Annotated in this window: 63 protein-coding genes and 10 tRNA genes (2 of these 73 cut by a window edge); 66 read left to right on the plus strand and 7 right to left on the minus strand. The window is 34.4% G+C overall.

The window, feature by feature from the left end; translation table 11 throughout:
- Positions 1–630, minus strand: partial view of a porphobilinogen synthase gene (gene hemB, locus LS73_RS01470; RefSeq protein ID WP_034557134.1) — the 5' portion only. Its footprint begins 351 nt before the window's first position; only the first 630 of its 981 coding nucleotides appear in the window; the start codon lies at positions 628–630; its stop codon lies off the left edge, out of view.
- A gap of 196 nt (positions 631–826) precedes the next feature.
- Positions 827–1,618: a tetratricopeptide repeat protein gene (locus LS73_RS10105; RefSeq protein WP_052089501.1), complete on the minus strand. Its 792-nt coding sequence runs from the start codon at positions 1,616–1,618 to the stop codon at positions 827–829.
- A gap of 123 nt (positions 1,619–1,741) precedes the next feature.
- Here LS73_RS10105 and LS73_RS01480 point away from each other — a divergent pair, with 123 nt between their 5' ends.
- From LS73_RS01480 to LS73_RS01495, 4 genes are read left to right on the plus strand one after another with little or no spacing between them, the layout of a single operon-like run.
- Positions 1,742–3,067: a Mur ligase family protein gene (locus LS73_RS01480; RefSeq protein ID WP_233708854.1), complete on the plus strand. Its 1,326-nt coding sequence runs from the start codon at positions 1,742–1,744 to the stop codon at positions 3,065–3,067.
- The gene (locus LS73_RS01485; RefSeq protein WP_081955500.1) at positions 3,051–4,718 is read left to right on the plus strand and encodes a M23 family metallopeptidase; all 1,668 of its coding nucleotides are present in this window, start codon (positions 3,051–3,053) and stop codon (positions 4,716–4,718) included. Before LS73_RS01480 ends, LS73_RS01485 begins: the two co-directional genes overlap by 17 nt.
- A complete protein-coding gene (locus tag LS73_RS01490; protein WP_034557135.1) occupies positions 4,622–5,050 on the plus strand; it encodes a bactofilin family protein in 429 nt (142 codons plus the stop codon). Before LS73_RS01485 ends, LS73_RS01490 begins: the two co-directional genes overlap by 97 nt.
- A 50-nt stretch (positions 5,051–5,100) precedes the next feature.
- The gene (locus tag LS73_RS01495) at positions 5,101–6,240 is read left to right on the plus strand and encodes an efflux RND transporter periplasmic adaptor subunit (RefSeq protein ID WP_052089502.1); all 1,140 of its coding nucleotides are present in this window, start codon (positions 5,101–5,103) and stop codon (positions 6,238–6,240) included.
- 49 nt (positions 6,241–6,289) lie between these two features.
- Here the strand turns inward: LS73_RS01495 and LS73_RS01500 are convergent, their stop codons facing one another.
- Positions 6,290–7,288, minus strand: coding sequence for a methionine ABC transporter ATP-binding protein (locus LS73_RS01500; protein WP_034557136.1), 999 nt, complete (start codon positions 7,286–7,288; stop codon positions 6,290–6,292).
- Between the two features lie 64 nt (positions 7,289–7,352).
- A complete protein-coding gene (locus tag LS73_RS01505; RefSeq protein ID WP_081955524.1) occupies positions 7,353–8,279 on the minus strand; it encodes a phospholipase A in 927 nt (308 codons plus the stop codon).
- A 305-nt stretch (positions 8,280–8,584) separates the two neighbouring features.
- On the opposite strand from LS73_RS01505, the gene ccoN reads away from it, so the two are divergent.
- The 7 genes from ccoN to LS73_RS01540 all read left to right on the plus strand — a co-directional run bounded on the left by ccoN (position 8,585) and on the right by LS73_RS01540 (position 13,599).
- Complete coding sequence (ccoN, locus tag LS73_RS01510) at positions 8,585–10,048, plus strand: cytochrome-c oxidase, cbb3-type subunit I (protein ID WP_034557138.1); 1,464 nt, start codon at positions 8,585–8,587, stop codon at positions 10,046–10,048.
- A gap of 9 nt (positions 10,049–10,057) precedes the next feature.
- Entirely contained in the window at positions 10,058–10,756 is a 699-nt protein-coding gene (ccoO, locus tag LS73_RS01515; RefSeq protein WP_034557140.1) for a cytochrome-c oxidase, cbb3-type subunit II, read from the plus strand.
- A 35-nt stretch (positions 10,757–10,791) separates the two neighbouring features.
- A complete protein-coding gene (locus LS73_RS01520) occupies positions 10,792–11,013 on the plus strand; it encodes a cytochrome c oxidase, cbb3-type, CcoQ subunit (RefSeq protein ID WP_052089504.1) in 222 nt (73 codons plus the stop codon).
- A gap of 2 nt (positions 11,014–11,015) precedes the next feature.
- A complete protein-coding gene (locus tag LS73_RS01525; protein WP_034557142.1) occupies positions 11,016–11,897 on the plus strand; it encodes a c-type cytochrome in 882 nt (293 codons plus the stop codon).
- 11 nt (positions 11,898–11,908) lie between these two features.
- Positions 11,909–12,112 carry a DUF4006 family protein gene (locus LS73_RS01530; protein ID WP_034557143.1) on the plus strand — a complete coding sequence of 68 codons (204 nt, stop codon included), beginning with the start codon at positions 11,909–11,911 and terminating at the stop codon, positions 12,110–12,112.
- A 169-nt stretch (positions 12,113–12,281) separates the two neighbouring features.
- Positions 12,282–12,977: a hypothetical protein gene (locus tag LS73_RS01535; protein ID WP_052089505.1), complete on the plus strand. Its 696-nt coding sequence runs from the start codon at positions 12,282–12,284 to the stop codon at positions 12,975–12,977.
- Entirely contained in the window at positions 12,967–13,599 is a 633-nt protein-coding gene (locus LS73_RS01540; protein WP_034557145.1) for a hypothetical protein, read from the plus strand. The genes LS73_RS01535 and LS73_RS01540 overlap by 11 nt, the downstream gene beginning before the upstream one ends.
- 190 nt (positions 13,600–13,789) lie before the next feature.
- Here LS73_RS01540 and ung read toward each other — a convergent pair whose 3' ends face one another.
- Both ung and gatB read right to left on the minus strand, forming a co-directional pair.
- Complete coding sequence (gene ung, locus LS73_RS01545; protein WP_034557146.1) at positions 13,790–14,488, minus strand: uracil-DNA glycosylase; 699 nt, start codon at positions 14,486–14,488, stop codon at positions 13,790–13,792.
- 123 nt (positions 14,489–14,611) lie between these two features.
- Positions 14,612–16,039, minus strand: a complete 1,428-nt coding sequence (gene gatB, locus LS73_RS01550; protein WP_034559022.1) for an Asp-tRNA(Asn)/Glu-tRNA(Gln) amidotransferase subunit GatB — start codon at positions 16,037–16,039, stop codon at positions 14,612–14,614.
- A gap of 221 nt (positions 16,040–16,260) precedes the next feature.
- Between gatB and LS73_RS01555 the strand changes: the two genes are divergently transcribed.
- From LS73_RS01555 to cmoB, 8 genes are all read left to right on the plus strand, one after another.
- Positions 16,261–16,336, plus strand: a tRNA-Ala gene (locus LS73_RS01555).
- 162 nt (positions 16,337–16,498) lie between these two features.
- Positions 16,499–16,574 (plus strand) — tRNA-Lys (locus LS73_RS01560).
- 29 nt (positions 16,575–16,603) lie between these two features.
- Positions 16,604–16,678: transfer RNA gene (locus LS73_RS01565), tRNA-Glu, on the plus strand.
- A gap of 54 nt (positions 16,679–16,732) precedes the next feature.
- A tRNA-Val gene (locus LS73_RS01570) sits at positions 16,733–16,808 on the plus strand.
- Positions 16,809–16,848: 40 nt separating this feature from the next.
- A tRNA-Asp gene (locus tag LS73_RS01575) sits at positions 16,849–16,925 on the plus strand.
- A 127-nt stretch (positions 16,926–17,052) separates the two neighbouring features.
- The gene (locus tag LS73_RS01580) at positions 17,053–18,222 is read left to right on the plus strand and encodes a DHH family phosphoesterase (protein WP_034557148.1); all 1,170 of its coding nucleotides are present in this window, start codon (positions 17,053–17,055) and stop codon (positions 18,220–18,222) included.
- 83 nt (positions 18,223–18,305) lie between these two features.
- Complete coding sequence (locus LS73_RS01585) at positions 18,306–19,616, plus strand: hypothetical protein (protein ID WP_034557150.1); 1,311 nt, start codon at positions 18,306–18,308, stop codon at positions 19,614–19,616.
- Positions 19,617–19,618: 2 nt separating this feature from the next.
- Positions 19,619–20,707, plus strand: coding sequence for a tRNA 5-methoxyuridine(34)/uridine 5-oxyacetic acid(34) synthase CmoB (gene cmoB / locus LS73_RS01590; protein ID WP_052089506.1), 1,089 nt, complete (start codon positions 19,619–19,621; stop codon positions 20,705–20,707).
- 387 nt (positions 20,708–21,094) lie between these two features.
- Here the strand turns inward: cmoB and htpG are convergent, their stop codons facing one another.
- Positions 21,095–22,936 (minus strand): molecular chaperone HtpG, encoded by a 1,842-nt coding sequence (gene htpG, locus LS73_RS01595; protein ID WP_034557152.1) that lies wholly within the window; start codon positions 22,934–22,936, stop codon positions 21,095–21,097.
- Positions 22,937–23,173: 237 nt separating this feature from the next.
- On the opposite strand from htpG, the gene LS73_RS01600 reads away from it, so the two are divergent.
- The 47 genes from LS73_RS01600 to LS73_RS01825 form a co-directional block, all read left to right on the plus strand.
- The gene (locus LS73_RS01600) at positions 23,174–24,175 is read left to right on the plus strand and encodes an ACP S-malonyltransferase (RefSeq protein WP_034557154.1); all 1,002 of its coding nucleotides are present in this window, start codon (positions 23,174–23,176) and stop codon (positions 24,173–24,175) included.
- Between the two features lie 13 nt (positions 24,176–24,188).
- On the plus strand, positions 24,189–24,986 hold the full coding sequence (locus tag LS73_RS01605; RefSeq protein ID WP_138069970.1) for a hypothetical protein: 798 nt from the start codon (positions 24,189–24,191) through the stop codon (positions 24,984–24,986).
- A 19-nt stretch (positions 24,987–25,005) separates the two neighbouring features.
- The gene (gene lpxC / locus LS73_RS01610) at positions 25,006–25,896 is read left to right on the plus strand and encodes a UDP-3-O-acyl-N-acetylglucosamine deacetylase (protein WP_034557155.1); all 891 of its coding nucleotides are present in this window, start codon (positions 25,006–25,008) and stop codon (positions 25,894–25,896) included.
- Between the two features lie 258 nt (positions 25,897–26,154).
- Positions 26,155–26,230 (plus strand) — tRNA-Thr (locus LS73_RS01615).
- An 86-nt stretch (positions 26,231–26,316) separates the two neighbouring features.
- A tRNA-Tyr gene (locus LS73_RS01620) sits at positions 26,317–26,401 on the plus strand.
- 23 nt (positions 26,402–26,424) lie between these two features.
- A tRNA-Gly gene (locus LS73_RS01625) sits at positions 26,425–26,501 on the plus strand.
- Between the two features lie 93 nt (positions 26,502–26,594).
- Positions 26,595–26,669, plus strand: a tRNA-Thr gene (locus LS73_RS01630).
- Between the two features lie 68 nt (positions 26,670–26,737).
- Positions 26,738–27,937, plus strand: a complete 1,200-nt coding sequence (tuf, locus tag LS73_RS01635; protein ID WP_034557157.1) for an elongation factor Tu — start codon at positions 26,738–26,740, stop codon at positions 27,935–27,937.
- An 18-nt stretch (positions 27,938–27,955) separates the two neighbouring features.
- Positions 27,956–28,129, plus strand: coding sequence for a 50S ribosomal protein L33 (gene rpmG, locus LS73_RS01640; RefSeq protein ID WP_034557158.1), 174 nt, complete (start codon positions 27,956–27,958; stop codon positions 28,127–28,129).
- Positions 28,130–28,204: 75 nt separating this feature from the next.
- Positions 28,205–28,281, plus strand: a tRNA-Trp gene (locus LS73_RS01645).
- A gap of 89 nt (positions 28,282–28,370) precedes the next feature.
- Complete coding sequence (gene secE / locus LS73_RS01650) at positions 28,371–28,550, plus strand: preprotein translocase subunit SecE (protein ID WP_034557159.1); 180 nt, start codon at positions 28,371–28,373, stop codon at positions 28,548–28,550.
- Positions 28,551–28,565: 15 nt separating this feature from the next.
- Positions 28,566–29,099: a transcription termination/antitermination protein NusG gene (gene nusG, locus LS73_RS01655; protein ID WP_034557160.1), complete on the plus strand. Its 534-nt coding sequence runs from the start codon at positions 28,566–28,568 to the stop codon at positions 29,097–29,099.
- 100 nt (positions 29,100–29,199) lie between these two features.
- On the plus strand, positions 29,200–29,625 hold the full coding sequence (rplK, locus tag LS73_RS01660; protein WP_034557162.1) for a 50S ribosomal protein L11: 426 nt from the start codon (positions 29,200–29,202) through the stop codon (positions 29,623–29,625).
- Between the two features lie 16 nt (positions 29,626–29,641).
- Positions 29,642–30,349: a 50S ribosomal protein L1 gene (gene rplA / locus LS73_RS01665; RefSeq protein ID WP_034557165.1), complete on the plus strand. Its 708-nt coding sequence runs from the start codon at positions 29,642–29,644 to the stop codon at positions 30,347–30,349.
- A gap of 172 nt (positions 30,350–30,521) precedes the next feature.
- Complete coding sequence (gene rplJ, locus LS73_RS01670; protein ID WP_034557167.1) at positions 30,522–31,010, plus strand: 50S ribosomal protein L10; 489 nt, start codon at positions 30,522–30,524, stop codon at positions 31,008–31,010.
- A gap of 1 nt (position 31,011) precedes the next feature.
- Positions 31,012–31,386, plus strand: coding sequence for a 50S ribosomal protein L7/L12 (rplL, locus tag LS73_RS01675; RefSeq protein ID WP_034557168.1), 375 nt, complete (start codon positions 31,012–31,014; stop codon positions 31,384–31,386).
- A 167-nt stretch (positions 31,387–31,553) separates the two neighbouring features.
- Positions 31,554–40,217: a DNA-directed RNA polymerase subunit beta/beta' gene (locus tag LS73_RS01680; RefSeq protein WP_034557169.1), complete on the plus strand. Its 8,664-nt coding sequence runs from the start codon at positions 31,554–31,556 to the stop codon at positions 40,215–40,217.
- Between the two features lie 65 nt (positions 40,218–40,282).
- Positions 40,283–40,666, plus strand: a complete 384-nt coding sequence (rpsL, locus tag LS73_RS01685; protein WP_034557170.1) for a 30S ribosomal protein S12 — start codon at positions 40,283–40,285, stop codon at positions 40,664–40,666.
- A gap of 31 nt (positions 40,667–40,697) precedes the next feature.
- Entirely contained in the window at positions 40,698–41,165 is a 468-nt protein-coding gene (rpsG, locus tag LS73_RS01690) for a 30S ribosomal protein S7 (RefSeq protein ID WP_034557171.1), read from the plus strand.
- A 13-nt stretch (positions 41,166–41,178) separates the two neighbouring features.
- On the plus strand, positions 41,179–43,257 hold the full coding sequence (fusA, locus tag LS73_RS01695; RefSeq protein ID WP_034557172.1) for an elongation factor G: 2,079 nt from the start codon (positions 41,179–41,181) through the stop codon (positions 43,255–43,257).
- Positions 43,258–43,421: 164 nt separating this feature from the next.
- Positions 43,422–43,976, plus strand: a complete 555-nt coding sequence (locus LS73_RS01700; protein WP_034557173.1) for an HAD-IIIA family hydrolase — start codon at positions 43,422–43,424, stop codon at positions 43,974–43,976.
- 191 nt (positions 43,977–44,167) lie between these two features.
- On the plus strand, positions 44,168–44,479 hold the full coding sequence (gene rpsJ, locus LS73_RS01705; RefSeq protein WP_034557175.1) for a 30S ribosomal protein S10: 312 nt from the start codon (positions 44,168–44,170) through the stop codon (positions 44,477–44,479).
- An 82-nt stretch (positions 44,480–44,561) separates the two neighbouring features.
- Positions 44,562–45,152, plus strand: coding sequence for a 50S ribosomal protein L3 (gene rplC, locus LS73_RS01710; RefSeq protein WP_034557176.1), 591 nt, complete (start codon positions 44,562–44,564; stop codon positions 45,150–45,152).
- A complete protein-coding gene (gene rplD / locus LS73_RS01715; protein ID WP_034557178.1) occupies positions 45,149–45,763 on the plus strand; it encodes a 50S ribosomal protein L4 in 615 nt (204 codons plus the stop codon). The genes rplC and rplD overlap by 4 nt, the downstream gene beginning before the upstream one ends.
- A gap of 1 nt (position 45,764) precedes the next feature.
- The gene (locus tag LS73_RS01720; protein WP_034557180.1) at positions 45,765–46,046 is read left to right on the plus strand and encodes a 50S ribosomal protein L23; all 282 of its coding nucleotides are present in this window, start codon (positions 45,765–45,767) and stop codon (positions 46,044–46,046) included.
- Between the two features lie 16 nt (positions 46,047–46,062).
- Positions 46,063–46,890, plus strand: coding sequence for a 50S ribosomal protein L2 (gene rplB, locus LS73_RS01725; RefSeq protein WP_034557182.1), 828 nt, complete (start codon positions 46,063–46,065; stop codon positions 46,888–46,890).
- 10 nt (positions 46,891–46,900) lie between these two features.
- A complete protein-coding gene (gene rpsS / locus LS73_RS01730) occupies positions 46,901–47,182 on the plus strand; it encodes a 30S ribosomal protein S19 (protein WP_034557184.1) in 282 nt (93 codons plus the stop codon).
- Positions 47,183–47,206: 24 nt separating this feature from the next.
- Positions 47,207–47,563, plus strand: coding sequence for a 50S ribosomal protein L22 (gene rplV / locus LS73_RS01735; protein WP_034557185.1), 357 nt, complete (start codon positions 47,207–47,209; stop codon positions 47,561–47,563).
- A 35-nt stretch (positions 47,564–47,598) separates the two neighbouring features.
- Positions 47,599–48,279 carry a 30S ribosomal protein S3 gene (gene rpsC / locus LS73_RS01740; RefSeq protein WP_034557186.1) on the plus strand — a complete coding sequence of 227 codons (681 nt, stop codon included), beginning with the start codon at positions 47,599–47,601 and terminating at the stop codon, positions 48,277–48,279.
- A 2-nt stretch (positions 48,280–48,281) separates the two neighbouring features.
- Positions 48,282–48,707: a 50S ribosomal protein L16 gene (gene rplP, locus LS73_RS01745; protein ID WP_034557187.1), complete on the plus strand. Its 426-nt coding sequence runs from the start codon at positions 48,282–48,284 to the stop codon at positions 48,705–48,707.
- Positions 48,694–48,891 carry a 50S ribosomal protein L29 gene (gene rpmC, locus LS73_RS01750; protein ID WP_034559020.1) on the plus strand — a complete coding sequence of 66 codons (198 nt, stop codon included), beginning with the start codon at positions 48,694–48,696 and terminating at the stop codon, positions 48,889–48,891. Before rplP ends, rpmC begins: the two co-directional genes overlap by 14 nt.
- A 47-nt stretch (positions 48,892–48,938) precedes the next feature.
- Positions 48,939–49,205 (plus strand): 30S ribosomal protein S17, encoded by a 267-nt coding sequence (rpsQ, locus tag LS73_RS01755; protein ID WP_034557188.1) that lies wholly within the window; start codon positions 48,939–48,941, stop codon positions 49,203–49,205.
- On the plus strand, positions 49,202–49,570 hold the full coding sequence (gene rplN / locus LS73_RS01760; RefSeq protein WP_034557189.1) for a 50S ribosomal protein L14: 369 nt from the start codon (positions 49,202–49,204) through the stop codon (positions 49,568–49,570). The genes rpsQ and rplN overlap by 4 nt, the downstream gene beginning before the upstream one ends.
- Positions 49,567–49,794, plus strand: coding sequence for a 50S ribosomal protein L24 (rplX, locus tag LS73_RS01765; protein WP_172458468.1), 228 nt, complete (start codon positions 49,567–49,569; stop codon positions 49,792–49,794). The genes rplN and rplX overlap by 4 nt, the downstream gene beginning before the upstream one ends.
- Positions 49,795–49,807: 13 nt before the next feature.
- Positions 49,808–50,353 carry a 50S ribosomal protein L5 gene (rplE, locus tag LS73_RS01770; protein WP_034557192.1) on the plus strand — a complete coding sequence of 182 codons (546 nt, stop codon included), beginning with the start codon at positions 49,808–49,810 and terminating at the stop codon, positions 50,351–50,353.
- Between the two features lies 1 nt (position 50,354).
- A complete protein-coding gene (locus LS73_RS01775; protein WP_034557194.1) occupies positions 50,355–50,540 on the plus strand; it encodes a type Z 30S ribosomal protein S14 in 186 nt (61 codons plus the stop codon).
- A gap of 32 nt (positions 50,541–50,572) precedes the next feature.
- Positions 50,573–50,968, plus strand: a complete 396-nt coding sequence (gene rpsH / locus LS73_RS01780) for a 30S ribosomal protein S8 (protein ID WP_034557195.1) — start codon at positions 50,573–50,575, stop codon at positions 50,966–50,968.
- Between the two features lie 23 nt (positions 50,969–50,991).
- Entirely contained in the window at positions 50,992–51,528 is a 537-nt protein-coding gene (gene rplF, locus LS73_RS01785) for a 50S ribosomal protein L6 (RefSeq protein ID WP_034557197.1), read from the plus strand.
- A gap of 17 nt (positions 51,529–51,545) precedes the next feature.
- Complete coding sequence (gene rplR / locus LS73_RS01790; protein WP_034557199.1) at positions 51,546–51,902, plus strand: 50S ribosomal protein L18; 357 nt, start codon at positions 51,546–51,548, stop codon at positions 51,900–51,902.
- Between the two features lie 9 nt (positions 51,903–51,911).
- The gene (rpsE, locus tag LS73_RS01795) at positions 51,912–52,352 is read left to right on the plus strand and encodes a 30S ribosomal protein S5 (protein WP_034557200.1); all 441 of its coding nucleotides are present in this window, start codon (positions 51,912–51,914) and stop codon (positions 52,350–52,352) included.
- Between the two features lie 36 nt (positions 52,353–52,388).
- On the plus strand, positions 52,389–52,802 hold the full coding sequence (gene rplO / locus LS73_RS01800) for a 50S ribosomal protein L15 (RefSeq protein WP_034557202.1): 414 nt from the start codon (positions 52,389–52,391) through the stop codon (positions 52,800–52,802).
- A 69-nt stretch (positions 52,803–52,871) separates the two neighbouring features.
- Complete coding sequence (secY, locus tag LS73_RS01805) at positions 52,872–54,131, plus strand: preprotein translocase subunit SecY (RefSeq protein ID WP_034557204.1); 1,260 nt, start codon at positions 52,872–52,874, stop codon at positions 54,129–54,131.
- A gap of 3 nt (positions 54,132–54,134) precedes the next feature.
- On the plus strand, positions 54,135–54,893 hold the full coding sequence (gene map / locus LS73_RS01810; RefSeq protein ID WP_034557205.1) for a type I methionyl aminopeptidase: 759 nt from the start codon (positions 54,135–54,137) through the stop codon (positions 54,891–54,893).
- Position 54,894: 1 nt separating this feature from the next.
- Positions 54,895–55,119, plus strand: a complete 225-nt coding sequence (gene infA / locus LS73_RS01815) for a translation initiation factor IF-1 (RefSeq protein WP_034557206.1) — start codon at positions 54,895–54,897, stop codon at positions 55,117–55,119.
- A gap of 100 nt (positions 55,120–55,219) precedes the next feature.
- Positions 55,220–55,495, plus strand: coding sequence for an EscU/YscU/HrcU family type III secretion system export apparatus switch protein (locus LS73_RS01820; RefSeq protein WP_034557207.1), 276 nt, complete (start codon positions 55,220–55,222; stop codon positions 55,493–55,495).
- A gap of 617 nt (positions 55,496–56,112) precedes the next feature.
- Positions 56,113–56,250 (plus strand): hypothetical protein, encoded by a 138-nt coding sequence (locus tag LS73_RS09805; protein WP_158654958.1) that lies wholly within the window; start codon positions 56,113–56,115, stop codon positions 56,248–56,250.
- Positions 56,251–56,394: 144 nt separating this feature from the next.
- Positions 56,395–56,491, plus strand: partial view of a sulfatase-like hydrolase/transferase gene (locus LS73_RS01825; RefSeq protein WP_052089508.1) — the start only. The gene runs 296 nt beyond the window's last position; only the first 97 of its 393 coding nucleotides appear in the window; it begins with the start codon at positions 56,395–56,397; its stop codon lies beyond the right edge, outside the window.

Below are 56,491 nucleotides of genomic sequence, written 5' to 3' on the forward strand. Positions count from 1 at the left end.
AGCTACTTCGCGAAATGGACCATAATATGCACTAGCAAATTTAGTGGAATAACTCATTATAGGGATATGGGCAAATCCATTAGAATCTAAGGTTTTTCGCATTGTAAATACTTGTCCGTCCATCATGGCACTTGGTGCTAGCATATCTGCTCCACTTTGTGCTAATACTAGACTTTGTTTGGAAAGTATTTGTAATGTATAATCATTGTGAACAGTATTTAGATTTGTATCTATAATTCCACAATGCCCATGATCCGTATATTCACAAAAACACACATCGGCACTAATAAACATTTTTGGAAATTCACCTTTAATCTTTCTAATGCTTCTTGGGATAATACTGTCTTCATTATATGACTCGCTCCCTTTTGAATCTTTCTTATTATTATTTGGAATTCCAAACAATAAAACATGAAAGATACCAAGTTTTTGTAGTTCCTCGCATTCTCTTAAGATATTATCTAGCCCCATTTGAAATACACCGGGCATAGATTTCATTTCATTTTTAGCTTCTCTTTCTTCTACTATGAAAAGCGGGTATATGAAGTCTTGTATGTTTAAGTGATTTTCCCTCAACATATCTCTGGTTACTTTGTTCATACGAGTGCGTCTTTTGCGTTTAAATAACATAGAATCCTCCCTTTTATTTGTATTGACTTAATAAACCTTGCGACATAGCAATATTGTCACTGTCTTGTTTGCAATTTAGTAGTTTATATCTTATTTGGTTTGTAAATTTAGACTAAAGCAAAGTTTAAGCATGTCTATACCACTTGATTATTATTAGTATTTCATATTGAGTTTAGATATTTTTAAGTTTCTATTTCTATAAAAACTCGTTATACGCATCGCAAGCATCAGAATTTCCTAAGTCGCATGATTTGCTATATAACTCCTTTGCTTTTCTTAGATTTAGTTCCACTCCTATTCCTGTGCGATATGTTTCAGCTAGCTCATAACAAGCATCAGCATTTTTAAAATCACATGATCGCTTAAGTAATGCAAAGCCTTGCTTTGAATCCTTTTTTATTCCTTTGCCCGTTTTGTGTAGCTGCCAAGCTTCAATGCATGCTGTTGCATTATCTCCATTGCAAGCTATTTGTCTTGCATTAAGTGCTTTTTGACGTTGGTTATGTATGAGAAATATACTTGCATATGTGCGACATACTTCTGTGCTATTTAGATTGCATTGGGTTGAATGTTTATCAGCAAAAGCTAGTGCTTGCTGACAGGCTATTTTGTCATTATTAGTGCATCTTGTTATCATATGTTTAAGCTCATCACTAACAGTATATGAGGGTTGATTTGCTTTGGATTGTTTTATTGTTGGGTTCTGCATTGTTTTAGAATCTTGAACTCCACGAATCTCATATACATTTAATACATCAAGATTTTCCCAGCTTTTTGGTTTTTTTGGCTGTGTGGTGGTTGAGGAAACAGTAGAATCTGGACCAATGCGAATAACCTCCACAGAATCTTGGACTGAATTTTGTTCAGCATGAGATATAGATATAAATAATATGGTAACAACCTTAAGCCATATTTTAAGGTTGTGGAATTTGATATATTGTAGGAAGCATATTATTTGTATAATAAATCTGTGGTAAATATTATGCAAGCTAGCCCCCTTTTGTGGCTTGATGAAAATTACATAAAGGTCTTTATTCTAGCATAAAAAGCTTAGTAATTTTTGTTAATCTTGTAGACTTAAATATTGATAGTTTAATTGCAAGGAAGCGTTATGTTGAATGATTTCGCAAGTATTAGCCATTGTGGGAAAAATAGTTTAGATGAGATTCCAAATATCTATGATTATATGGTTTTAAAAGAGCAAGAATATACTTACTTTGAGCCAGAAAGAGCTAGAGAAATTTTCTTTTTGCTAAAACCACATTTACACTTGAAATCATTTAATATTCACATTATAGGCACAAATGGCAAAGGCAGCACAGGTAGGTTTTTGGCACAAAGTTTATTTGAATCGGGCTACAAAATATTACATTTTACTTCCCCCCACTTATTGGACTTTTCAGAGAGATTCTATATTGACGATCATGTTGTAGACTGCGATAAATTGCAAAAGGCACATTTATTTTTACAGCAATTTGATTTTATTAACAGGGCTAGTTATTTTGAATATGCAACATTCCTAGCTTTTGTGTTGGGAGAGGATAGCGATTTTCTCATTATGGAAGCTGGAGTTGGCGGAGAGCACGATAGCACTTCTGTGCTAGATTATGACGTTACAATTTTTACGCGCATAGGAATTGATCATAAAGATCTATTGGGAAATGATTTACAAAGCATTGCAATAACTAAGCTTCGCGCAGCGCAAGGCAGAATTTTTGTGCATTTTCAAGATAACGATGTGCTTAATATATTTTCCAATCTTGGATCAGTTGTTGCTAGTGGATATTATGCTAATAATAAGCTTGGCGATATTTCTTATCTAAGACCTAGCGATATGCAACATGAATTAGTGCGATTATCTAGCAATAAGAATGATTTGCCTATGTTTTTGCAGGAAAATTTAGCTTTAGTAAGTCTTGTGGTTGAATATATTAATATAAATGTCAAGAAAGTAAATCTTACCAATTCGCCCCTTAAATTACGGGCTAGGTGTGAGATATTTAACCCACAAATAATGTTAGATGTAGGACATAATGAGATGGCTGCACAAGCTGCACTAAATGAAATGTTAAGGTTTAGTAATGGAGAAAAATTTATCTTAATCTATAACAGTTACAAGGGTAAAGAAGTTTCAAAAATTTTAGAAATATTTCAACATTACGTGGAGAAGATTGTGATTTTTGCAGTGGAACATCAAAGAATTTTACCTCAAGAGTCAATTATAAAAGATATTGATAGACTGGGGATTGGCTATGAGGTTTTTAGCATTTATGAACAAAATTTATTACATTTTAGCAAATGTCTGGTAGAATCAATGACTAGTTTTTTTAATTCAGATAAAAAATATCTGGTCTTTGGAAGTTTTTCATTGGTTGAGAGTTTTTTACTTTGGTATCAAAACCGTGAGGGGTATAAGGTAAATGGCTCAAAAAAATAGATTTTTGATGTTTATTCTCAATAAAACTATTTTGAAGCCATTTATTGTTACAAAGATTGTAAAAAAAGTAGTTGTGTATGGTATTTCAGGATTGTTTTGTGTTGTAATTGGAGGATACTTTGTTATGGCAATGATTGTAAAGAAAGATACTTCCAATAATACCAAATATATAGCCAATATAAAAAACGAATCCCAATACTTCCCTATATCAAGAATCAATGATGGAGACTTGTATAATTGGTGTATCAAAGACGATAATGATAAGATAAGTTATGATGATTTTTATTTAGACAGGCTAACCAATGTTCAAAGGTCCATGATATTTCAATTTATTCCAAATGGCAATCCACTAGATTTATTTGAGATGAAGCAAAGAGCCAAGCGCAGATTATATGATTCAAATCCTGTAAAGGATATATTAAATTCTGGATATGATTACTATACGCCTAAGAGTGAACCTGTTTTGGCTACTGCTGCTGGTGTTGTAGAGTTTATTCATGACGGTAATCAAAAATATGGCTATAAGAATCTTGTGCGAATTGCACATGCACATGGATTTAGCACTATATATATGAATCTAGATAAAGTGAAAGTAAGAAAAGGAGATTTTGTTAGCAAGGGGGATGTATTAGGGCTTAGTGTAGCTAGTCCGGGTAAGAATCATATAAGCCTATATTATGAGGTAAGGTTTTTAAATGATGATATAGATACCTCTTTGTTTGTTAATTGGGATAAACAGAGCTTTTCATCTATATTTGAACTGAATCAAAGTTCTGATATAGATATAAAGAGTTTGATTTGGGCGTTGAATGATATTATAGTGTTAAATGAAGAATATATGGATGTGCGCAAATATAACGAATGGCTTAAAATGGCAGTGCAAGCCAAAAACGAAGAATTTGCTTTGGTGGGTGCTAGATTTAATAATATTAATAATGGCTTTATTAGAGATGGTGAATACAATATGACTATAATACCACAAAATGTTTTTAATGATTCCTGTAGACTTATGTATGATGATAGACTAGTAAATAATGTAGATTATTTTATAATAAATAAGTTTTATGCTACTTCTATGGCTACTGCGCAAAAGCATTTTATAATGAATTTTATACCTAATGGACGTCCATTGCAAATACCTCTTCGTTTATCTGCTCCATATGGCAAGAGGCATCATCCTATATTGCATATTTACCGTATGCACGCTGGAGTAGATATAATAGCACCTATGAATACTCCAGTATATGCCACTGCGGATGGAATAGTAGATTTAGCTAAAAGTGTTGATAATGGTGGATATGGTAAGCTTGTGAAAATATCCCACTCGTTTGGCTTTCATACCCGTTATGCGCATCTAAATGATGTAAAAGTTAAAAGAGGGGAGTTTGTCAAAAAAGGTCAGCTTATCGCTCTTACTGGATCTACTGGAACCAGCACGGGACCGCATTTACATTATGAAGTTAGATTCTTAGGGCAACCAATTGATCCTATGAATTTCGTTTCTTGGGATATGCAAAATTTTAATCTAATTTTTGATAAAGAAAGGAGAGTACCATGGCATTCTTTGCTGGAGTTAATAAACAGTCTAATGGGGATGAGGCAGATGTCGCAACAGTTATCGCATCCAACACTAAGTTTAAGGGTGAAATAAATACTGATTATCATCTAACAATAGATGGTGAATTTGAAGGGACTATACGTTCTAAAAATACAGTTATGATTGGGAAAACTGGTGTAATAATAGGTGATATTTTTGCTCAAAAAGTCATTGTAAGCGGAAAGGTAGTTAGCAATGTTGAAGCAGAGATTGTGGAAATTATGCCCGGTGGCAGATTAGAAGGAATGATTACTGTTGACGAGCTTGTTGTTGAGAGAAAGGGTATATTTTTAGGTCAATCAAGAAATGCCCAAAAAGACGATATTAAGCTCCTAAGTGGTGCAGCCAAGATAGAACCAACGAAATTGAAAACTAAGGATCTATAGAAAATACCTAATGCATTGTTTTTATAATTCACTGAATCTAGGGGAAATAGATGTTGTCTTTATTAAATCAAAGCATAGTCCTACGTTATTTTGGATACTTGCTTGCTTTTTTTTGTGTTATCTTATCTGCATGTTCCAAAGAAGAAAATCAGCAAAGTAAGCCCACAGCAGTACCTGTTAATACCTATGTAATTCATTCAGGCGATATTATGTTGGACTTTGAGTATCCAGCCAAACTAAAAAGCCTTCAAAGTGCAGATATTTATGCTAGAGTAGAAGGAATTTTGTTAGAGCAAAATTTCAAAGAGGGAGATATAGTCGAGAAGGGGACTAGGCTTTTTAAGATAGATTCTACACGGTATTCTGCAAAAGTAAATATGGCTAAAGCCCAGTATGAATCAGCTGTTGCAAATCTTAATAAGGCCACTAAAGATTGGACTAGAATAGACAAGCTCTACAAGCAGGGAGTAGTAACTGTTGATCAACATGACGACAGCCTATATAATTATCAGGCTGCTCAAGCTAGCGTTGCCAATGCAAAATCTTCCTTAGATGATGCATTGATTGATCTGGGGTATACGGATGTGGTAGCAAGTATTAGCGGTAGGATTGGAATGAGGGGTTACGATATAGGCAACCTTGTAGGTAGGAGCGGTAGTAACAATGTTCTTGCAACTATTACTCAACTAAATCCTATTTATATTGAATTCTCTATTCCTAGTAATGATTTTTATTATATGCGTGGGTTACAAAAAGAAAATATTTTGGCGGATTTGATTTGGGGCAATGGTGTTGTGTATGATAAAAAGGGCAGGGTGGATTTTATAGATAGTGTTCTTGATTCTCAAACTTCTTCGATCAAGGCTAGGGCTATTATTGATAATGATGAATACAATCTCTTACCAAATCAATTCGTGAGAGTTAGGCTAGAGGGGTTTGAGACAAAAGATTCCATAGCTATTCCTCAAAATACTATTATGCAGGATAAAGATGGTAGCTATGTATATCTCTTAAAAGATGGCAAAGCTAGCATGGCTAGAATTACGCTTGGAAAAACACTAAAGAACAATGAGATTCTAATTACAGATGGGTTAAAAGAAGGCGATGTGCTTATTACTACTAATTTAAAGAAAATACAAGTTGGAGGCGAAGTGTCAATAAGCTCTTCTAATGCCAATGATAAATCATAATAGTAGCAACGGGTATTATTATGTATATCTTCTATATATTGATTGCTTTTTAAACTATCTCAACAATTAATTGTTTTTGCATGAGATACTTTATTGCTTCTTCTTTGTTTGCTTCATGCTTGTTTAGGGCGATAAACAAATGTCCTACCTCAGTGTCTGGCAGTGTGCTTATATTTCCAGCCAATATATTCATTTTTATTTTAAATTTACTTATTACTTCTGATATTAGAGGCTCGTGAATATGTTTGCCTACAAAAGAAATTTTGTAAATTTCTTCATCATTATTCCTATTTTGAGTAAGCGTTTCTTCTAGCGGCACTACTGGCAAGAATGATAATAGCTCTCTTGTTACTACATGTTTTGGAGAGGCAAATATATTCACTACATCACCTTCCTCAACAATCTCTCCATTGCTCATTACATACATCTTGTTGCATATTTGACGCACAACTTCAATTTGATGTGTAATAAATACAATTGTTAGTCCAAGTTTTTGGTGAATGTTTGCTAGCAATTCTAGTATTGATCTTGTTGTTTTTGTATCTAGAGCACTTGTTGCTTCATCGCATAAAAGGATTTTAGGATAATTTGCCAATGCCCTAGCTATTGCTACTCTTTGCTTTTGCCCCCCACTTAACTGCTCAGGATAGAATTTAGCCTTATCGCCTAATCCTACTAGCTCTAATAATTCTTCTACTCTTGTTGCAATATTTTGTTTCTTCCATCCTGCTATTTCTAACGCAAAAGATATATTGCCAAATACATTACGAGATGATAGTAGATTAAAATTTTGAAATATCATGCCAATATTTTGTCTAGTTTTTTGTAATTCATATTCTCCAAGTGTTGTAATGTCTATATTATCTACATATATGTTGCCTCTGCTAGGTGATTCTAAACTATTTATAAGTCGGATTAGAGTTGATTTGCCTGCTCCTGAGTATCCTATTATTCCAGCAATATCTCCTTTAGACACAGATAAGTTAAGGGATTTAATTGCAGAAAATCCGTTAGGATAAATTTTTACAACATCTTTAAATCGTATCATCTAATTTCTTTCATAAATACTTATTGCTATTATTCTTGTGATATTGCATTGGATTGCTGTAACCTCAGTATATTGAGCTTCGTAACCCTATACCAAGCCTATGAGATATTATATTGTATTCAAAAAGGTTATCTCCATATCCATAGAAATATTGTCCATATATGGATATAAATTTATTTAATCTAAATGCATACCCTAAGCGAATTGATCCATGATATTTAGCGTAATTTGAGAATATAGGGTTTATATGTATTTCAGCAAAGTGTCTGTCATATTTGTAGTAAATCCTTAGGTTTCCATATCCCATGAATTTTGCCAAATCAGGATTATCTCTCCTATAACTTATGTATGGCCAAAGACTAATTTGAGCACCAAAGACGTGGGATTTCCATGGATATTCTAATATTGTTTCAAATATAATTCTATTTCCAGCACTCCTAGAGCGACAATCTCTAGGAGTTGGATCATCTAAATCGTTTCTTATGCACTCTTCTCCGCCAATACCATTGCTATAATGTGTTAAGCCAAGCCTTAACTCCTTTAATGTTATTCCTAGAAAATTCCAATTTCCCGGGTAAGAATAAAATATACTTGGTTTATAGTCTGTATCTCTAACAGGGTTTGAAAGGCGACGATTAAATTGTTGGAAAAACATAGTTTGAGTATGAGCGAAAAATAATGTTCCTTTAGTCCAAAATGCTCCTCTCCAAATTGGCAGTTTTATACTTAATTGAAATTTAAGTTCACCAGGTATATTACCTCCATATATTCCATGTGGTTGGAAACTGTAATAATATATCATATATGTGCCCTCATGTTCCAAGAGCTTCAAATAGTTTTCATATGATTTTTCTGCCTCTGCTACGCGTTTGGAAGCTTCGATTTTATCGAATAGAGAACTTGCATATATAACTCCAACTTGCAAATTAAATGTTAAAAATATGAGTATAGCTGCTCTTAGCGGTTTGTAATACAAATATTTGTTTAGCATTATCAAAATTAGCCCTAAGTTTTAGATTTATTTAATGAATGTAGATTTTACTAAAATTTATTTTACATAATTTAAAAATATTATTTAGTGTCATATTTTATTAATTTATGATTAACTTAAAGTTTTGGTCTTTTTTGCATATTATAGTACTTAATTAAAAAGCTGTTAGTTTGTATATTTTGCGGATACTTTCTTTATGATATTTGATATTGATTTGGTAATTTTGCTGTTTTTAAGTTATAACTAATAAATCAAATACTACAATTTAATACTGTTTAGATTATGTTTTACATAAAGGGGGGAGTATGCAAGATGGCATTAAGCAATATGACTATTTGCTTGCAAAACTATTTTTATTTGTGTGTATAGCCACAGGTTTTGTAGGTATGATGATAGGCGTTGTATTGGCGTTTCAATTGGCGGACCCAGATTTGAATTACATTGCTGGAGAGTATTCTATATTTGGTAGACTACGTCCTTTGCATACTAATGTAATTATTTATGGTTTTACTCTTAGCGGCATATGGGCTGGTTGGTATTATTTTGGGCAGAGAGTGCTTAAGATTACTTATCATGAGCATCCATTTTTAAGATTAGTAGGTTTATTGCACTTTCTGGTATATTTGATAGTTTTGGTTTTGGCTTTATATACTCTTTTTAATGGAATTACTCGTTCTAAGGAATATGCGGAGTTGCCTTGGATAGTGAATCTACTTGTAGTTCTTACTTGGGTGTTGTGGGGAACAAGCTTATTTGGTTCAATGGCTGTGCGCAAAGAAAAAGTCATATATATTTCTCTGTGGTATTTTATTGCTACATTTACTGCTATTTCCGTATTGTATATATTTAATCATTTGTCAGTTCCTACAAAATTAGTTACAGGTTTTGGTAGCATTTGGTATAGTATATCTATGTATGCTGGAACTAATGATGCTTTGATACAATGGTGGTGGGGGCATAATGCTGTTGCTTTTGTTTTTACATCAGGTATTATTGGGTTGATATATTATTTTCTTCCTAAAGAGTCAGGACAACCTGTATTTTCTTATAAGCTCACCCTATTTTCTTTTTGGAGTCTTATGTTTGTTTATATTTGGGCTGGTGGACATCACTTAATATATTCTACAGTTCCTGATTGGGTTCAAAGCCTAGGCTCTGTATTCTCTGTTGTTCTTATTTTGCCTTCATGGGGTACAGCTATAAATATGTTATTAACCATGAGAGGACAATGGCATCTTTTAAAAGAATCTCCACTAATTAAGTTTTTAGTACTTGCTTCTACTTGGTATATGCTGGCTACTTTAGAGGGGCCAATACAGTCTATTAAATCTGTAAATGCTTTAGCGCATTTTACAGATTGGATAATTGGACATGTGCATGATGCGGCACTAGGTTGGGTTGCTTTTACCATTATTGCTGGTGTATATCACATGACGCCTAGGTTATTTGGCAGGGAGATATATTCCAAGAAATTGATTGAAGTTCAATTCTGGATTATGACAATAGGGATTGTCTTCTATTTCTCTAGCATGTGGACAGCAGGTATAGTCCAAGGAATGATGTGGAGAGATATTACAGAGCTTGGGCAATTAAAGTATTCCTTTGTTGATACTGTTATAAGATTAAAGCCATTCTTTATATTGAGGGGAATAGGCGGGCTGTTGTACCTAGTTGGTTTTGCTATGTTTATTTATAATATAATCATGTCTATTGTTGCGGCTAAGGAGATTCAGCGAGAACCACAATATGCTACTCCTATGGCATCTTAAGGAGGTCGAATGTTTGCTTGGTTAGAAAAGAACCCTTTTTTCTTTACGATTGCTTTTGTGGTTGTTTTTTCTATTGCTGGTTTGATTCAAATTATCCCAGACTTTAGAAAGTCTTCGCAGCCATTGGAGGGCTTACGTCCTCTTACAGTCCTTGAGACTGCAGGCAGACAAGTTTATATGAAAGAAGGTTGTTATAATTGTCATTCTCAGCTTATTCGTGATTTTAAAAGCGAGGTTATGAGATATGGAATGTATAGTTTAAGTGGCGAGTATGCTTATGATAGACCATTTCTTTGGGGTTCTAAAAGAACTGGACCAGATCTTCATAGGGTAGGGGATAGTAGAAGTAGTGACTGGCATGCTAATCATATGTATGATCCCACATCTGTTGTTCAGGGCTCTATAATGCCTAAATATGCTCATTTATATACTAAAGAAATAGACTTTGAGACTGCTTATGCCGAAGCTCTAACCCAAAAGAAAGTTTTTAATGTTCCCTATGATGTGGAGGGTTTAAAAACTAGTGTTAAGTTGGGTAGCATAACCGAAGCTTGGGAGCAATTCGTTAAGGAAGCAGGTAATGTTGTAGAGGATATGAAGAATGAACCCACTGCTAGAATATTTAATAGTGGAAATGGAAAAATAACTGAAATAGTTGCTTTGATTGCATATATGAATAGTTTAGGTTCAAGTCGTATAGTTAAGTAGTCTTTATAGGGTTTAATACTTAAGAAGGGCATGTTATGAGTCTTGAAATTTATGGATTCGATCTTATAAGCTTTAATGCGGCTTATCTGTTTTCTATCATTTTTCTTAGTATTTTGTTGTATTCTTATATTATTTACCTCTATAGAGCCCAAGCTACTGGTAAAATAGATTATGAGAAATATGGAAAATTGGCGATTAATGACTCTTTAGATGATGAGCCTATTGAAGTAAAAGACAATAATAGTAAAAGGAGATGATGATGAGTTGGTTAAGTGACCATATTAATTTAATAGGCTTGATTGGTGCAGCAATTATTTTATTTTTGACTATTGCTGTGGGTTGGTTTTATATCAACAAGATGAGAACAGAAACTAATACTGGTGAGCTAACTAGTCATAGTTGGGACGGCATTAGAGAGTTTAGCAATGATGTTCCAATTGGCTACTTGCTTGCCTTATTTGGGGTTACTCTTTGGTCGATATGGTATATTTTGCTTGGTTACCCTCTTAATTCTTATTCTCAAATTGGTGAATATAATGAGGAGTCTCAAGAGTATAGCAGAAAATTTGATTCTATATATGCTAATTTGGATTCAGAAAAACTTAAGTTAATGGGAGAACAGATATTCCTTGTTCAATGTGCTCAATGCCACGGAATTACAGCAGAGGGCATTGATGGGAAAGCGCAAAATCTTACTCATTGGGGTAAGCTTGATGGCATTATGGACACTATTAGATATGGTAGTTCAGGACTGAAAAATAATGAAGGAGAAGAATATGGTGGAATGCCAGAGGGTCTTCTTAGCGAGGAAAAGGATATACAAGCCTTAGCTCATTATGTTATGAAAGAAATCGTTGGCGATACTAAGGTTTCATATGATGATGAATTGGTTAAATATGGCAACGAGCTTTACCATGGCGATGGAACATGTTTTAGCTGTCATGGCGATAATGGCGAAGGAATAGAAGGGGTAGGACCTTCTTTGCAAGATTATGGAAAAACGGATTTCTTAGCAAATGTACTTAAATATGGTAAAAAGGGAAGTATAGGATTTATGCCTTCCTTTGAATATTTGGGTTTTAGTAATAAAGAAATAGAAGCACTGCAGTCTTTCATAGCTTCTAGACATAAAATTCAGTAAAGGAAGTAGAAATGCAAGCAATTATTAATATTTTAAATAGTTTAGTCGGTTTTATTTTGGCAGTTTTGCTTGTTGTGGGTGCAGCTATCATAGTTGGTTACAATGCTATACGAGTGCAACAATCTACTTCAACTACCTTTTATACTATTGATACTCAAAGCTTGAAGAAAAAAGATGCTGCAAATAGCAAAGCATTTAAGGTTATTGAAAAATAAGGAGATTGTTATGAAATTTACAGGATTTGAGAAGTTAGTAGCTTGGACTATTGTTGGTGCTGCCGTATTGACTATTGTGTTAACATTGTCGCCTTATGAATATCTTCATGCTGTATAAACCATTGTATATGTATGATAAATGCGTTATCCAATTTAACGATATGATATTATGACTAATTTTTTAAAGTTACGTAGTTGTTTTATTTTTTTTGCTTTATTCTCAGGTTTACTTTTATCTAATGTGTTTCCTAAGCAAAAAGATGATGTCATATATGTTTTGGATGATGAAAACCTACTTTTCGATTTTTTGAAAAGATCAATTGAAAATGTTTCTAGTGATATTTATGAAAAAACAGGATTTAAATTCCTGGTTAGTGTTTCTAGAATAACTTCTTCAGGTGTATATGCTAATGTAGATGATACGGTTCCTAATGAATTAGGTTATGGGGATAAGTTTAGGTTAAGACGTGAATATGAGAATAATTTTTTGTCAAAAATTCAAGATAACTATGCTGTTTTATTCATTTTTTATAATGATCATCATATTACTTTAAAGAGTAATGTGAGCTTTTTAGATACAGACTTTTTGCTTGATGAATATGCCTATCCGTATCTTCCTGCTACAAATGTATATTCCTATGAATATCAAGAGGGAGTTAATACAGGTGTTTCTAATGTATATTTAGCTACTGCTCACGCTATATCTTCACACTATAATATAAATCTGGATATACCTAAGCCAATGCAAAGACCAGGCGATGGTGTTCGATCTGTGATTTATATTATGTTGTTTTCTCTTGTTGGCTTATTTTTGTTTGTATATTTTGGACTTTTTAACAAAATAAAGGATAAATTTGCAAAATAAACGTACACTTTGGCCACTAGGTATATTGTTAATTATTTTTTTAGGAATTATTTTAATTACTGCGTCTGTTAGGATTTCTTCTATTCAGAGTATAGCTCCAGATTCTGCCTTTGGTTACAAGAAGTTATTTGTTGATGAAAATATTAATGAGCTTATGAATATTCAGAATCGGTTCGAGGGGGTTTATACCTCATACCTTGGGATTAATAATCTTCCCATAATAGATTCTTTGTATAAAATTAATAATCCGTATTATGTGAAGCCTCCCGCTCCCAAAACTACCCCACAAGACAATATTAGGCTTACTGAAAAAGAGAATGTTTTATTCTTACTTTTTGTTAAAGATATTAAACACTCTTTACAGGCTTATCCGTTAATAGAATCAATTAAACTTGATTTTGTGAGACTAGACAATCATAGCAAGGATGTAAAATCTATAGCAGTATCTTTGCATCCTTACGAAGATGAGAATCTTGGGGATTTAGATATAATTTTTAAGTCAGATTCCTTTTCCTTGCCATTGAAAGGCTTTTATCAGGCAAGATTTGAGGTTGATGTTAAGTTTTTTGGAGATAATGAAACAAAAAAGGTTTTTTTCTATCATTGGCTTTTTAATAATTGATGATTCTATAGACCAAGTTTTAGTGCTAAATTTTATATTGCTTGTTAATTTAATAAGATCATTTTAGGGTTCGTTCTCAACTTTTATTGACTACTTTTTATCAACTCCTATTTAACTTATTGTAATAGATTTTTATATTACATGACTTTTTGATAATTCCCAAGCAATAATTGAATTAATTTGTTGTAAATCATAATGACCAATCAATAGGCTCTCTTCCTCTTTTTATAAGTTCTTCATTGGCGCGTTTAAATATATTGCTACCTATAAAGCCTTGAGCTAATGGGCTTGGATGTGGGGCAGTAAGTAAAATATGTTTATAAGGATCAATTAGGTTTGCTTTCTTTTTGGCAAAATTTCCCCAAAGCATAAAGACTACGCATTCGTGATACTTAGAAATCTTAGCAATAGCAGAATCGCTAAATTGTTGCCAGCCGAAGTCTTTATGAGAGCCAGCTTTTCCTTGTTCTACTGTAAATATTGCATTTAGAAGCAATACTCCTCGCTTTGCCCAGCCGGTTAGATCTCCGTGATTTGGCATGATGATACCCAAACTTCGTGATATTTCTTTATAAATGTTTTTTAGACTTGGTGGTATTGGAACTTGTTTTGGCACACTAAAACTTAATCCCATTGCCTGTGGAATATTGGATCCATTTATCATAAATACTCCGTGATATGGATCCTGCCCTAATATAACTACTTTAACCGTGTCAACAGGAGTAAGATTAAAGGCATTAAAAATAAGTTCTCTTGGAGGAAGAATAATTTGATTCTTACTTTGTGCATGTTTATAACATTGAATAATATTTGTGAAATACGGTTTAGAGAATTCTTCATCTAAAAATTCACACCAATCTTCATTGAGTGTCTTGGGATACAAGTTTATCCTTTAACTCTTGATTTATAGCAAGAATATTGCTGTTATTTATAGTTAATTTGATTCCAAAGATATAGAATCATTTATTAACATCTATACAATAATAATATTAATATTATTAAGAAAATGGGACTAACTTAGTTTTTTTGTAATTAATTCGTTTACCTTTGCAGGATTTACTCCTTTACTTCGTTTTATGACTTGCCCAACAAAGAAGCCTAGCATCTTTTCTTTTCCAGCTTTATATTCTAAAACCTTATCTTGATGATCATTAAGGACTTCGTCAATTACTTTATGTATAGCATTATCGTCGTTAATTTGTTGTAACCCTAGCTTATCAATAAGAACATCTACATTGCCGCCTTTGTTTTGTATTAGATTATCAAGTAGAGTTTTTGCTCCTGTGCCACTTATTTTTTGTTCTTGCAATCTCAATAATAATGTGCAAAATATTTCCTTTGTAATTCCGCAACTAGAAATGGTATTTCCATTTTTTAGTCTTCCTTGCAGCTCAACTGTTAACCAAAAGCACGCTATTTTTGGCTGAATAGATGAGCTAACAAGAAATTCAAAATATTTTACAAAATCAATATCTTGTGTAATAATTTTAGCATCACTTTCTTTTATGCCTAGCGTTTTAGCATATCTTTGTATCTTGCTATCAGGTAATTCTGGTATATTTTTTCCCTCTCTAAGCAAATCGGGATCTAAGAATACAGGTAATAAATCTGGATCATTGAAGTATCTATAATCAGCACTTTCTTCTTTGTTTCGCATAGATTTTGTTATATTCTTTTGGGTATCAAAAAGTCTTGTTTCTTGCACTATTTCTTTTTCGTATGTGTTGGATTCAAAGGCGTTGCATTGCCTTTGCACTTCATATTCTATTGCCTTTTGGATAAATTTAAAGCTATTTAGATTTTTAATCTCTACGCGAGTATAGAGCTTTTTATCTCCCTTAGGTCGAATAGAGATATTGGCATCACATCGAAAGCTTCCTTCTTGCATGTTTGCATCGCTAATTTCTAAGAATCTCACTATAGAGTGAAGTTTTTTAAGATATGCAATTGCTTCATGGCTACTTCTCATGTCTGGTTCGCTTACTATCTCTAAGAGCGGTATACAAGCACGATTTAAATCCACCTTAGATATGTTGCCATCATGTATATTCTTGCCTGCATCTTCTTCTAAGTGAGCACGTGTTATGCCAATTACCTTTGAATTACCATCAATTTCTATATCAATGCTCCCTTTACCTACAATTGGGATTTCAAATTGACTTATTTGATATGCTTTTGGTAAATCTGGATAAAAATAGTTTTTTCGCGCAAATATTGAGTTTTGATTAATATTAGCATTAATTGCTGCTCCAAAGGCGATAGCTTTTTTTACGGCTTCTCTATTTAACACGGGCAGTGCTCCTGGTAGTCCTAGACATACAGGACATACATTTGTGTTTTGTTTGTTTCCAAAACTGGTTGCACAAGAGCAAAAGATTTTTGTTTTTGTGTTTAGTTGCACATGGACTTCTAGTCCTATTATTGTCTCAAAGTTGCTCATAATAACTATCTCCTGTCATCCTTCTTTGTACCTCATAATTTTAATGCTATGAAGTAAATAAACCCAATTGACCAAAATTTAGGATAGAATCCTTAAAATATAATTTTTGTTTTGAGACATTTTGTAGTATATTTGCTGAGTATTTAAACTTAATATTAAGTAACGTGTTGCTATAATCCTTAATATAGTTTATTTTTAGTGAATGTAAAAAAAGGGGGAGGGGGGTGTTAGCTCAGCTGGGAGAGCACAACGCTGGCAGCGTTGAGGTCAGGGGTTCGATCCCCCTACACTCCACCATTTTTATATCTTAAGCATTTTGACAAACAAATGAATGGAATTTTGGTTACCATGCAAATGGGACGTTCTAAACATAGTATTTGCAAGTTTAAAAATATTTGAGAATAGAATCTTGACTTTTAAATGAAATGCATGTATAATTTTAGTCTTTTTTTGCAGGGCGACCCGTTAGCTCAGTCGGTAGAGCAACTCCCTTTTAAGGAGTGGGCCGTTGGTTCGAATCCAACACGGGTCACCATTTTGTAGCCATTATTTTTTTGTGTTTGTGGCCCCTTCATCTAACGGTTAGGATACCACCCTTTCACGGTGGCTACAGGGGTTCGAATCCCCTAGGGGTCACCACTTGAATTTTGGCGTTCAAGTATTGTTATGTTTTAGCCAATTTTTTGGTATGATGGTCGCTTAGCTCAGTTGGTAGAGTGCCACCCTTACAAGGTGGATGTCACAAGTTCGAGTCTTGTAGCGACCACCATTATATATAAAGTATTTATAGCTTATTATTTAATAAATATGGAGCAGTAGTTCAGTTGGTTAGAATACCTGCCTGTCACGCAGGGGGTCGCGGGTTCAAGTCCCGTCTGTTCCGCCACTATCTTTATTGTCAATCATCTGGCAAGACTTTCTTAAAGACCGCTTGGGATATTCCATAATTTTAGTTTTATAAAAAAATCTTAGTTATAATATTATTCATTAATTTTTGTGTTAAAGAAGTGCTTATGAAGGTTTTTCATCTCTCGCATATTGATTTAGACGGTTATGGTTGCCAACTTGTTTCAAGGGAGTTTTTTAAAGATATTACGTTTTATAATGCGAATTATGGCAGGGAAGTTGGTTCTCGCTTGAATGCAATACTAGATTCTATTTCTAGTTACAAGAGGAATTCTAATCCTACTACTATGTTGTTTGGTAAACCAGTACAAGTGTCGGTTGATACAAATGAAAATCCAGATTCCAAACAAAAATTTATTATTCTTATTACTGATTTGAATCTAACAACAAGCGAGTCAAAATTTCTCAATGAGCAAGTAGCTAGCCTAAAATTAGCTAATTTGGATATTGAAATCATATTATTAGATCACCATGCAACAGGCGAAGAGAGTGCCGAGCTTTATAATTGGTATTATTTGGATGTAAATCGTTGTGCGACAAAAATCACATATGAATATCTTTTGAATAGATTTGGTTTAGAATCTAAAACACAAGAGTGGCTAAAACCTACAGTAGAAATGATTAATTCTGTTGATATTTGGCTAGAAGATGGCTTTGGATTCGAATTTGGTAAGGTAGCTATGAGTATGATAGCAACTAGCAACGAGATTAATCGTTTTATGTTTGATATTGAACATAGGAAGTATAAGCTTGATTTATTACAACAAACCTCGCGTTTTCTTAAAACATATGATTCTAAATATGGTGGCTTAATTGATGGTAGGGCATTTGATGAAGTTGGCTTTGATAATGAGCTGTTCTTTCTAAAAAAAGCTGCTTTAGGTGGAAACAAGGACACAGAAACAATGGATAATATTGTCTCTCGTGCTTTAGTTAAGCTTTTGGAAGAACGAAAGGAAAAATGTAAAGTTTTTTATGAAGATAAAATTGGATTTTTGAGCTACTGCATGGGTGGAATTTCTGTTGTAGCAAATCTATTTTTACAAAATAATGCTGAATTTGATTTTTATATTGATGTAGGCAATAGGGGCAATGTTAGCTTGCGTTCCAATGGCAAATGTGATGTCAGCCTTCTTAGCCAATCTTGCTTTAATGGTGGTGGACATAAAAATGCAAGTGGTGGTCGCATGGATGGCTTTAAGGAAAGTTTTGTATATGATGATATAAAATCGCAGGTTCAAGAATTTCTTGAAATGCGAGATGAGTGGAATTTATAATAATTGTTTTTGGTTATGAGATAAAATCGCTATTTTAGATTCTATTAGTTAGCGTAGCTACACTCAATAATCTAAGGAATGTCATGAGGTTGGGTAAGGCATTAGATATTTTGTATGGCTCATTGATTAATGAACCCTACATTAGTTGTTTTTATGGAATGACATCTAGTATAAATAGCACAAAACTAGAATCTATGAATGGAATGCTTTTTTTTGCAATTAATAAACAAGATATTCCAGAGGCAGTTAGTCGAGGTGCATATGGAATAGTCTTTGAGGGTGATATTGATATAATTGACAATGAAATAGCTTGGATTAACGTAGATGATATTAATTTAAGCATAAAGAGACTAGTGCGTTACTTCATTGGAGAATTAGAGCTAAGATTAATACTTGTAAGCAGATTAGAACTTTCTTTTATAAAATATATTGCTCCACAGCTGCCAATTTGTAATGCTACCTCCTTACCAGATTCCATTCATTTTTTCTACATGCAATATAAGCTGCATGGTGAAACATCAGGTTATGCACGGTCTTCACCCAATAGAGTTGTTTTTGCTAGTCTTGATGCTTTATCAAAAATGGACATACAAAAGTCCTACTCCTATCAATATCAAAAGATCTTTAACGATTCAATAAGGAACGTTTCTGTATGCAATAGTGCGGATTCTAGGCTTGGATTGCTGTCTTTTAGCTTGCTTGAATCTCGCATTTCATATCATGGAATCTCCTACACATTTGGTGCGCCATTTATATTTATGCCATATCTTGAGAGTGCTATTGCTGCACTTAGCGAAGCTTATAAATATTGCAATATGACAACTAAAGTGGCTTTGCCTACGCGAGCTTTGCTATTTAGCCAATATGATTGTAGTTATTTTAATGATAATTTATTGTGGAATCTAAAATCTTTGCAACATATAGAATCATTTGAAGTTTTAATTAACAAGTCTTTCCCTACCAATCAATATAAATCAAAAACTATTATCTTTTGCAAAGATCCAAATCTATTTACCTTTGCTAATTTAGATATAAAAGATTTTCATTTTAGTAGGGAATCCCAAGAGATAATTCAAGAAATTTTACCCAATATTCAGAGATATTATATTGATAGTATGCTTACGCAATACTTTGCTTTGCAAGCTAGACATTTACAACTTCTTTCACTTTTTCCTAATAATATATCAAGTAAAAATGTAACAAAAAGCACAGATAATCATATGAAATTAACATTTGCACATAATAAGCATTTGTGTCAAATTCTATGTAAAGCCCCATTTGATATGGCTGTTGTTTATGGTATCTCAAGGGCTGATTTTATCAAAGTAGAATCTCTTAACAGGTTTGATAACAAAAGAAAAGCACAACATTATTTGTTTGATATGGGACAATAGATATGCAAAATTTGATCATGTCAGATTCGCTTTATGGGAATCTAACTAGAGATTTCCTTCCACAAGAAATATCTATTCTGGAATCTCCTAGTAATGCAGATATTTTACTTAAAATAGAAAAATTAAAATTTGATGTAAAATCTTGTTTTAGCATTGTAGATTCTAAACTTAGCGCGTATTTATGGGGATTGGAATCTGAAGTTTCGCTAGATGCAATAAAAAAAACTTTAGGCTTGGCACAAATGCCTCAAACAAAATTTGATAATAGTTTACAAAATGGAGTGCATGTTGTTTTTGATTTATCCAAAAATGATGTAGACTTGCAGTCATTACATGATATTGTGTTGTTGTTAAAGCCTTGGCGCAAGGGGCCATTTTATTTACATGCCAATCATTTAGATATGAGAAATTCTATCTTTATAGATTCTGAGTGGCAAAGCCATATCAAAATGAAAGCTGTATTAAATGTATTAGAGATATTAAATTATCAAATATCAGGCAAGGATATCTTAGATGTTGGTTGTAATAACGGATATTATATGTTTGATTTGGTATTGCGAGGAGCAAAGAGCGTTTTAGGTATAGATCCTGTTGGGATATTTTTTTTGCAATTTTACCTTATTCTTAAGCTCACTAAACTAGATAATGTCTCCTATCGTCTATTGGGCGTGCAAGATATATACAAACTTAATAAAAAGTTTGATTGTATTTTTTGTATGGGTGTTTTATACCATAGGGCTGAACCATTTCAGGCATTAAAAAGCCTTAAAAAAGCTTTAAAAAAAGGCGGATTATTAATCATAGAGACACTTATTATCGAGGAAGATTCTCCAATCGCCTTGTTTCCGTATCCAACCTATGCCAAAATGAATAATGTATTTTATATCTTTAGCCCAAGTGCATTACGTAATCTTTCTCTAAGGGCTGGTTTTAGTGATTGCGAACTAATAAGCTTATCTTATACAGATAACAATGAGCAAAGAAGCACAGGATTTATAAACAAACAAAGTTTAGGCGATTTTTTAGGGTCTAAGCACACAGAGGAGGGTTATCCTCCAGTTTGTAGGGGAATTTTTGCCCTGCACTTATAATGATAGTCCACTCTAGACATCACAATTTAATTTTGGTGTATTTTATATTTTTCCAATTCCTTATTAATTTTAATCGTTTTATTGGATATTTATAATGTATATTGGTTGTTTCTATGTTTTAAGAAAGTGAGGATATTGATTTTTGCAATGGACTAGGCTATATTTGGTGTGTTTGGAAACACAATTTATTATGCTTACTTTGCGTGTATGAATATGGTTAAGTCTAGATTCTATATCTAGCCTATTGTCCTTTTAATACATAATTTTTAGACACCCAATAATCAATATGCTCATAATATGATAAATTTATCTATTCAATAACTTTAATAGAACTTAGATTAATATCTATCAATACTATATGTCATGAATCTTTTATTTTAGATTTTATTATGCTAGATTCTTAAGCAATAATTCATTCACATTATCAATAAATATTTTGGAATCTTTAAGGCTTTGTCCCTCTAGAACCTTTGCCCCATTAAAAAGCACTAAGCAATATTTATCACGTAAATCTTTTTCTAGTTTATTGATTTTTTGTATTAGCTCATGCTTGATATTTATTTCAATGTTTTTCTTTGGTTCTGGCATTTCCTGCCCCATTTGTCGCATGATTTGTTCCATATAGCTCATTTGAGAATTTTCATCTGTTAATGCTATAGGGGAGGATATATTGTTAATTAGTCTTACCTCATTTACATCTTTTAGTGTTTTGAAAGATTCTATTAACTCAGCGAATTCTTTTTGTTCTTCTTCGCTTATATCAATTTGAATCTTTTCACTTGCGTTTTTATTGGTTACATCAAGCCATTTTATTCCTTCATACTCCTCAATTTGCGGAATCACAAAATTATCTACTTCATCAGCAAATAGTAATATGTCATAATCTTTGAACTTTTCAAGCACAGGATTATTTTTTATGGAATCTAAATCTTTACCTATTGCATAAAAGATATTATCTTGCCCTTCTTTCATATTATCCTTATATTCTTTAAGGCTAATATTTTCTCCTTTGTTATATGAATATGCCCTCATTAGATTTAGTATCTTTTGTTTGTTTTCGCCATAGTTATAAAGCCCTTCTTTAAGAACCTTGCCATATTTTGCATAAAAATCTTTATATACTACTTCATCTTTGCTAATTGATTCTATCATGCTAAGTATTTTCTTTATGGAAGCATTTTTGATTTGCTCTAAGATCTTATTTTCTTGTAGAATCTCACGACTCACATTAAGCGGCAAATCATCGCTATCAATGATTCCATAGATAAATCTAAGATATGATGGCAATAACTCTTTATCATCATCAGTAATAAAAACTCGCTTTACATAGAGTTTTACATTTGATTTATAATCCATGCGTTGCATGTCAATGGGTGGTGTAGTTGGTATATAAAATAAACTTTTGTATTGTAAGTTGCCTTCAGCAAGCGTATGAACATATTTGATGGGTTTTTCTCTATCATAGGAAATAGTCTTATAAAACTCCTCATAATCCTCTGCCTTTAATTCGCTTTTGTTTAGTGTCCATAATGCTTTTGCGTTATTGATTTGTTCTACTTTGTGCTCTTTCGTTGGCTCTTTGCCTTCTTCTTGTGTTTTTTCTTCTGTATAGTGTAAGAAAATTGGGAATTGAATATGATTTGAATATCTTTTGATGATATTTTCTACACTCCAGCGGCTAGTGAATTCCTTTTGATCATCTTTAAGATAAAGTGATATTTCTGTTCCACAATCTTCCTTAGTAGATTCTAGAACTTCATATTCACCGCTACCATCGCTTATCCATGTCCAAGCTTTAGAATCTAGTGCTTTTTTGGTATTTACTACTACTTTTTGCGCTACCATAAAGCAAGAGTAAAAGCCAACTCCAAATTGTCCAATGAGATTGGAATCTTTTTTCTTATCTCCACTAAGAGATTCTAAAAAACTCTTTGTGCCACTTTTAGCTATAGTTCCCAAGTTGTTGTTTAGGTCTTCTTCATTCATTCCTATGCCGTTATCAGCAATGCGCAATATATTCTTTTCAGTGTCAAAGCTAATATCTATTCTTGGCTTGAATTCCATTGTTTTATAGTTATCATCGCTTATAGTTAGATGATTAAGTTTGTCTAATGCATCGCTAGCGTTTGAGATAAGTTCTCTTAGGAATATCTCTTTGTTGGAGTATAGTGAATGTATCATCAAGTCTAATAGTTGTTTAATTTCAGTTTGAAATACTTTTTTTGCCATTATTGCTCCTTAATCTTTTGCATAAATTTAGCAATTGTATCATAATTTTGATAAATAAAGATAAATCTAAATATTTATATTAAATAAATATTAGTGCAATGGAATCAATTTTATTTATATCATTTATATAAATAAATCATAACATTGCTTAATGATTCTTAGCGGAAATTTCAAGAGTTTTTAGTTATAATCCGATATTTTTAAGCAGAATACTCAATTTGTGGGGGATAATTTCTTATGTTAGATTCTAAAAATCAAGTTGCTTTTATTTATCCTGGTCAAGGTTCTCAAGGGCTTGGTATGGGGAAGAGTTTTAGAGATAATTTTATTATAGCGAGAGAATTAATCCAAAGGGCTAGCGACTGTTTGCATATTGATATGGTTAACCTGTTAGACAATGATGAAGACAAACTCAACCAAACTCAATATACACAACCAGCAATATTTCTAGTGAGTGCTATGGCACATGAGATTCTAAAGCAAGAATATGGAATTATCCCTCATATTTGCTTTGGGCACTCATTGGGCGAAGTAAGTGCATATTGTTTAAATGGATCAACAAATTTTGATGATGCAATAACGCTTACTTATAAGAGAGGAGAACTTATGTTTGCTGCTTGCAATGGCTTATTAAAGACAAATTCTATAAATTCTGAAGCTAGCCTTGCAAAAGATGTTAGTGAAGATAGTAAAACAGAAGAAGTAGGAATGTTGGTTTGTTTGGGGCTTAAGTCTAAAGATATAGAATCTCTTTGTCAAAACTTACAGCAAAGAGGATTGCGCGTTTGGACTGCCAATTATAATTTAGAGACACAAACTGTATTAGCTGGCATAAAAGATGATTTACAAGTTGCTGCTGAGGAGTGCAAGCAAGCAGGTGCAAAGCGCGCTATGTTATTGAAGATGAATGTAGCTAGTCACTGTCCATTATTGCAAGATGCCGTTATTCCATTTAAAGAGCTGCTTGATGTGAGCTTGCAAAATTCTGAAGTACATGTCATTTCTAATTCTAATTTAGATCTATATTCTACCAAACAGCAGGCACTATATTTTCTTACAGAGCAATTAGTTAAACCTGTTTTATATTATAAATCTGTGTTAAAAGCAAAGGATATGGGCATTACACAATTTATTGAGCTTGGACATGGAAATGTGCTTGCTGGATTAAATAATAAAATTGCCGATATTCCTACATTAAGCATTAATGGGGTGGAATCCTTGCGCTCATTTAATAACTAATTAATGAGGATTTATGGTTAAGACAAGACAGAGGAGAATGACTGTTTTTGAGTTTCAAGATGGAACTACGCAAGAGATTGTGCGCTATATTAAGCACAATAAAGATCTCTTGAAAACCCATTGTCTAGCTTTCCACGTGGCACTTAGTAAGGAAGTGGAATCTCTGTTACAAGAATTGCAAATTAATTATTTTGTCATTAGAAATACAAATCATTTTAAGAATCCATCTGATTCAAAGAAGCCAGAAGCACTATTAGATTCGATTATATCAGGGACTAAGTCTTATAGCAATGAATCTAACTTATCGCACCAAACATCAAATGAAGCTCTGTGCTTTAATTCTAATTTAGAATCTAGAACAGATTCTATCAATAGCAATGCTATGAGTTTTGTTTGCACAGATGGCAGAAGTGTAGAATCTGCAGACATGGAAGTAAGAAGTTTAGATTCCAAAGCAAAATATAAAACTCCTAATAATTTAAGTCTTCTTCCATACAGGATTTTTAAACGTCCTATTCGTAGTGGAGAAGATCTCGTGTTGCATTCTCATAATATTTTTCTAAAAGGAATAAATTCTGGAGCTTCCATTAAAAGCTATGGTAATTTGGAAATATATGGAAAATGCGAGGGAAATTTAGAATGTTTAGGAGAATACATCATTATTAGGCAATTTACTATGGGCAGGATTAGTCTTGGTGGTGTAAATTTGGAAAGAAAAATGCTTGATGATTTAAAAGAGAGCAATGAAATAAGAATGATTTTCATAGAAAATGCTACAATACAAGTTATAGCACTTGCAGAATACACTTAAAGATAGCAAAGGATTAGAAATGAATCAGAGAACTATTGCAAGAAGAGTTGAGCTTGTTGGTATTGGACTTCATAAGGGTGTGCCAGTAAATATGATTTTAGAGCCTTTGCCCAGTAATAGCGGAATTGTTTTTTATCGTAGTGATGTTGGCATTAGTATTCCGCTTTGTGTGGAAAATGTCATTGACACCACAATGGCAACAGTAATAGGCAAGAATGGTGTCAAGGTTTCTACGATTGAGCATTTGCTTTCTAGTGTTTATGCGTATGGGATTGATAATTTGCGCATTGTTTTGGATAATGAAGAAGTGCCAATTATGGATGGTTCTAGTATTGGATTTTGCATGTTACTTGAAGAGGCTGGAATCAAGGAGTTAGATGAGCCAAAAAGAGTAATTGAAATTATCGAGAATGTTTCTATTCAAGATGGTGATAAGTTTGTTAGATTGGAACCAAGTGATAACCTTATATTTGATTTCGCCATCGACTTTTCGCATCAATCAATTAAAAAGCAGCACTATAGATTTACTTTTACTACTCAAGGCTACAAAGAAGAGATCGCTAGTGCTAGGACATTTGGTTTTTTGCATGAAGTGAATCAGTTAAGATCTATGGGATTGGGGCTTGGTGGGAGTCTTGATAATTGTATTGTGCTGGATAAAAACAAGATTTTAAATAAAGGTGGTCTTCGCTATAAGGAAGAATTTGTTAGACACAAGATTTTAGATGCTTTAGGAGATATGTGTTTGCTTGGTATGCACTTCATTGGAGGATATTTTTCTTTTGCTGGTAGCCATAAGTTAAACCATTTATTGACAAAGAAGCTATTAGAATCTCCAAACGCATATAGGTATGTAGACTTTAGTAAGGCTAGTAGTAAAGCACCAAGTTATGCCAAGTATGTAATGTAGATTTTTTTTATGTAGCATATGGACTGTGCTTAGGTTAGAAATTAGCTTTTGTTTTTTTAAATCTTATATTAAGCCTGTAGATTTGAATGATATTAACTTTCTTGTGTTTTGCATTATCAATTAAATTGTTGGTATCAGAAATAGTTTTTTAGAATCTATCATTTAAGATAAAATATATTTTAATTATCTCTACTTGACTTTATAAACTTTTTTATATATAATTCTGACTTCGATTTTTAGTTAGTTTTAATATTTGCTGCTGGTTTAGCTCAGTTGGTAGAGCAGCTGCCTTGTAAGCAGCAGGCCGGGGGTTCGAGTCCCTTAACCAGCTCCATTTTTTGTTTTTTCACTCAGATTTAAATCATTATTAATGATTTTTTTGAGATTAAGTTCAGTGTTTGACCAGCCTTTAGAGTATTTGGTGAGTTACTCAAGTGGCCAACGAGGGCAGACTGTAAATCTGCTGTCTACGACTTCCGTGGTTCGAATCCACGACTCACCACCACTTATAATGGCAATTTGGAGCAAGCGGGAATAGCTCAGTTGGCTAGAGCATCAGCCTTCCAAGCTGAGGGTCGCGGGTTCGAGCCCCGTTTCCCGCTCCATGTTTTTTTTGAAGTGAAGCAACTGGGAGCTGAATAAGTTTGAATTCTTCATGATTTATTCACCGTTATATATTGACAATTCCAGTTATTTGTGCCCATATAGCTCAGTGGCAGAGCACTTCCTTGGTAAGGAAGAGGTCGGCGGTTCAATCCCGCTTGTGGGCTCCAGTCTGTTTGTTAATGATTTTTTAAGATTTTTAGTTTGTTTAATTATTGAGTTATGTTAGGAGACGATTATGGCTAAAGAGAAATTTAATAGAAATAAGCCACATGTTAATGTGGGGACAATAGGTCATGTAGACCATGGAAAAACAACTTTGAGTGCTGCTATTTCAGCTGTTTTGGCTACAAAAGGGCTAGCAGAGCTTAAAGATTATGATAATATCGATAATGCGCCTGAAGAGAAAGAAAGAGGAATTACTATTGCTACTTCTCATATTGAGTATGAGACAGAGAATAGACACTATGCCCATGTTGATTGCCCGGGACATGCAGACTATGTTAAGAATATGATTACAGGTGCTGCTCAAATGGATGGTGCTATATTGGTTGTATCTGCTTCTGATGGACCTATGCCACAAACAAGAGAGCATATTCTTTTATCAAGACAAGTTGGTGTCCCTTATATTGTTGTTTTCTTGAATAAACAAGATATGCTAGATGATCCAGAATTGCTTGAGTTAGTTGAGATGGAAGTAAGAGATTTGCTAAATGAGTATGAATTCCCAGGTGATGATACGCCTATTGTTGGTGGTTCAGCGTTAAAAGCTTTAGAAGAAGCAAAAGCTGGTAATGTGGGTGAATGGGGGCAAAAAATATTAGATCTCATGGAGCAAGTAGATAATTATATTCCTACACCAAAAAGAGACGTTGAAAAAACATTCCTTATGCCAGTAGAAGATGTATTTTCTATTGCTGGGCGTGGAACTGTTGTTACGGGCAGAATTGAGAGAGGCATAGTAAAAGTTGGTGATGAGGTTGAAATTGTCGGTATTAGAGACACTCAAAAAACTACCGTAACAGGCGTAGAGATGTTTCGTAAGGAAATGGATCAAGGCGAAGCAGGAGATAATGTTGGCGTTCTTTTAAGAGGAACTAAAAAAGAAGAAGTCGAAAGAGGCATGGTTCTTTGTAAACCTGGTTCAATTACTCCTCATAAGAAATTTGAAGCTGAAATTTATGTTTTGAAAAAGGAAGAAGGCGGTAGACATACTCCATTTCATAATAATTACCGACCACAATTCTATGTAAGAACTACTGATGTTACAGGCACTATTTTATTGCCAGAAGGCACAGATTTAGTTATGCCCGGTGATAACCTTAAGATAACTGTTGAGTTGCTCAATCCTATTGCTTTGGAGCTTGGAACGAGATTTGCAATTCGTGAAGGTGGTAAGACGGTTGGTGCAGGCGCAGTAACCAATATTATTGAGTAGGTTATTTAAGGTCTTGATATGGCTAAGGCAAATATAGTAAAGATTGGACTTAAGTGTTCAGAATGCGGTGATATTAATTACAGCACTACAAAAAATGTAAAAACAAACACAGAAAAGCTGGAGCTTAAAAAGTTCTGCCCAAGACTAAATAAACATACTTTACATAAAGAGGTAAAGTTAAAGACTAGTTGATTTTGATATTATTAGTTGATGCTTGTTAGATCTTATGATTAATATTTATGAGATTTACGAGTATTACATATAGATAGGCCAGTAGCTCCAATGGTTAGAGCATCGGTCTCCAAAACCGGAAGTTGAGGGTTCGAGTCCTTCCTGGCCTGCCAAATAATTGTAAGTAATTAATGTTTAGGGTTAATTATTTTATTTTAGAATCTAAACATAGTGAAAGAATACGATTCTAAAGGTTTTTTGAATGAAATTAATGAAATATTATAGAGAAGCTAAAGATGAACTAGGAAAAGTTATATTTCCAATTAAGGAACAAATACGAAATGCATATATTTCAGTGATAATTGTTGTAACTGTAGTCGCTTTATTTTTGGCACTTGTTAATGTTATTTTAAGTTTTATAGTGGGAAATACAATATCTTAAAAATGGGGAACTCCAATGAATTTTGAGTGGTATGCAATACAGACCTATTCCGGAAGCGAGCAGTCAGTTAAAAAAGCTATTGAGAATCTTATTGAACAAAATAATGCAAAGCATCGATTGAAAGCCATTGTTGTTCCAACTGAAGATATTTTTGAAATTAAAGATAAAAAGAAGAAAACTGTTCAAAGAAGTATTTACCCCGGATATGTTTTTGTCCACATCAATTTAGACACAGAATTGTGGCATATGATTCAGTCTTTACCAAGAGTAGGGCGATTTATTGGTGAAAGTAAGAAACCCACACCACTGAATGATAATGACATTAATAATATTCTAGATAAAGTTCATAATAGACCAGCTCCTAGACCAAAAGTTTCTTTTGCTACTGGTGAGGTTATTAGGATTACAGAAGGACCTTTTGCTAATTTTACTGGTATTGTGGAGAGTTACGATATGCAAAATAAGAAACTAACATTAAACGTTTCTATATTTGGTAGAAATACTCCAATAGAAATTAATGATGCTCAAGTTGAGAAAGATTTTAGTTAAGGCTGTTGAGCTTACTTTATTGGATTATTAAATAAACGTTTAATTATTGATTTTTATCTAGAAGTGATATTTTAATTTAATTTTATTATAAGGATTAAGTATGGCAAAGAAAATTGTCGGAGAATTAAAATTGCAGATTCCAGCTGGTAAGGCAAACCCATCTCCTCCAGTAGGACCTGCTTTAGGACAAAGAGGCGTTAATATTATGGAGTTTTGTAAAGCCTTTAATGAGAAAACTAAGGATATGGGTTCTTTTAACATACCAGTTATTATTACTGTGTATCAAGATAAAAGTTTTACTTTTATTACGAAAAAGCCTCCTGTTACTGATTTGATTAAGGCTAGTGTGAATATATCAAAAGGCTCTGATAATCCTTTGAAAAATAAGGTTGCTAAGTTAACACAGTCTCAACTAGAGGAGATTGCTAAAACAAAGTTGGAAGACTTAAATACCTTTGATATCGAAGAAGCAAAGAGGATAGTTGCCGGAAGTGCTAGAAGCATGGGCGTTGAAATAGTAGATTAATTTTTGGAGACACCTGATGAAAAAAAATAAACTTTCAAAAAGATTACAAATTTTATCACAAAGAGTTGATTCTAATAAGATCTATGATATGCAAGCTGGTGTTAATACCGTGAAGTCCTTAGCTTCTGCGAAGTTTGATGAGACTGTTGAAGTAAGTTTAAAGTTAGGAGTAGACCCTCGTCACGCCGATCAGATGATTCGTGGAGCGGTGGTTTTACCACATGGCACAGGAAAGAAGGTGCGCGTTGCTGTATTTGCTAAAGATATAAAAGCAGATGAAGCGCGTGGAGCTGGAGCCGATGTCGTTGGCGATGAAGATTTAGTGGAGAGCATTAAGGGAGGTAATATAGATTTTGATATAGTTATTGCTACTCCAGATATGATGCCTCTTGTTGGTAAGGTGGGTAGGATATTAGGACCAAAAGGAATTATGCCAAATCCAAAAACAGGCACTGTTACATTAGATGTAGCAAAGGCTGTTAATAATGCAAAAAATGGGCAAGTGAATTTTCGTGTGGACAAAAAGGGCAATATACATAGTCCTATTGGTAAGGCAAGCTTTACAGAAGATAAGATTTTAGATAACCTTGTGCAGTTTATTAAAGTTATTAATAGATTAAAGCCAAGCACGGCTAAGGGCAGATATATCCGCTCTAGTAATCTCTCACTAACTATGAGTCCAGCAGTCAAGTTAGATTCTCAAGAGCTTATGGACATTAAGTAGTTTATCCATATACTGTATTTATAGTTTGTGTTGTATCTCATAGTGCTAACATAAGGATATGATGCTAGTAATATGCTTGTATGATTTTTTTGCTTTATCTTGGGACTGAAGACTACTGGGGCTTTAGCTTAAAATTTACCCCGTATAGGTTAGATGTCTGAAAGGAGGAAATATGACACGAGAAGACAAGAGAAAATTGGTTGTAAATTTGACCGAAAGCTTTAGGAATGCTAGTGCTATGATTATTTGCGATTATAAGGGCTTAAATGTCAAACACTTAGAGTCTCTTCGTAGGGATTCTAGGGCTGCGAATATTCAAGTTCAAGTTATAAAAAATAAACTTGCTAGTATTGCTTTAAGAGAAGCTGGTTATTTGCCATCAGAATTGAAAGATACAAATATATATATTTGGTCTAATGATCAAATATCTCTTTCTAAGATTGTTTATAAATTTCAAGATTCTCATAGTGATCACTTTAAAGTGAAGTTTGGTTATTTTGAAGGTGAAATAGTTGATTCAAAGCATATTGAAGCTATTTCTAAACTACCGAGCAAGGAAGAGTTAATTGGAATGTTGCTTTCAGTTTGGACTGCGCCAGCGCGCTATTTCGTTACAGGATTAGATAATTTAAAAAAACAAAAAGAAGAACAAGGAGCTTAGTGTGGCTATTTCAAAAGAAGAGGTATTAGAATATATTGGTAATTTATCAGTTTTGGAACTATCAGAGCTTGTAAAGGCTTTTGAGGAAAAATTTGGTGTTAGCGCAGTGCCAACTGTTGTTGCGGGTGCAGTAGCAGTTGGTGGAGCTGCTGCAGTTGAAGAGAAGACTGAATTTGATGTTGTACTTGTTGATGCTGGTGCGAATAAAATCGCTGTTATTAAGGCTGTTCGAGAGATTACTGGATTAGGCTTGAAAGAAGCAAAAGATGCGACAGAAAAAACACCAAATACACTTAAGGAATCGGTAAGCAAAGAAGATGCTGAAAACTTTAAAAAGAAGCTTGAAGATGCAGGCGCGAAGGTAGAAGTAAAGTAATTTTTAACCTTAGTAATAATTAACAGCATATAGCTTTGATGCTAAGCAATTTTGGATCTACTCATAATTGCTTAGCAAATGTTTTTTAGAGTATTCTATAAGCCGTATGTGGCATGTTAGGGCATGTAGAGTATTTTGGTTTTAATAATGAGTAAAAGGTTGTAGTTATGGGCAAAAGGTTAACAAACACCAGGTTGAGAGTTGATTTTTCTAGGAATAAAAAAGAGTTGGAAGTTCCTAATTTATTGATGTTGCAGAAAGCAAGCTATGATTCCTTTTTATATTCTTATGATGGTAGGGAAAGTGGAATAGAGAGAGTTCTAAAGTCCATATTTCCTATTCAGGATTCTGCTGGTAGAGTTACCTTAGAGTATGTTGGTTGTGAGTTTGGTAAACAAAAGTATACTATATTAGAGACAATGATAAGGGGACTTACATATTCTATTCCGCTCAAGGTTAAAGTCAGATTGATTCTATGGGATAAAGATGAAAGAGGCGAGCAAATAGGAGTAAAGGATATTAAAGAGCAGACTATATATGTCCGTGAGATTCCATTAATGACAGATAGAGTTTCTTTTATTATTAATGGAGTTGAACGTGTTGTTGTGAATCAATTACACAGAAGTCCGGGCGTAATATTTAAAGAGGAGGAATCAAATACCTCTGCTAATAAGCTCATTTATACAGGACAGATTATCCCAAATATGGGTGCTTGGCTTTATTTCGAATATGATTCAAAAGATATTATGTATGTGAGAATCAACAAACGAAGGAAGATCCCTGTTACAATTTTGTTTAGGGCTCTTGGTTATAGTAAGCAACAAATTATTCAGATGTTCTACTCCATTCTTAATATAAGCGTAAAGGATAATAGTTTTTTTGTTCCTTTTGATAACATTAACTTAGATGGAATCTTAGATTATGACCTTAAGAATAGCAAGGGGCAATTGATTCTTCCAAGCGGAAAAAAATTTAGTGCTAAACGCAAGAAAGATTTGCAGGAGAAAGGTATCAAATACGATAAGGTAGAGTATAACATACAAAACCTCATGATGTCTTATCTTGCAGAACCTTTGTATCATCCAGATAGCGGAGAGGTTATCCTTGATTCTTTATCGGTGTTAAATGAAGCAAATCTAAAGAAAATTTCTGATTTAAATATAAAAGAATTTAAAGTCATTAATGATACTGCGCCTGGATATGATAACTCAATTATTAACTCTTTCCTTGCTGATGCAGAGAATCTTAAGGCAATTAGGCAAACCGAAAAGATTGATAGTGAGACTGATTTGGCTGCTATTAGAATTTATAAAGTAATGCGGCCTGCTGAACCAGTAACAAAAGAGGTTGCAAAAAAGTTTATTGAGCAATTATTCTTTGATCCATCTCGTTATGACTTGACTGGTGTTGGTAGAATGAAGATGAATCATAAGTTAAATCTTAGCATTCCTGATTATGTTACAGTGCTCACATATAATGATATTATTGAGACTGTTAGGTATCTCATGTTTGTTCGTAACGGTAAGGGTAGAATTGATGATAGGGATCACTTGGGCAATAGAAGAATCCGTGCTATTGGAGAGTTACTAGCAAATGAACTACATACCGGACTCGTTAAAATGCAAAAGTCTATTAAAGATAAGCTAACTCAGCAGACTTCATTTGATAATGTAATGCCACATGATCTTATTAGTTCCAAGATGATTACTAGCACTATAATGGAATTTTTTGCCAGCGGTCAGCTGTCTCAATTTATGGACCAAACTAATCCATTGTCAGAGATTACCCATAAGAGAAGATTGTCTGCCCTAGGTGAAGGCGGTTTGGTAAAAGAGAGAGTTGGATTTGAAGCAAGAGATGTTCATCCAACCCATTATGGTAGGATATGTCCCATTGAGACTCCTGAAGGACAAAATATCGGATTGATTAACACACTATCCACATATACAAGGGTAAATGATTTAGGCTTTATCGAGTCTCCTTATAAAAAAGTTGTAGATGGTAAGGTAACTGATGATATTGTATATCTTACAGCTATACAAGAAGATGGTAAGATTATCGCGCCTGCTAGCACGCAGATAGATTCCAAGGGCAAAATATCTGGTGGATTAATAGAGACTCGCTGTGGTGGTGAGATTTCATTGCGTAAAGCTGAAGAGGTGGAACTTATTGATCTAAGTCCTAGAATGCTTGTTGGTGTAGCAGCTTCTCTTATTCCATTCTTGGAACATGACGATGCGAACCGTGCTCTTATGGGTTCTAACATGCAGAGGCAAGCAGTTCCATTATTAAAGCCAGATGCGCCAATTGTTGGTACGGGAATTGAGGGGGTAATCGCTAGAGATTCGTGGGAGGCTATAAAAGCAAAGCAGTCTGGAGTGATAGAAAAGGTAGATGGAAAGAATATTTATATACTAGGTGAGAATGAGAATGGAGCGTATATAGACGGTTATTCAATGCAAAAAAATATGCGCACTAATCAGAACACCAGTTTTACTCAACGACCAATTGTTAAGATAGGCGACAGAGTGGAATCAGGTCAGATTATTGCTGATGGTCCTAGTATGGATAACGGTGAGCTTGCCTTAGGAAAAAACATTCGTGTAGCATTTATGCCATGGAATGGATATAATTTTGAAGATGCTATTGTAGTTAGTGAGAGGCTTATTAAAGACGATGCCTTTACTTCTATTCATATCTATGAGAAAGAGATTGAAGCTAGAGAGCTTAAACATGGCGTGGAAGAAATCACCATAGATATTCCAAATACGCGTGAAGAGGATATACTTCATCTTGATGAGAGCGGAATCGTCAAGATTGGAACATATGTAACAGGCGGTATGATTCTAGTTGGCAAAGTAACTCCAAAAGGAGATGTTAAACCAACTCCAGAAGAGAGGTTATTGAGAGCTATTTTTGGTGAGAAAGCTGGGCATGTTGTAAACAAGTCTCTGTATTGTCCACAAAGTATGGAAGGTTATGTTGTTGATGTTAAGATATTCACGAAGAAAGGATATGAAAAAGATGCTCGCGCAAGGAGGGCATATGAAGAAGAGAAGTCTAATCTTGATATAGAGCATCATGAGCAACTTACTATGCTTAATAGGGAAGAAATGCTTAGAATCTCTTTTATGTTATCTAAGGAGCAACTAAGCTCGGAAGCAAAGATTAACGATAAACAATTTAAAAAGGGTGATGTGATTCCAAAAGAGGAATTGGAAGACATTAATCGGTTTGCGCTTAATTCTCTTATCAAGAACTATTCAAAGGAGATTCAAGACAAGTATGAGCAAATTAAGAATAATTTCCTAGAACAAAAAAGAGTGTTAGGAGTAGAGCATGAAGAAAAATTGTCTATTCTAGAGAAAGATGATATTCTTCCAAATGGAGTAGTAAGGCTTGTTAAGATTTATATAGCCACAAAACGTAAATTAAAAGTTGGCGACAAGATGGCAGGTAGGCATGGCAATAAGGGTATAGTAAGCAATATAGTTCCAGCTGTTGATATGCCATATACAGAAGATGGCGAACCGGTTGATATTGTTCTAAATCCACTTGGTGTGCCAAGTCGTATGAACATAGGTCAGATTCTAGAAGTGCATTTAGGGCTTGTTGGAAAGCGTTTGGGAGAGCAAATTGAGCAGCAATTAGAAGATTCTAAATATAAATTTAGCCAAGAGCTTAAAACTAAGCTTATAGAGATTGCAAAGCTAGTCAATGAGAATCAGGAGATAATCGATGTTTTAAATAATGCAAGTGAAGAAGAGATTTTAAATTATGCCAAGGATTGGAGCAATGGTGTGAAATTTGCCATACCAGTGTTTGAGGGAATATCTCAAGACAAATTCAACAAGCTTTTTGAAATGGCAAAAATTGATATTGACGGTAAAACAACACTTTACGATGGTAAGACTGGCGAAAAAATTAAAGAGCGTGTGAATGTTGGCTATATGTATATGCTAAAACTTCACCACTTGGTCGATGAAAAAGTCCATGCAAGAAGCACAGGACCATACTCACTTGTAACACAACAGCCAGTTGGAGGAAAGGCACTATTTGGTGGTCAAAGATTTGGTGAAATGGAAGTTTGGGCATTAGAAGCTTATGGTGCTGCACATACTTTAAAAGAGATGCTTACTATAAAGTCGGATGATGTAAATGGCAGAAAAGAAGCCTATGAGGCAATTACTAAGGGATTTCCCGTTGGAGATTCTGCAATTCCAGAGACTTTTTATGTTCTTACTAAAGAATTACAATCATTAGCCCTTGATGTTAATGTATATGGCGACAAAGTTGATGAGTTTGGACTTATTAAGCCCCTAGTTGTTGGAGAAGATGAGAAAGATAGACCAAGGGATTTTAGTGCATTTCAACTTGTTTTAGCTAGTCCAGATAAGATTCGCTCATGGAGCAGAGGTGAAGTTAAGAAGCCAGAGACAATTAATTACAGAACTCTTAAGCCAGAGCGCGATGGGCTTTTTTGTACAAAGATATTTGGACCTGTGCGAGATTATGAATGTCAGTGCGGTAAGTATAAAAAAGGGCGTTATAAAGATATAGTATGTGAAAAATGTGGCGTGGAAGTAACTACTGCAAAAGTTAGACGTTCTCGTATGGGACATATTGAGCTTGTAACACCTGTTGCACATACTTGGTATGTAAATTCATTGCCTAGCAGGATAGGGACTTTACTGGGTGTGAAGATGAAAGATTTAGAACGTGTTTTGTATTATGAGGCTTATATTGTAAAAAATGCTGGTGATGCATTTTATGATAATGAAGCTACAAAGAGAGTTATGAAATATGATGTTCTAAATGAGGAGCAATTTAAGAATATTAATAGTTGCTTTGAGCATACTGGCTTTGAAGCACAAATGGGTGGTGCTGCCGTTAAGGAGTTATTAGAGGAGCTTGATTTAGTTGTGTTGTTGCAATCTTTAAAATCAGATATTGCATCTACTAGCTCCGAAGCAAAGAAGAAATCATTTGTTAAGAGATTAAAGGTTGTTGAGAGCTTCCTTAATTCAGGAAATCGACCTGAGTGGATGATGCTCACTGTTTTACCTGTATTACCTCCTGATTTGCGACCTCTTGTAGCACTTGATGGCGGCAAGTTTGCTGTAAGTGATGTAAATGATTTGTATCGAAGAGTTATTAATAGGAATCAAAGATTAAAGAGATTAATGGAGCTTGATGCGCCAGAAATAATTGTTCGTAATGAAAAAAGAATGCTGCAAGAAGCTGTTGATGCATTATTTGATAATGGAAGAAATTCTAATGCAGTTAAAGGTGCAAATAAGAGACCACTTAAGTCTTTATCAGAAATTATTAAAGGGAAACAAGGCAGATTTAGACAGAATCTACTTGGTAAGCGTGTAGATTTTTCTGGGAGAAGCGTTATTGTTGTAGGTCCAAATCTAAGAATGGATCAGTGTGGGCTACCGAAAAATATGGCTATTGAGCTTTTTAAGCCACATTTGCTAGCAAAGCTTGAAGAGAAAGGTTATGCAAAGCATATTAAGCAAGCCAAGAAAATGATAGATCAAAAATCAAGCGAAGTTTGGGAGTGTTTGCAAGAAGTAATTGATGGTTATCCTGTTATGCTTAACCGTGCTCCAACACTTCATAAGCAGTCAATTCAGGCTTTTCACCCTAAGTTAATTGATGGTAAGGCTATACAGTTACATCCGCTTGTGTGTTCTGCTTTCAATGCTGATTTTGATGGCGACCAGATGGCAGTTCATGTTCCTTTAACTAAAGAAGCTATAGCAGAATGTAAAATTTTAATGTTAAGCTCTATGAATATATTATTGCCAGCAAGTGGTAAGCCAGTAGTAGTGCCAAGTCAAGATATGGTTTTAGGTTTATATTATTTGAGTCTTGAGAAGCCAGATTCCAAAGGTGAACATAAATTTTTCTCTAATTTTAATGAGATAGCTATAGCACTTGAGTTTGGTGAATTGGATATAAATAGCAGCATTAGGGTTGTGATTGATGGGCATGTTGTAATCACTACTGCAGGTAGAATGGTGGTGAAATCCATATTGCCAGATTTTGTTTTGCCACATTTGTGGAATCGAGTATTGAAAAAGAAGGATATTTCAAATCTTATTGATTGTGTTTATAAAGAGGGCGGTGTAGGTTTAACTGCTACCTTCCTTGATAATCTTAAAGATTTAGGTTTTAAATATGCAACAAAAGCAGGAATTTCTATTTCTGCTGCTGATATTATCATTCCAGAATCTAAGCAAAAAATGATAGAGGATTCTAAGGAAAAGGTAAGGCAGATTCAAGCCCAAGCTGACCAGGGTATTCTAACTGTTCAAGAGAGATATAATAAGATAATTGATATTTGGACAGAGACTAATGACAAGATGGCACGAGAAATGATGAAGATCATAGAGCAAGATAAAGGCGGCTTTAACCCAATTTATATGATGGCAGATTCTGGAGCTAGAGGTAGTGCTACACAGATTAGACAATTATCAGCTATGAGGGGTCTAATGGCAAAGCCTGACGGAAGTATTATCGAGACACCTATTATCTCAAATTTTAAAGAGGGGTTGAATGTTCTTGAATATTTTACTTCAACTCATGGTGCAAGAAAAGGTTTAGCAGATACTGCTCTAAAGACAGCTAATGCTGGTTATTTGACAAGAAAACTTATTGATGTTAGTCAAAATGTGAAGATAACAATGGAAGATTGTGGCACCCATGAAGGTGTAGAGATTGCTGATATTGCAGTTGGTAATGAGATGATAGAGCCACTGCAAGAGAGGATTATTGGTCGTGTGGCTGCTACTGAGGTTTATGATCCAATCACTAGAGAGGTTTTAGTTCAAGAGGGAACGTTAATTAACGAGGAGATTGCCGAGCAAGTAAAAAACTCTAGCGTGCGTTCTGTAAATATACGCACATCTACGACATGCAAGGCACCAAGAGGGATTTGTGCAAAATGCTATGGATTAAACCTTGGCGAGGGTAAAATGAGCGTATCTGGTGATGCGGTAGGTATCATAGCTGCACAATCAATTGGTGAGCCAGGAACGCAGCTTACATTAAGGACATTCCATGTTGGCGGGACGGCTAGTAGGAGTCAAGAAGAGAGTCAAGTTATAGCAGAGAAAGAAGGTTTTATTCGTTATTATAATATAGAAACTTATATTAATAGAGAAGGAAAAACAATAATCTCTAATAGAAGAAATGCTTGTATATTGCTTGTTGAACCAAAAATTAAAGCACCATTTTGTGGAACATTGCAAGTAGATAGCGTACACGATAGGGTTATTTTGATTCTCAAAGGCGAAAATGAAGAGAAAAAATATGAGCTTAATAAAAGTGATATTGCTACTCCTAGAGAGTTAGCAGGCGTTATTGGTAAGATTGAGGGTAAGGTTTATATTCCACATAGTTCTGGATATGTTGTGAAAGAGGGTGGTAGCATTGCAGATATTATCAAAGAAGGATGGAATATTCCAAATAGAATTCCACATGCAAGTCAATTGCATATCAGCGATAATGAGCCTGTGCCACAAGATATTTATGCTAAGGCTGATGGTATTGTGAAATATTATAAATTACAATCTGACCAGTTAGAACGTTTTAAGAATGTTACAGATGGTATGGTAGTAAATGAAAAGGGACTTTTTGCGGTGATTGCAGATTCTAATGATAGGGAAGCTTATAGACATTATATTGCTAGAGGTTCAAAGATTGAGGTAAAAGACAATGAAAATGTTAATAAGACAACTAAACTAGCTAGTAAAAACAGTGAAAAAGATTGTCTTATAGCTTCATGGGATGCTTATAGCACATTAATAATTTCTGATATTTCTGGTGTATCTAGATATGTTGATATTGTGCCGGGGACGACAGTTATTGAAAAAGAAGATGAGAAGACTCACATTAAGTCTTTAACAGTTCAAGAGTATATTCCACAAGGCTACAAACCAGCAATCATAATTCAAGATTCTAATGGCAATGAAAAGAGCTATAACCTAGAGCCAAAGAGCGTTATTTTGATTGATGACGGCAAAGACGTGCAAACAGCAGATTTATTAGCAAAAGTTCCAAAGGCTACCATTAAATCTAAGGATATTACTGGTGGTCTTCCTCGTGTGTCAGAATTATTTGAAGCCAGAAAACCAAAAGATATTGCAGTATTGGCTGAAATTGATGGCTATGTTAGCTTTGGTAAGGTGGTGCGTGGAAAGGAGAGGATAATCATTACTTCAGATGATGGCAGAAAAGCAGAATATCTAGTTGATAAATCGAAACAGATCCTAGTTCGTGAAGGTGAGTTCGTGCATGCTGGAGAGATGTTAAGCGATGGAGTTATGAGCAGTCATGATATTTTACGAATTAACGGAGAGAAGGAGTTGCACAAGTATATAGTCAGCGAAGTGCAACAAGTCTATCGTAGGCAAGGCGTTAGTATTGCCGATAAGCATATAGAGATTATAGTATCACAGATGTTACGACAGGTTAGAATTCTAGATAGTGGCGATACCAAGTTCATAGAAGGAGACTTGGTAAGTAAGAGATACTTCAGAGAAGAGAACGAGAAAATACTGCAGCAAGGTGGTAATCCAGCTATTGCAGAGCCAGTTTTGCTAGGAATTACTAGGGCTGCAATTAGTAGCGATTCTATTATCTCTGCCGCATCTTTTCAGGAAACTACAAAGGTTTTGACAGAAGCTAGTATTGCGGCTAAGAAAGATTTTCTAGAAGATCTAAAAGAGAATGTTGTTTTAGGTCGCATGATACCAGTTGGGACTGGGTTGTATAAGGATAAAAGTGTATTAATTAAGCATAGTAAAGAAAATTTATAATGTATTTTTACACTTTAGTTATAATGGCAAGATTATTTTCTAAAATTTAAGATTAAAGGATGTGTGTGCCAACGATTAATCAGTTGATTCGCCAAGAAAGAAAGAAAGTTGTTAAGAAAACTAAATCGCCAGCGTTAGTTGAATGTCCTCAGAGAAGAGGAGTTTGCACAAGAGTTTATACTACAACTCCAAAGAAACCAAATTCAGCTATTAGAAAAGTGGCTAAGGTGCGCTTGACTAGTAAATTTGAAGTCATTAGCTATATACCGGGTATTGGGCATAATTTGCAGGAGCATTCTATTGTTCTAGTTCGCGGTGGACGTGTTAAGGACTTGCCAGGTGTGAAATACCATATAGTCCGAGGAGCGTTGGATACGGCTGGTGTTAGCAAACGTTCAGTTTCACGTAGTAAGTATGGTGCCAAAAGAGCTAAGGATGCAAAAAAATAATTTACACACATAGAATAGGAGTAGCAATTCAATGAGAAGAAGAAGAGCCCCAGTTAGAGAGGTTTTGGGTGATCCAATTTACAATAATAAGGTCGTAACTAAATTTATAAATAAAATGATGTATGATGGTAAGAGAAGTGTAGCCGAAAAGATTATATATGCCACTTTTAATAGAATTGAAGAAAAAAATGGTGAAAAAGGTATAGAAGTTTTTGAAAAAGCACTCTCTAATATTCGTCCATTGGTAGAGGTTAGAAGCAGAAGAGTTGGTGGTGCTACATATCAAGTTCCAGTAGAGGTTAGACCAGAAAGGCAACAAAGTCTTTCTATTAGATGGTTGCTTGAAGCTACACGTAAGAGAAATGAGCGGACAATGGTAGAGCGATTAGCAAATGAGCTTATAGATGCAGCTAATGATAAGGGAGCTGCTTTCAAGAAAAAAGAAGATGTTCATAAGATGGCAGAGGCTAACAAAGCTTTTGCGCATTACCGTTGGTAATTGAGGTGTGATAATGGCTAGAAAAACTCCACTAAGTCGAATAAGAAATATTGGTATTGCCGCCCATATTGATGCAGGTAAAACGACTACTTCAGAGAGGATTCTATTTTATACAGGTGTTAGTCATAAGATTGGTGAGGTTCATGATGGTGCGGCTACTATGGACTGGATGGAACAAGAAAAGGAGAGAGGCATTACTATTACCTCAGCTGCTACTACTTGTTTTTGGAAGAATTACCAAATTAATTTGATTGACACTCCAGGACACGTAGACTTTACTATAGAGGTTGAACGTTCCATGCGTGTTTTGGATGGTGCAGTTGCTGTGTTTTGCTCTGTTGGTGGTGTGCAGCCTCAAAGTGAAACTGTTTGGAGGCAAGCTAATAAATACGGTGTTCCTCGTATGGTTTTTGTGAATAAAATGGACAGAATTGGTGCTAATTTTTATAATGTAGAATCCCAAATTAAAGAAAGATTAAAGGCAAATCCTGTTCCTATTTGTATTCCTATTGGCTCAGAAGATTCATTTAGAGGCATTATTGATTTGGTGCAGATGAAAGCAGTGGTTTGGAATGATGAATCAATGGGAGCTAAATACGACATTGAAGATATTCCAGCTGATTTAGTTGATAAGGCTAACGAATATCGTGATAAACTTTTGGAATCTGCGGCTGAGCAAGATGAGTCTTTGATGGAAAAGTATCTTGGCGGAGAAGAATTGAGCGTAGAAGATATTAAACTTGGTATTAAACTTGGTTGTCACAATATGAGTTTGATTCCTATGCTTTGTGGTTCTAGCTTTAAAAATAAGGGTGTTCAAACTTTGCTTGATGCTGTGGTAGATTATTTACCTGCTCCAACTGAAGTTAGTGAGATAAAAGGTATTGATCCTAAAACTGATTCTGAAATTCAAGTAGAATCTACAGATGATGGTGAGTTTGCTGGGCTTGCATTTAAGATTATGACAGATCCTTTTGTAGGTCAGCTTACTTTTGTTCGTGTTTATCGCGGTAAGTTGGAATCTGGTAGTTATGTATATAATTCCACTAAAGGTAAAAAAGAGAGAGTAGGACGACTTCTTAAAATGCACTCTAATAAGCGTGAAGATATTAAGGAAGTTTATGCAGGTGAAATATGCGCTTTTGTTGGATTAAAGGAGACTTTGACAGGAGATACGCTTTGCGATGAAAAAAATGCTGTTATATTAGAGCGTATGGAGTTTCCAGAGCCCGTTATACATATTGCTGTTGAGCCAAAGACAAAAGCAGATCAAGAAAAAATGGCAGTAGCACTTGGCAAGCTAGCAGAGGAAGACCCTAGCTTTAGAGTAAGTACTCATGAGGAAACTGGCCAAACTCTTATAGGTGGTATGGGCGAACTACATCTTGAAATTATTGTGGACAGGCTAAAAAGAGAGTTTAGAGTGGAGGCTGAAGTCGGTCAACCACAAGTTGCATTTCGTGAGACTGTTAGAAGTAGCGTAACGCAAGAGTGCAAGTATGCAAAACAATCTGGTGGGCGAGGACAGTATGGGCATGTCCATATTAGACTTGAACCAAAAGAGGCTGGGACTGGTTATGAGTTTATTAATGAGATTACTGGCGGGGTTATTCCAAAAGAATATATACCAGCTGTTGATAAAGGAATACAAGAAGCAATGCAAAGTGGTGTGCTTGCTGGGTATCCTGTTGTGGATTGTAAAGTAACGCTTTATGATGGTAGTTTCCATGAAGTTGATTCTAGTGAAATGGCATTTAAGATAGCTGGTTCTATGGCATTTAAAGATGCTTGTCGTAAGGCAAATGCTGTTCTTTTAGAGCCTATGATGAAAGTAGAAGTAGAAGTTCCAGAGGAATATATGGGTGATGTTATTGGTGATTTGAATCGTAGAAGAGGACAAATTAATTCAATGGACGATAGAATGGGCTTAAAGATAGTAAATGCTTTTGTCCCCTTGGCTGAAATGTTTGGATACTCTACTGATTTACGTTCCGCTACTCAGGGTCGTGGGACATATAGCATGGAGTTTGATCATTATGGAGAAGTTCCAAATAATATTGCAAAAGAAATCATAGAGAAAAGGCGAGTGTAATAACTCAAGCTTATTTTAGGTGGCGATTGTTTATACAAATGTATTTTACATTCAGCATTATTTAAATTAATTTAAAACTTTGATAATCTATATTAGATGCAGAATTATAAACCTCTTAATATAATCGACAATAGGGCAATTTATTCTGATTGTGGTGGTTAATTATGAAGTTTAATAAGGCAATTTTCTTTGATAGAGATGGTGTAATTAATGATGACCTAGGCTATGTTCACAAGATTGATGATTTCAGATTCTATGAGGATTTCTTTTCTTGTGCAGAACAATTTAAAAAGCATGGATATAAGTTAATTGTTGTTACAAATCAGTCTGGTATACAACGTGGTTTATATACAATCAAGGATTTTTTGATTCTAAGTTGTTATATGCAAGGATGTATTTATGATCGACTAGGATTTTATCTTGACAGGATTTATTTTTGTCCACTACTTCAAGATTCTATTAGGAGAAAACCATCTCCTGGTATGCTGTTAGCAGCAAAAGAAACTTTCGCTTTGGATATGAGTAAATGCCTTATAGTTGGTGACAATATAAGTGATGTAGAGGCTGGTTATAATGCTGGATTATCGAATCTTTTTTTACTGCAGAGGAAACCTGATGATTTTAGTGATATGAGAGATTTAAATAGTAAATATCATTATCATAAAATAAGAGATTTAAGCCAAATTTCTGCTATTTTGCAAGATAACTCACTTTCTTAAATATATACAATAACCATTTTTTATTATATTTTTTGTATATTATGTTTTCCTTTTATAAAGGACAAAAATCGCAACATCTGTATACCTTAATATTGACTTTATATTCCTATTTTGTTAGGATTCTAACTTAGTTTTTATGAATAATATAATTTGAATTTTTGACTACATGTTATATACATTGAAGGAAAGTTATGCAAAAAATTAGGCTAAGATTAAAGGCTTATGACCATAGGGTGCTTGATCGCTCAGTATTTGCTATTGTGAGTGCTGTAAAACGAACTGGTTCTGAAATTATAGGACCAATTCCTCTCCCAACTCGCAAAAAAAGATATACTGTGTTGCGTTCTCCACATATTAATAAAGATTCTAGAGAGCAATTTGAGATAAGAATACATAGCAGAATGATAGATATTATGTCCGCTACAGGAGATACAGTTGATAGCCTTATGAAGCTTGATTTGGCTCCAGAAGTTCATGTAGAAGTTATGTCAATGGATAAGTAGCGAAAATACAAGCACCTAATTGCGTTAATTGTAAGTTTAAGAATTATTTGTTTTTAATTTATTTTGAAAAGGGTAAGTAAATATGGAATTTATAGTCCAAAAAATTGGAATGAGCAGAACTGTTACAATACCTAGTTATTCGGTTACTCTTTTAAAGGTTCTCTCTGCAAAAGTATGTAAAATTAAAGATGGGACAGCATTGGTTGCTTATTCAAAAGGAAAAAGCTTTAATAAGAGTATTGCCGGTAATCAAAAAAAATATAATCTTAGCAAAGAGTATAATCATTTTGCTACGCTTAAAATTAATCAGGATATAGAAGGAGATATTGATACATCTTCTTTAAATGAGGGAGTGAGGCTAAAAGTTACTTTTAAGACAAAAGGAAGAGGCTTTAGTGGTGCTATGAAGAGATGGAACTTTCAAGGTGGTCCAAGCTCTCATGGAAGTAGATTCCACAGAAGGCTAGGTTCTATTGGCAATAGAGAGTGGCCAGGTAGAGTTCAACCAGGTAAAAAGATGGCTGGCCATTATGGGAATGAGAAAGTAAGTGTTCAAAGTGATGTTGTGTCATTTGATAAACAGAATAATATTCTTGTATTAAAAGGCTCTGTGTCTGGATTTAACGGCTCTTACGGAAGAATTATTATCTTAGATAGAAGGGAGAGAAAATGAGTCAGGCAATTTTATTAAATGATGGGTTGACGCAAAGTGGCGTGTCTGAATTGCCAGAACGTTATAATGGAATCAAGGAACATAACCTATATCTATACGTAAAATCTTATCTTGCTAGTGTTAGATCCAATAATGCTCAAGCTAAGAATCGCAGTATGGTTAGTGGCGGTGGCAAAAAGCCTTGGGCGCAAAAAGGTGGAGGTAGAGCTAGAGCTGGGAGTATTACATCACCGGTTTTTGTTGGTGGTGGTGTTAGTCATGGTCCAAACAATACTAAGAATTACTTTATTAAGATAAATAAGAAACAAAAAAAGCTCGCTTTAGAATTTGCACTTAAACAAAAGGCAGATTCTAATTCTTTGTTTGTTGTTGATTCCATAAGTGTTCCAAGCGGCAAGACTAGAGAAGCTTATGCAAAGTTTAAAGCCTTTAATAAAAAGAATATGCTATTTGTTGCACAAAAAAGTGATGAAAGAACATTCCTTGCATTTCGAAATATACAAGAATGCTATTTGATTGATGCAGACGAGTTGAATGCCTATCTTATAGCTGCATTTAGGAGCGTTATGATAGAGAAAGCTGTTTTTGACGAGATTATAAAAAGAGGTTGAGATGGCAGATATAACAGACATTAAAACGATTTTATACACGGAAAAATCTTTAGAATTAAAAGAAAGCGGTGTGCTTGTTGTCCAAACTTCTACACGAATGACGAAGAATAAATTAAAAGAAATATTTAAAAGTTATTTTGGTTTTACTCCAATTAGAGTAAATTCGTTGCGTCAAGATGGTAAGACAAAACGTTTTAAAGGTAGGTTGGGTCAGAGATCAGACTTTAAGAAATTTTATGTCAAGATTCCAGAGGGTGCGGATATTAATTCGCTCTCTGTATAGTTATTAGGAGATTATGATGGCAATTAAAACCTATAAACCTTATACCCCTAGTAGAAGATTCATGTCTAATCTTAGTTCTACGGATATTACATCAAAGCCTTCTGTACGAGGATTGCTTACGAAGATACCTATTAGTGCAGGTAGGAATAATACTGGTCGAATTACTAGCAGACATAAATCAGGTGGTGCTAAGAAGCTATATAGAATCATCGATTTTAAACGTAATAAGTTTAATGTTGAAGGTAGAGTTAGTGCTATTGAGTATGATCCATATAGAAATTGTCGTATCGCGCTAATTAATTATAAAGATGGTGAGAAGAGATATATTATCCAGCCAAATGGATTGCGTATTGGTAGTTTGGTGCTTGCTGCTGATTCTGGGCTTGACATAAAGGTTGGTTTTGCTATGAAGCTAAAAAGCATTCCTATTGGAACTATTGTTCATAATGTCGAATTGAATCCTGGTGCAGGTGGTGCTATTGCTAGAAGTGCCGGTTCTTATGCTCAAGTTATGGGTAGAGAAGGCAAATATACCATATTGCGTATGCCTAGTGGCGAAATGCGTTATATTTTAGAAGAATGTATGGCTACTGTTGGAGTTGTTGGTAATGAAGATTTTATTAATATATCTATAGGTAAGGCTGGTCGAAATAGGCATAGGGGTATTCGTCCACAAACTAGAGGTAGTGCCATGAATCCAGTTGATCATCCACATGGGGGTGGTGAAGGAAAAACCGGCTCAAGCGGGCACCCTGTTTCTCCTTGGGGTATGCCTACAAAGGGCTATAAGACTAGAAGTAAAAAGGCAAGTGATAGATTAATCATTTCAAGAAAAAAGAAATAAGGGATATTTGATGGCAAGATCGATAAAGAAAGGTCCATTTATAGATGGTCATCTTGAAAAGAAAGTTTTGAAGGCTAAAAAAGCAAAAGATAATAAGCCTATTAAAACATGGTCAAGAAGAAGTACAATCCTTCCTGAGATGATAGGACTGACTTTTAATGTTCATAATGGCAGGCTATTTGTGCCTGTGTATATAACTGAAAATCATGTTGGTTACAAACTTGGTGAGTTTGCTCCTACAAGGACATTTAAGGGGCATAAGGGCAGTGTTCAGAAAAAGATTGGTAAATAATTTATAATATGCGAAGAGGATTGTATGAGCAATAAAAGCGAAACACGAGGTAGCAGAGCAGTTTTAAAATATGCAAGGCTCTCTCCCACAAAAGCAAGATTGGTTGCAAAGCAAATACAGGGGTTAAACGCAGAAGTGGCGTTAGCTATGCTGGAGTTTACCCCCAATAAGGCTGCTAAAGCTATTTATAAAACGGTGGCATCAGCTATAGCAAATGGCGGATATGATGCTTCGAATGTTGAAGTTACTTCTTGTCGTATTGATAGGGGTCCAGTGTTGAGACGTTTTATGCCTAGAGCTAGAGGTAGGGCTACTCCAATTCGTAAACCTATGTCACATATTTTTGTAGAGGTAAGTGAAATAGATCGTAGTTCTAAGTAAATAGTCAAGAAATTTAAAATATGATGAGGTTATAGATGGGTCAAAAAGTTAATCCGATAGGACTAAGATTAGGAATCAATAGGAATTGGACTTCTAGATGGTTTCCAGATTCTAAGAGTACATCAGAGAGAATAGGTGAAGATTATATTATTCGTAAGTTCTTGAAAAAAGAGCTTTATTATGCTAGTATTAGTGAGATTATAATAGAAAGAATGGCATCAAAACTTCGTGTAAATATTGTAGCTGCTAAACCGGGTTTAATTATTGGTAAAAAAGGTGCAGATATTGAGAAAGTAAAGGAGACCTTGAAAAAGCTCGTCAAGACCGATATTTCTATTAATATTAAGGAAGTTAAAAAATCACAAGCCAATGCTCAATTGGCTTCAGAAAATATAGCTATGCAACTAGAAAGAAGAGTTGCATTTAGAAGGGCTATGAAAAGGGTTATGCAGCAGGCTATGAAAGCTGGTGCCAAGGGAATCAAGGTAAAGGTTTCGGGTCGCCTAGCCGGTGCGGAGATGGCTCGTACAGAATGGTATATGGAAGGTAGAGTTCCATTGCATACATTACGTGCGAAAATTGATTATGGTTTTGCAGAAGCTTCTACAACCTATGGAATTATAGGTGTTAAAGTTTGGGTTTTTAAGGGCGAGATATTACAAAAGGGAATACAGTCAGAGAGAGAGGATTCTCGTCCAAGAAATAAGAGGAGGTAGTCATGTTGTTACCAAAGAGAACAAAATACAGAAAGCAAATGAAAGGCAGAAATAGGGGAAAATCCTTTCGAGGCAATAGCCTTGCATTTGGAGATATTGCTATAAAAGCTATAGAGCATGGTAGGATAGACTCTAGGCAGATAGAGTCTGCTAGGATTGCTATGACTAGGCATGTTAAAAGGGCTGGTAAAGTATGGATACGAGTTTTTCCTGACAAGCCGCTTACTGCTAAGCCTCTTGAAGTTAGAATGGGTAAAGGCAAGGGCAGTGTTGATAAATGGGTTATGAATATTAAGCCCGGTAGAATTATATATGAGATGACCGGAATTGATGAGGCTACTGCTAGAGATGCTTTGGCTTTGGCTCAAAGTAAATTGCCTTTTAGGACGAAAATTATTACAAGTGAGAGCGAAAATGAAATATACTGAGTTGCAAGATAAGAGCTTAATAGAATTACAACAGCTACTTAAAGATAAGAAGGCAGAGTTATTTGCATTGAGGATTCAGCTTAAGACTATGCAGCTTACTAAGACTAGCCAAATATCTTCTATTCGAAAAGATATAGCCAGGATTTCTACTGCTATTTCACAGAAAGCAGTGCTGGATTCTTGAGGTTAGAATAGAGTTAATAAATTTAGATTGTTTTAAAGGAATATTTGATGGGCAGTGAAAGTGCACACAAGAGGGTAGTACAAGGAAAAATCGTTAGTATTGCTGGAGATAAGAGTCCCGTTATGTTAGTAGAGAGAAGAGTTGTGCATCCTAAATATCGTAAAATTGTAAAGAGATTCAAGAAATACATTATTCATGATGAAGAAAATAAGGCTAAGGTAGGTGATGTAATCACTGCGATTGAATGTAATCCTATCTCAAAACGAAAAGCATTTAAGTTAAAAGAAATTGTTACACTTGGAGTATCAGAATGATTCAGAGTTTTACAAGATTAAATGTTGCAGACAATAGTGGCGCAAAAGAGGTAATGTGCATAAAGGTTTTAGGCGGTAGTCATAGGCGTTATGCATCAGTTGGTGATGTTATTATTGTTTCTGTTAAAAAAGCTATTCCGAATGGTAAGGTAAAAAAACATCAAGTGTTAAAAGCGGTGGTTGTTAGGACAAAAAGAGAAATCCATAGAGAGAATGGTTCTCTTGTACGTTTTGACGATAATGCTGTAGTCCTTTTGGATGCAAAGAGAGAACCTGTTGGGACGCGTATTTTTGGACCTGTTAGTAGAGAAATTCGCTATGCCAACTTTATGAAAATTATTTCTTTAGCTCCGGAGGTATTGTGATGAATAAGATTAAGATTAAAAGAGGTGATACGGTCACAATTATTTCTGGTGATGATAAAGGTAAGACTGGTGAGGTAATTTCTGTCTTACCAAAGAAAAATATGGTTATTGTAAAAGACTGCAAAATCGCAAAGAAAGCCATTAAGCCAACTGAAGAAAACAAAAAAGGTGGCTTTATTGGCAAGGAGATGCCGATTCATATCTCCAATGTGAAGAAATCTTAGGAGGTATTGCTTTATGTATGCATTGAAAGAAAGATATAAACAAGAGATACCAAAGCAGCTAGCACAGGATTTTGGCATTAAAAACCCACATTTGCTACCAAGATTAGAAAAGGTTGTTATTAGTGTTGGTGCGGGTGAATATGCAAAAGAAGCAAAGATTATGCAAAATATAGCGGATACTGTTTCTCTTATTGCTGGACAGAAAGCAATCACAACTAAAGCTAGAAAATCTGTTGCTGGATTTAAGATGCGTGAAGGTATGTCAATGGGTGTCAAAGTAACACTTAGAAATAATAATATGTTTAACTTTCTTGAAAAACTTATTGTGATTACATTGCCAAGAGTGAGGGATTTTAGAGGTGTTTCTCGCAATGGATTTGATGGTAGAGGTAATTATAGTTTTGGGTTAAATGAGCAACTTGTATTTCCGGAGGTTGTCTATGATGATATTATGGTAACTCATGGTATGAATATTACCATCGTTACTACTACACAAGAGGATAGATACGCTTTTAGGCTTTTGGAATTACTTGGTATGCCTTTTGCAAAAGGGAGATAAAATGGCAAAAAAATCTATGATAGAAAAAACAAGAAGAAAGGCAAAATTCGAAGTTAGAAAGTATACTCGTTGTCAAGTATGCGGTAGGCCTCATTCTGTGTATAGGGACTTTTCTCTTTGTAGAGTATGTTTGCGTAAGATGGGAAATGAAGGATTTATTCCTGGTCTTAGAAAAGCAAGTTGGTAGATAAAACTAGATTTAGGTTTTAAGGAGTTTATATGGTGAATGATATTATTGCAGATTCTATAACTAGGATTAGAAATGCAACAATGAGAAGGCTCGATAATACAGAGCTTTATTATGCAAAAATTGTTACAAGAATTTTAGATGTTTTTAAAGAAAGAGGTTTTATTAAAGACTATAAGGTGAACGATAAGGATTCTAAACAAAGTATTTTTGTTCAACTTGCATATGATGATAGGGGTGTCCCAGCTATTAATGAGATTACAAGAATAAGTAAACCGGGGAGACGAGTATATAAGTCTCGTGATGATCTTAAACGGTTTAAAAACGGGTATGGTATTATTGTTGTTAGTACAAGTAAAGGTGTAATCTCAAATGATGAGGCATATAAGCAAAATGTTGGCGGTGAAGCTCTTTGTAGTATATGGTGATATGGAATTATTAGGAGATAGTTATGTCAAGAATAGGGAAGAAACCAATCACTATTCCTAGTGATATTGAAGTTAAAATAGATAAAACTAAGATTATTTTTAAGGGAAAAAAAGAGACTAAAGAGCTTGAAACTTATGGTAGGGTTGGAATAAATTTAGATTCTAATTTGCTTGTGTTTTCTAAGATCAATGATGAAGTTAAATCTCGTGCTTTTTGGGGGACTTATCGCGCTTTAGCTAATAATATTGTTGTTGGTATGCGAGATGGTTTTAGCAAAATTTTAGAGATTAATGGTGTTGGATATAAAGCATCTGTTAGTGGAAAGGTGTTAGAGCTAAATCTGGGCTTTTCTCATCCTGTTAAATATGACATTCCAGATAATATTACTATTTCAGTAGAAAAAAATAATATCACTATTAATGGCAGTGATAAGCAACAAGTAGGTCAGGTTGCTGCTGAAATTAGAGAGTTTAGACCACCAGAGCCATACAAAGGAAAAGGTGTAAAATATAAAGATGAAGTTATTTTGCGCAAAGCAGGCAAGACATCTAAGAAATAATTAAAGGTAGTCATACAATGAATCCTAAAGTTTTAAAAAAGAAAAAAATCTTACGATTAAAGAGGAAGTTACGTATAAGAGATTGTTTTAGCGGAGATGCTATTAGACCAAGGGTTAGTGTATTTCGTTCAAATAAATATTTCTATGCACAAGCAATAGATGATAAAAATGGCTGCACAATAGCAGCTATAAGTTCTAAGTCTCATAATCTTGGCAATAATAGAGAAGATGCCAAAAAACTAGGAGAAGAGTTTGCTAAGTTATTATTGTCTAATCAGATTAAAGAGATAGTTTTTGATAGAAATGGTTATCTATATCATGGTGTTGTTGCGTGTTTTGCGGATAATCTGAGAAGTAATGGAATAGTATTTTAAGGATGTTGGATGGAAATCAATAGAGAAGAGTTTAGCGAGGTTGTGGTAAATATAGGCAGGGTTACAAAAGTTGTTAAGGGCGGTAGGAGATTTAGATTTAATGCTCTTGTAGTAATAGGCAATCGGAATGGATTGGTTGGCTTTGGATTAGGTAAAGCTAAGGAAGTGCCAGATGCCATTAAAAAGGCTGTTGATGATGCTTTTAAGAACATTGTGCAAGTGAATATAAGAGGAACTACTATTGCCCATGATATTGAGTATAAATATAATGCTAGTAGGATTCTTCTTAAACCAGCAAGTGAAGGAACGGGCGTTATTTCTGGTGGTAGTGCTAGACCCGTTATAGAGCTTGCGGGCATAAAGGATATTTTGACGAAGTCGCTTGGTTCAAATAATCCATATAATGTTGTGCGCGCTACCATAGAAGCTCTAACAAAAATAAAGGCATAGTTTGTATGCTTAAAAATTACAATTAAGGATAGGGTCATGTTGGAAAATATTAAACCCGCTAAAAATAGTATAAAGAGTATTAAAAGAGTAGGCAGAGGACAAGGCTCTGGCATGGGAAAGACTTCTACTCGTGGCGGTAAAGGACAAACAGCTAGAGCAGGCTATAAAATGAAAAGAGGCTTTGAGGGTGGACAACAACCAATACAAAGAAGATTGCCAAAAGTTGGTTTTACTTCCATGGTGGTTAAGCCATATGTGATTAATGTAGATAAGCAAACTAAGCTTAGTGGCTTGGATTCTATTACATTGAATTCTATTAGAAGTGTATACAATATTCCAAGATATGTTCAACAAGTTAAGTTGATAGGAAAAAATGCAGTTAATCTTAGTCAAAAGATTGCCTCAGATGGAAACGTCATAACAAGTCGCTCATCTAAGCACGTAAATTAAGTATTAGGTGAATAAATCTCAAGATTATAAAATCTAGTTCTAGTTTCTAAATTATGGTCGGAAGTCTTAATGAATAAATCTATCCTAAATAAAATTCTTATCACCTTAGCTTTCTTATTTGCTTATAGAATGTTGTCTTATGTCCCAATTCCTGGAGTTGATGCGCTAGAGATTAAGAAATTCTTTGATATTAATGCTAGCAATGCGCTTGGGTTGTTTAATATGTTTAGTGGCAATGCTTTGGAGAGAGTAAGTATTATTTCACTTGGAATCATGCCATATATAACAGCTTCTATCGTAATGGAATTGCTATCTGCTACATTTGGTAATATTGGCAAGATGAAAAAAGAGCGTGATGGAATGCAGCAATATATGCAGATTGTTCGTTATCTCACTATATTCATTACTGCCATTCAAGCTATAAGCGTATCTTATGGGCTTAATAGTATAGGTAGTGGGAATATTATAACTCTTGACAATAAGGTTTTATTTGTTACTTTGTCTGTATTCTCTATGCTTACTGGGACTATGTTGCTTATGTGGATAGGAGAACAAATTACACAGCGTGGCATAGGAAATGGTATAAGCCTAATCATTTTTGCAGGTATTGTATCTGGTATTCCAAGTGCTATAGCTTCTGAGTTTGAGGCTGTTAGCGTTAATGCTAGAAGTGTATTTGACCTTATAATAGTGGTCGCGGTAATATTGATAACGGTGTTTGTAATTATCTATATAGAGTTAGCTGAGAGGAGAATTCCAATATCTTACGCGAGAAAAGTAATAATGCAGAATCAAAATAAGAGAATCATGAATTATATACCTATAAAAATAAATTTAAGCGGAGTGATACCACCAATTTTTGCTTCTGCTTTGTTGGTTTTCCCATCTACTATATTGGAGCAAGCACCCGCTGATTCTATTTGGGCGAAGATTGCAGTTTATATGAATCCAACTTCTACTTCTTACAATGTCTTGATGTTTGTTTTCATAATATTCTTTGCATATTTTTATTCTTCTATAGTGTTCAATTCAAAGGATATAGCAGACAATCTTAAACGTCAAAATGGTTATATACCCGGTCTTCGTCCTGGAGAGAATACTTCCACATATTTAAACACAGTTGCTGGCAGATTAACTTTTTGGGGAGCACTGTATTTGGCTATTATATCTACTGTTCCTTGGTTACTATTAAAGGGTGTTGGCGTACACTTTATCTTTGGCGGCACATCTGTTTTGATTGTAGTCCAAGTGGCTATTGATACTATGAGAAAAATTGAAGCTCAACTTTATACAAGCAAGTATAAAACTCTTAGTGTAGTTGGAATCTAGCAAATGGGTATTTCAATTAAAAACAAGGCAGAGATACAAATTTTAAGAGAAGCTAGTAGAATTGTGGCACTTACTCTTGACTATGCTAAGAGCATTATATCAGATGGTATAAGTCTATTAGAGATTGATAGTGCAATTGAAAGTAAGATATTGTCATTAGGTGCTATACCGAGTTTCAAAGGCTTATATGGATTCCCTAATTCTGCTTGTATTTCTGTCAATGAGGTTGTAATACATGGTATTCCTACTGACTATCGATTAAAAAACGGTGATATTGTTGGTATTGATATTGGCACGAAATATAAGAATTATTATGGTGATGGTGCTATTACTGTTGGTGTGGGGAATGTAGCAAATCAAGATATGAAGCTTATGGATTGTTCTTTGTGCACTCTTGAGAACACTATCAATTCAATAAAGTCTGGCATGAGATTTAAAGAAATAAGTGCAATTTTACAGGAAAATATTGAAAGCAGGGGTTTTCTGCCTTTGTTTGGATATTGTGGACATGGCATAGGTACAAAACCTCATGAAGAGCCAAGTATCCCAAACTACTTAGAAAGTGGCATGAAGATTGCTGGACCTAAAGTTAAGGATGGTATGGTTTTTTGTTTAGAGCCAATGGTATGTCAAAAGAGTGGAGAGCCTGTTGTATTAAGCGATAATTGGTCTGTCGTAAGCAAGGATGGATTGAATACCTCTCACCATGAGCATACAGTTGCGATTATAGATGGTAGAGCTAGAATTCTTACGGAGTTATAATATGGCAAAAGATGATGTAATTAAAGTAGATGGAAAGGTTATTGAGGCATTACCTAGCACAACTTTTAGAGTGGAGCTACAAAATGGGCATGTTGTGCTTTGTCATATTTCAGGTAAGATGCGTATGCATAATATCAAGATATTGCCTGGTGATAATGTGCAAATAGAGCTTACACCTTATAGCCTTGATAAGGGCAGAATTGTTTTGCGACATCCTCGAGACTGATTTGATTTTATACATAAGATTTTAGCAGTCAATTTTGTTGCATTACCTTTGTTTTGACATAATATTTTGGTATTTATAAATTTTGTTTTGAGAGATTTTTATGAGGAAGAAGGCGGCTGCTCTAGCATACGAAGAGTTAAAAGATTATGCCCCTAGGGTTGTTGCTAGCGGGCAGGGCAAGATAGCTGAAGCTATTATTTCAAAAGCACAAGAGTTTAATGTGCCTTTATTTTGCAATGCAGAGTTAGTTGATTCCTTAGTTAGAATGGATTTAAATAGCAATGTCCCTCCTGAATTGTATCAGGCAGTTGTAGATGTCTTTATATGGTTACAAAATACAGAGAATAATTCTGGTATGAGTGCTAAGTTCAACTAAATATCTGTGTAAGAATTTAAAATCTTAAACAAAATAAATAATTGGCAAAATAAGCAATGACGTTACACAGCGTATTTTAGGCAAAGCAATATATATTGATATTTCAACTAGATCACCACGCCTTAGTATATGCAAGAATTTTAATAAGTTGTATTAAGAACAAAGAATGAATGAAAACATTTCAAAACTCTTTTCTAATCCATTCTATGACAAGTTATTCTTCCACATCTTTTTGAAACCTTTTTGACTTAATTTTATTATGCTTTTCTGCTCGCACTATTACGCCTTGATTTTTATTTCTTTCTAAGTTTTGGATATAAAATCTTAATGTTTTGTCTCACGCATATCTTGCTTTAAGTTTGATTTATTGGACATATTTAAGTGCGTTACAGAATCTATTTTTGGCCGTATTGCTTGGTGTAGCAACGCACTTGCTTTATCGTAGAAATTTTTATGCTATATAATTTTGATACGACCATACACATCAATCCTTCTCCTTCACTTACTTTAGCAAACACAGATTCACAAATGGAATGGCATGAATACTTAAATATTATCGATGTTTTTAAATTGAGAGGTTATTACAGCACTAGATTTCAAATCAAGAGCAACTTTCTATGTTTGGCAATACAGTAGCGAGCGTTCTTAAACGCGCCGATGAAGCGATATTGCCTTCGCTTGATAGTATATCGCTTCCCCACAAAAAATACAAAACTCCTTTATCTACACCTTATGAGAACTCACACACAATATGAAAAATAGCTGCCTTGATAGTTTAAAAGATTCAATACGCGTGATATAAATGCACCAGACTTTGCGAATAAACCCCAAATCACCGCTGTGTTATATGGCTTTATCTTAAGTGAGATTATTAAGCGATTTAAATCCAGCGATAGATAATGATTTATTTTAGTGATCACGGCGAGGAAATCTATGATTGGCGTAACTTCATAGGACATTCAGATTCTAAAATCTCTCGCTTTATGGTGGAGATTC

The sequence above is a fragment of the Helicobacter muridarum genome, assembly GCF_000765805.2.
Taxonomy (GTDB): Bacteria; Campylobacterota; Campylobacteria; order Campylobacterales; family Helicobacteraceae; genus Helicobacter_A; species Helicobacter_A muridarum.

Excerpts from the sequence above, each read along its gene's own strand:
- rpsQ (WP_034557188.1), top strand. The coding sequence starts at position 48,939 with ATGGGCAGTGAAAGTGCACACAAGAGGGTAGTACAAGGAAAAATCGTT.
- LS73_RS01585 (WP_034557150.1), top strand. The coding sequence starts at position 18,306 with ATGAGGTTGGGTAAGGCATTAGATATTTTGTATGGCTCATTGATTAAT.
- map (WP_034557205.1), top strand. The coding sequence starts at position 54,135 with ATGGGTATTTCAATTAAAAACAAGGCAGAGATACAAATTTTAAGAGAA.
- LS73_RS01700 (WP_034557173.1), top strand. The coding sequence starts at position 43,422 with ATGAAGTTTAATAAGGCAATTTTCTTTGATAGAGATGGTGTAATTAAT.
- LS73_RS01485 (WP_081955500.1), top strand. The coding sequence starts at position 3,051 with ATGGCTCAAAAAAATAGATTTTTGATGTTTATTCTCAATAAAACTATT.
- rpmC (WP_034559020.1), top strand. The coding sequence starts at position 48,694 with ATGAAATATACTGAGTTGCAAGATAAGAGCTTAATAGAATTACAACAG.
- lpxC (WP_034557155.1), top strand. The coding sequence starts at position 25,006 with ATGAATCAGAGAACTATTGCAAGAAGAGTTGAGCTTGTTGGTATTGGA.
- LS73_RS01720 (WP_034557180.1), top strand. The coding sequence starts at position 45,765 with ATGGCAGATATAACAGACATTAAAACGATTTTATACACGGAAAAATCT.
- LS73_RS01480 (WP_233708854.1), top strand. The coding sequence starts at position 1,742 with ATGTTGAATGATTTCGCAAGTATTAGCCATTGTGGGAAAAATAGTTTA.
- LS73_RS01820 (WP_034557207.1), top strand. The coding sequence starts at position 55,220 with ATGAGGAAGAAGGCGGCTGCTCTAGCATACGAAGAGTTAAAAGATTAT.
- LS73_RS01505 (WP_081955524.1), bottom strand. The coding sequence starts at position 8,279 with ATGCTAAACAAATATTTGTATTACAAACCGCTAAGAGCAGCTATACTC.
- rplV (WP_034557185.1), top strand. The coding sequence starts at position 47,207 with ATGAGCAATAAAAGCGAAACACGAGGTAGCAGAGCAGTTTTAAAATAT.
- LS73_RS01580 (WP_034557148.1), top strand. The coding sequence starts at position 17,053 with ATGAAGGTTTTTCATCTCTCGCATATTGATTTAGACGGTTATGGTTGC.
- rplD (WP_034557178.1), top strand. The coding sequence starts at position 45,149 with ATGAGTCAGGCAATTTTATTAAATGATGGGTTGACGCAAAGTGGCGTG.
- LS73_RS01680 (WP_034557169.1), top strand. The coding sequence starts at position 31,554 with ATGGGCAAAAGGTTAACAAACACCAGGTTGAGAGTTGATTTTTCTAGG.
- rplN (WP_034557189.1), top strand. The coding sequence starts at position 49,202 with ATGATTCAGAGTTTTACAAGATTAAATGTTGCAGACAATAGTGGCGCA.
- secY (WP_034557204.1), top strand. The coding sequence starts at position 52,872 with ATGAATAAATCTATCCTAAATAAAATTCTTATCACCTTAGCTTTCTTA.
- gatB (WP_034559022.1), bottom strand. The coding sequence starts at position 16,039 with ATGAGCAACTTTGAGACAATAATAGGACTAGAAGTCCATGTGCAACTA.
- LS73_RS01520 (WP_052089504.1), top strand. The coding sequence starts at position 10,792 with ATGAGTCTTGAAATTTATGGATTCGATCTTATAAGCTTTAATGCGGCT.
- rplO (WP_034557202.1), top strand. The coding sequence starts at position 52,389 with ATGTTGGAAAATATTAAACCCGCTAAAAATAGTATAAAGAGTATTAAA.
- ccoN (WP_034557138.1), top strand. The coding sequence starts at position 8,585 with ATGCAAGATGGCATTAAGCAATATGACTATTTGCTTGCAAAACTATTT.
- LS73_RS01525 (WP_034557142.1), top strand. The coding sequence starts at position 11,016 with ATGAGTTGGTTAAGTGACCATATTAATTTAATAGGCTTGATTGGTGCA.
- infA (WP_034557206.1), top strand. The coding sequence starts at position 54,895 with ATGGCAAAAGATGATGTAATTAAAGTAGATGGAAAGGTTATTGAGGCA.
- secE (WP_034557159.1), top strand. The coding sequence starts at position 28,371 with ATGAAATTAATGAAATATTATAGAGAAGCTAAAGATGAACTAGGAAAA.
- LS73_RS01535 (WP_052089505.1), top strand. The coding sequence starts at position 12,282 with ATGACTAATTTTTTAAAGTTACGTAGTTGTTTTATTTTTTTTGCTTTA.
- rpsC (WP_034557186.1), top strand. The coding sequence starts at position 47,599 with ATGGGTCAAAAAGTTAATCCGATAGGACTAAGATTAGGAATCAATAGG.
- rpsS (WP_034557184.1), top strand. The coding sequence starts at position 46,901 with ATGGCAAGATCGATAAAGAAAGGTCCATTTATAGATGGTCATCTTGAA.
- rplE (WP_034557192.1), top strand. The coding sequence starts at position 49,808 with ATGTATGCATTGAAAGAAAGATATAAACAAGAGATACCAAAGCAGCTA.
- LS73_RS09805 (WP_158654958.1), top strand. The coding sequence starts at position 56,113 with ATGTTTGGCAATACAGTAGCGAGCGTTCTTAAACGCGCCGATGAAGCG.
- LS73_RS01500 (WP_034557136.1), bottom strand. The coding sequence starts at position 7,288 with ATGATACGATTTAAAGATGTTGTAAAAATTTATCCTAACGGATTTTCT.
- rplJ (WP_034557167.1), top strand. The coding sequence starts at position 30,522 with ATGACACGAGAAGACAAGAGAAAATTGGTTGTAAATTTGACCGAAAGC.
- LS73_RS01495 (WP_052089502.1), top strand. The coding sequence starts at position 5,101 with ATGTTGTCTTTATTAAATCAAAGCATAGTCCTACGTTATTTTGGATAC.
- rplF (WP_034557197.1), top strand. The coding sequence starts at position 50,992 with ATGTCAAGAATAGGGAAGAAACCAATCACTATTCCTAGTGATATTGAA.
- rplC (WP_034557176.1), top strand. The coding sequence starts at position 44,562 with ATGGAATTTATAGTCCAAAAAATTGGAATGAGCAGAACTGTTACAATA.
- rplB (WP_034557182.1), top strand. The coding sequence starts at position 46,063 with ATGGCAATTAAAACCTATAAACCTTATACCCCTAGTAGAAGATTCATG.
- LS73_RS01530 (WP_034557143.1), top strand. The coding sequence starts at position 11,909 with ATGCAAGCAATTATTAATATTTTAAATAGTTTAGTCGGTTTTATTTTG.
- cmoB (WP_052089506.1), top strand. The coding sequence starts at position 19,619 with ATGCAAAATTTGATCATGTCAGATTCGCTTTATGGGAATCTAACTAGA.
- rpsE (WP_034557200.1), top strand. The coding sequence starts at position 51,912 with ATGGAAATCAATAGAGAAGAGTTTAGCGAGGTTGTGGTAAATATAGGC.
- LS73_RS01490 (WP_034557135.1), top strand. The coding sequence starts at position 4,622 with ATGGCATTCTTTGCTGGAGTTAATAAACAGTCTAATGGGGATGAGGCA.
- rplR (WP_034557199.1), top strand. The coding sequence starts at position 51,546 with ATGAATCCTAAAGTTTTAAAAAAGAAAAAAATCTTACGATTAAAGAGG.
- rpsJ (WP_034557175.1), top strand. The coding sequence starts at position 44,168 with ATGCAAAAAATTAGGCTAAGATTAAAGGCTTATGACCATAGGGTGCTT.
- LS73_RS01775 (WP_034557194.1), top strand. The coding sequence starts at position 50,355 with ATGGCAAAAAAATCTATGATAGAAAAAACAAGAAGAAAGGCAAAATTC.
- ccoO (WP_034557140.1), top strand. The coding sequence starts at position 10,058 with ATGTTTGCTTGGTTAGAAAAGAACCCTTTTTTCTTTACGATTGCTTTT.
- rplP (WP_034557187.1), top strand. The coding sequence starts at position 48,282 with ATGTTGTTACCAAAGAGAACAAAATACAGAAAGCAAATGAAAGGCAGA.
- rpsG (WP_034557171.1), top strand. The coding sequence starts at position 40,698 with ATGAGAAGAAGAAGAGCCCCAGTTAGAGAGGTTTTGGGTGATCCAATT.
- rplK (WP_034557162.1), top strand. The coding sequence starts at position 29,200 with ATGGCAAAGAAAATTGTCGGAGAATTAAAATTGCAGATTCCAGCTGGT.
- LS73_RS01600 (WP_034557154.1), top strand. The coding sequence starts at position 23,174 with ATGTTAGATTCTAAAAATCAAGTTGCTTTTATTTATCCTGGTCAAGGT.
- rpsH (WP_034557195.1), top strand. The coding sequence starts at position 50,573 with ATGGTGAATGATATTATTGCAGATTCTATAACTAGGATTAGAAATGCA.
- rplA (WP_034557165.1), top strand. The coding sequence starts at position 29,642 with ATGAAAAAAAATAAACTTTCAAAAAGATTACAAATTTTATCACAAAGA.
- htpG (WP_034557152.1), bottom strand. The coding sequence starts at position 22,936 with ATGGCAAAAAAAGTATTTCAAACTGAAATTAAACAACTATTAGACTTG.
- nusG (WP_034557160.1), top strand. The coding sequence starts at position 28,566 with ATGAATTTTGAGTGGTATGCAATACAGACCTATTCCGGAAGCGAGCAG.
- LS73_RS01605 (WP_138069970.1), top strand. The coding sequence starts at position 24,189 with ATGGTTAAGACAAGACAGAGGAGAATGACTGTTTTTGAGTTTCAAGAT.
- fusA (WP_034557172.1), top strand. The coding sequence starts at position 41,179 with ATGGCTAGAAAAACTCCACTAAGTCGAATAAGAAATATTGGTATTGCC.
- rpmG (WP_034557158.1), top strand. The coding sequence starts at position 27,956 with ATGGCTAAGGCAAATATAGTAAAGATTGGACTTAAGTGTTCAGAATGC.
- tuf (WP_034557157.1), top strand. The coding sequence starts at position 26,738 with ATGGCTAAAGAGAAATTTAATAGAAATAAGCCACATGTTAATGTGGGG.